Origin of the sequence: Nonomuraea sp. NPDC052265 (assembly GCF_044547985.1) — a bacterium.
Classification (GTDB): Bacteria; Actinomycetota; Actinomycetes; order Streptosporangiales; family Streptosporangiaceae; genus Nonomuraea.
This window is the reverse complement of the sequence record NZ_JBIUBJ010000019.1, coordinates 110,859-158,889: the sequence shown is the minus strand read 5'-3', so window position 1 is coordinate 158,889 and position 48,031 is coordinate 110,859. Positions and strand designations below refer to the sequence as shown.

At 73.2% G+C, this 48,031-nt stretch carries 42 protein-coding genes (1 of these 42 running past the window's edge); 20 read left to right on the top strand and 22 right to left on the bottom strand.

Going from position 1 to position 48,031, the window contains the following annotated elements:
* Nucleotides 1–172 precede the first annotated feature (172 nt).
* Both ACIHAD_RS38660 and ACIHAD_RS38655 read left to right on the top strand, forming a co-directional pair.
* Entirely contained in the window at nucleotides 173–1,330 is a 1,158-nt protein-coding gene (locus ACIHAD_RS38660) for an extracellular solute-binding protein (protein WP_397359718.1), read from the top strand.
* Nucleotides 1,331–1,501: 171 nt separating this feature from the next.
* On the top strand, nucleotides 1,502–2,716 hold the full coding sequence (locus ACIHAD_RS38655) for a saccharopine dehydrogenase family protein (RefSeq protein ID WP_397359717.1): 1,215 nt from the start codon (nucleotides 1,502–1,504) through the stop codon (nucleotides 2,714–2,716).
* Between the two features lie 56 nt (nucleotides 2,717–2,772).
* Here the strand turns inward: ACIHAD_RS38655 and ACIHAD_RS38650 are convergent, their stop codons facing one another.
* On the bottom strand, nucleotides 2,773–2,973 hold the full coding sequence (locus ACIHAD_RS38650) for a hypothetical protein (RefSeq protein WP_397359715.1): 201 nt from the start codon (nucleotides 2,971–2,973) through the stop codon (nucleotides 2,773–2,775).
* Between the two features lie 210 nt (nucleotides 2,974–3,183).
* On the bottom strand, nucleotides 3,184–4,512 hold the full coding sequence (gene gabT / locus ACIHAD_RS38645) for a 4-aminobutyrate--2-oxoglutarate transaminase (RefSeq protein WP_397359714.1): 1,329 nt from the start codon (nucleotides 4,510–4,512) through the stop codon (nucleotides 3,184–3,186).
* A 91-nt stretch (nucleotides 4,513–4,603) separates the two neighbouring features.
* On the opposite strand from gabT, the gene ACIHAD_RS38640 reads away from it, so the two are divergent.
* Nucleotides 4,604–6,247 (top strand): PucR family transcriptional regulator, encoded by a 1,644-nt coding sequence (locus ACIHAD_RS38640; RefSeq protein WP_397359713.1) that lies wholly within the window; start codon nucleotides 4,604–4,606, stop codon nucleotides 6,245–6,247.
* Between the two features lie 11 nt (nucleotides 6,248–6,258).
* Here ACIHAD_RS38640 and ACIHAD_RS38635 read toward each other — a convergent pair whose 3' ends face one another.
* Nucleotides 6,259–6,906, bottom strand: coding sequence for a TetR/AcrR family transcriptional regulator (locus tag ACIHAD_RS38635; RefSeq protein WP_397359712.1), 648 nt, complete (start codon nucleotides 6,904–6,906; stop codon nucleotides 6,259–6,261).
* A gap of 292 nt (nucleotides 6,907–7,198) precedes the next feature.
* Between ACIHAD_RS38635 and ACIHAD_RS38630 the strand changes: the two genes are divergently transcribed.
* Nucleotides 7,199–8,626 (top strand): aldehyde dehydrogenase family protein, encoded by a 1,428-nt coding sequence (locus tag ACIHAD_RS38630; protein ID WP_397359711.1) that lies wholly within the window; start codon nucleotides 7,199–7,201, stop codon nucleotides 8,624–8,626.
* An 87-nt stretch (nucleotides 8,627–8,713) separates the two neighbouring features.
* On the opposite strand, the gene ACIHAD_RS38625 is transcribed toward ACIHAD_RS38630, so the two are convergent.
* A complete protein-coding gene (locus ACIHAD_RS38625) occupies nucleotides 8,714–9,778 on the bottom strand; it encodes a trypsin-like serine peptidase (protein ID WP_397359710.1) in 1,065 nt (354 codons plus the stop codon).
* A 55-nt stretch (nucleotides 9,779–9,833) separates the two neighbouring features.
* Nucleotides 9,834–10,574: a trypsin-like serine peptidase gene (locus ACIHAD_RS38620; RefSeq protein ID WP_397359709.1), complete on the bottom strand. Its 741-nt coding sequence runs from the start codon at nucleotides 10,572–10,574 to the stop codon at nucleotides 9,834–9,836.
* Nucleotides 10,575–10,771: 197 nt separating this feature from the next.
* On the opposite strand from ACIHAD_RS38620, the gene dxr reads away from it, so the two are divergent.
* From dxr to ACIHAD_RS38600, 4 genes are all read left to right on the top strand, one after another.
* Complete coding sequence (gene dxr / locus ACIHAD_RS38615; RefSeq protein WP_397359708.1) at nucleotides 10,772–11,962, top strand: 1-deoxy-D-xylulose-5-phosphate reductoisomerase; 1,191 nt, start codon at nucleotides 10,772–10,774, stop codon at nucleotides 11,960–11,962.
* Nucleotides 11,963–12,002: 40 nt separating this feature from the next.
* Nucleotides 12,003–13,172, top strand: a complete 1,170-nt coding sequence (gene ispG, locus ACIHAD_RS38610) for a flavodoxin-dependent (E)-4-hydroxy-3-methylbut-2-enyl-diphosphate synthase (RefSeq protein WP_397359707.1) — start codon at nucleotides 12,003–12,005, stop codon at nucleotides 13,170–13,172.
* Between the two features lie 129 nt (nucleotides 13,173–13,301).
* Nucleotides 13,302–14,882, top strand: coding sequence for an alpha/beta hydrolase (locus tag ACIHAD_RS38605; protein ID WP_397359706.1), 1,581 nt, complete (start codon nucleotides 13,302–13,304; stop codon nucleotides 14,880–14,882).
* Nucleotides 14,883–14,918: 36 nt separating this feature from the next.
* Nucleotides 14,919–15,761 (top strand): GNAT family N-acetyltransferase, encoded by an 843-nt coding sequence (locus ACIHAD_RS38600; protein ID WP_397359725.1) that lies wholly within the window; start codon nucleotides 14,919–14,921, stop codon nucleotides 15,759–15,761.
* A gap of 10 nt (nucleotides 15,762–15,771) precedes the next feature.
* On the opposite strand, the gene ACIHAD_RS38595 is transcribed toward ACIHAD_RS38600, so the two are convergent.
* From ACIHAD_RS38595 to ACIHAD_RS38585, 3 genes are read right to left on the bottom strand one after another with little or no spacing between them, the layout of a single operon-like run.
* Nucleotides 15,772–16,149, bottom strand: a complete 378-nt coding sequence (locus ACIHAD_RS38595) for a DUF3037 domain-containing protein (protein WP_397359705.1) — start codon at nucleotides 16,147–16,149, stop codon at nucleotides 15,772–15,774.
* Nucleotides 16,146–16,958, bottom strand: coding sequence for a HipA family kinase (locus tag ACIHAD_RS38590; protein ID WP_397359704.1), 813 nt, complete (start codon nucleotides 16,956–16,958; stop codon nucleotides 16,146–16,148). The genes ACIHAD_RS38595 and ACIHAD_RS38590 overlap by 4 nt, the downstream gene beginning before the upstream one ends.
* Before the next feature lie 48 nt (nucleotides 16,959–17,006).
* Nucleotides 17,007–18,185, bottom strand: a complete 1,179-nt coding sequence (locus ACIHAD_RS38585) for an FAD-dependent oxidoreductase (RefSeq protein WP_397359703.1) — start codon at nucleotides 18,183–18,185, stop codon at nucleotides 17,007–17,009.
* Nucleotides 18,186–18,248: 63 nt separating this feature from the next.
* On the opposite strand from ACIHAD_RS38585, the gene ACIHAD_RS38580 reads away from it, so the two are divergent.
* Nucleotides 18,249–18,704: a MarR family winged helix-turn-helix transcriptional regulator gene (locus ACIHAD_RS38580; protein ID WP_397359702.1), complete on the top strand. Its 456-nt coding sequence runs from the start codon at nucleotides 18,249–18,251 to the stop codon at nucleotides 18,702–18,704.
* Between the two features lie 53 nt (nucleotides 18,705–18,757).
* Here the strand turns inward: ACIHAD_RS38580 and ACIHAD_RS38575 are convergent, their stop codons facing one another.
* Nucleotides 18,758–19,627, bottom strand: a complete 870-nt coding sequence (locus tag ACIHAD_RS38575) for a TIGR03619 family F420-dependent LLM class oxidoreductase (protein WP_397359701.1) — start codon at nucleotides 19,625–19,627, stop codon at nucleotides 18,758–18,760.
* A complete protein-coding gene (locus ACIHAD_RS38570) occupies nucleotides 19,624–20,871 on the bottom strand; it encodes an LLM class flavin-dependent oxidoreductase (RefSeq protein ID WP_397359700.1) in 1,248 nt (415 codons plus the stop codon). Before ACIHAD_RS38570 ends, ACIHAD_RS38575 begins: the two co-directional genes overlap by 4 nt.
* 86 nt (nucleotides 20,872–20,957) lie before the next feature.
* Here ACIHAD_RS38570 and ACIHAD_RS38565 point away from each other — a divergent pair, with 86 nt between their 5' ends.
* From ACIHAD_RS38565 to ACIHAD_RS38555, 3 genes are all read left to right on the top strand, one after another.
* The gene (locus tag ACIHAD_RS38565; RefSeq protein ID WP_397359699.1) at nucleotides 20,958–21,767 is read left to right on the top strand and encodes a TIGR03619 family F420-dependent LLM class oxidoreductase; all 810 of its coding nucleotides are present in this window, start codon (nucleotides 20,958–20,960) and stop codon (nucleotides 21,765–21,767) included.
* 21 nt (nucleotides 21,768–21,788) lie between these two features.
* Nucleotides 21,789–23,246, top strand: a complete 1,458-nt coding sequence (locus ACIHAD_RS38560; protein ID WP_397359698.1) for a serine/threonine-protein kinase — start codon at nucleotides 21,789–21,791, stop codon at nucleotides 23,244–23,246.
* Nucleotides 23,247–23,354: 108 nt separating this feature from the next.
* Entirely contained in the window at nucleotides 23,355–25,310 is a 1,956-nt protein-coding gene (locus ACIHAD_RS38555) for a PASTA domain-containing protein (protein WP_397359697.1), read from the top strand.
* 224 nt (nucleotides 25,311–25,534) lie between these two features.
* Here ACIHAD_RS38555 and ACIHAD_RS38550 read toward each other — a convergent pair whose 3' ends face one another.
* On the bottom strand, nucleotides 25,535–26,056 hold the full coding sequence (locus ACIHAD_RS38550; protein ID WP_397359696.1) for a TetR/AcrR family transcriptional regulator: 522 nt from the start codon (nucleotides 26,054–26,056) through the stop codon (nucleotides 25,535–25,537).
* A 97-nt stretch (nucleotides 26,057–26,153) separates the two neighbouring features.
* Here ACIHAD_RS38550 and ACIHAD_RS38545 point away from each other — a divergent pair, with 97 nt between their 5' ends.
* Entirely contained in the window at nucleotides 26,154–28,385 is a 2,232-nt protein-coding gene (locus ACIHAD_RS38545) for an MMPL family transporter (RefSeq protein ID WP_397359695.1), read from the top strand.
* A gap of 16 nt (nucleotides 28,386–28,401) precedes the next feature.
* On the opposite strand, the gene ACIHAD_RS38540 is transcribed toward ACIHAD_RS38545, so the two are convergent.
* The 4 genes from ACIHAD_RS38540 to ACIHAD_RS38525 are packed head-to-tail and all read right to left on the bottom strand — an operon-like array spanning nucleotide 28,402 to nucleotide 31,030.
* Nucleotides 28,402–28,713 (bottom strand): hypothetical protein, encoded by a 312-nt coding sequence (locus ACIHAD_RS38540; protein WP_397359694.1) that lies wholly within the window; start codon nucleotides 28,711–28,713, stop codon nucleotides 28,402–28,404.
* A 24-nt stretch (nucleotides 28,714–28,737) separates the two neighbouring features.
* Nucleotides 28,738–29,403, bottom strand: coding sequence for an ArsR/SmtB family transcription factor (locus ACIHAD_RS38535; RefSeq protein WP_397359693.1), 666 nt, complete (start codon nucleotides 29,401–29,403; stop codon nucleotides 28,738–28,740).
* A complete protein-coding gene (locus tag ACIHAD_RS38530; protein ID WP_397359692.1) occupies nucleotides 29,403–29,894 on the bottom strand; it encodes a cupin domain-containing protein in 492 nt (163 codons plus the stop codon). Before ACIHAD_RS38530 ends, ACIHAD_RS38535 begins: the two co-directional genes overlap by 1 nt.
* A gap of 47 nt (nucleotides 29,895–29,941) precedes the next feature.
* On the bottom strand, nucleotides 29,942–31,030 hold the full coding sequence (locus ACIHAD_RS38525) for an alcohol dehydrogenase catalytic domain-containing protein (RefSeq protein WP_397359691.1): 1,089 nt from the start codon (nucleotides 31,028–31,030) through the stop codon (nucleotides 29,942–29,944).
* Nucleotides 31,031–31,160: 130 nt separating this feature from the next.
* On the opposite strand from ACIHAD_RS38525, the gene ACIHAD_RS38520 reads away from it, so the two are divergent.
* Genes ACIHAD_RS38520 through ACIHAD_RS38510 form a run of 3 tightly spaced genes read left to right on the top strand, consistent with a single transcriptional unit; the run spans nucleotide 31,161 to nucleotide 35,784 of the window.
* Complete coding sequence (locus tag ACIHAD_RS38520; protein WP_397359689.1) at nucleotides 31,161–32,393, top strand: ABC transporter substrate-binding protein; 1,233 nt, start codon at nucleotides 31,161–31,163, stop codon at nucleotides 32,391–32,393.
* Nucleotides 32,390–35,044, top strand: coding sequence for an ATP-binding cassette domain-containing protein (locus tag ACIHAD_RS38515; RefSeq protein WP_397359688.1), 2,655 nt, complete (start codon nucleotides 32,390–32,392; stop codon nucleotides 35,042–35,044). Before ACIHAD_RS38520 ends, ACIHAD_RS38515 begins: the two co-directional genes overlap by 4 nt.
* Nucleotides 35,044–35,784, top strand: coding sequence for an ABC transporter ATP-binding protein (locus ACIHAD_RS38510; protein ID WP_397359686.1), 741 nt, complete (start codon nucleotides 35,044–35,046; stop codon nucleotides 35,782–35,784). The genes ACIHAD_RS38515 and ACIHAD_RS38510 overlap by 1 nt, the downstream gene beginning before the upstream one ends.
* Here ACIHAD_RS38510 and ACIHAD_RS38505 read toward each other — a convergent pair.
* Nucleotides 35,776–36,504 carry a dienelactone hydrolase family protein gene (locus ACIHAD_RS38505; protein WP_397359685.1) on the bottom strand — a complete coding sequence of 243 codons (729 nt, stop codon included), beginning with the start codon at nucleotides 36,502–36,504 and terminating at the stop codon, nucleotides 35,776–35,778. The two genes, ACIHAD_RS38510 and ACIHAD_RS38505, sit on opposite strands and share 9 nt — an antisense overlap.
* A gap of 46 nt (nucleotides 36,505–36,550) precedes the next feature.
* On the bottom strand, nucleotides 36,551–36,820 hold the full coding sequence (locus tag ACIHAD_RS38500; protein WP_397359684.1) for a hypothetical protein: 270 nt from the start codon (nucleotides 36,818–36,820) through the stop codon (nucleotides 36,551–36,553).
* Here ACIHAD_RS38500 and ACIHAD_RS38495 point away from each other — a divergent pair.
* The gene (locus tag ACIHAD_RS38495) at nucleotides 36,809–37,774 is read left to right on the top strand and encodes an alpha/beta hydrolase (RefSeq protein ID WP_397359683.1); all 966 of its coding nucleotides are present in this window, start codon (nucleotides 36,809–36,811) and stop codon (nucleotides 37,772–37,774) included. The two genes, ACIHAD_RS38500 and ACIHAD_RS38495, sit on opposite strands and share 12 nt — an antisense overlap.
* Nucleotides 37,775–37,787: 13 nt before the next feature.
* On the opposite strand, the gene ACIHAD_RS38490 is transcribed toward ACIHAD_RS38495, so the two are convergent.
* Complete coding sequence (locus ACIHAD_RS38490; protein WP_397359682.1) at nucleotides 37,788–37,922, bottom strand: hypothetical protein; 135 nt, start codon at nucleotides 37,920–37,922, stop codon at nucleotides 37,788–37,790.
* A 987-nt stretch (nucleotides 37,923–38,909) separates the two neighbouring features.
* Here ACIHAD_RS38490 and ACIHAD_RS38485 point away from each other — a divergent pair.
* From ACIHAD_RS38485 to ACIHAD_RS38475, 3 genes are read left to right on the top strand one after another with little or no spacing between them, the layout of a single operon-like run.
* Nucleotides 38,910–40,010 carry an acyl-CoA dehydrogenase family protein gene (locus ACIHAD_RS38485; protein ID WP_397359681.1) on the top strand — a complete coding sequence of 367 codons (1,101 nt, stop codon included), beginning with the start codon at nucleotides 38,910–38,912 and terminating at the stop codon, nucleotides 40,008–40,010.
* A gap of 19 nt (nucleotides 40,011–40,029) precedes the next feature.
* Complete coding sequence (locus tag ACIHAD_RS38480; protein ID WP_397359680.1) at nucleotides 40,030–41,067, top strand: acyl-CoA dehydrogenase family protein; 1,038 nt, start codon at nucleotides 40,030–40,032, stop codon at nucleotides 41,065–41,067.
* Between the two features lie 40 nt (nucleotides 41,068–41,107).
* Nucleotides 41,108–41,920: a TIGR03619 family F420-dependent LLM class oxidoreductase gene (locus ACIHAD_RS38475; RefSeq protein WP_397359679.1), complete on the top strand. Its 813-nt coding sequence runs from the start codon at nucleotides 41,108–41,110 to the stop codon at nucleotides 41,918–41,920.
* 73 nt (nucleotides 41,921–41,993) lie between these two features.
* Here the strand turns inward: ACIHAD_RS38475 and ACIHAD_RS38470 are convergent, their stop codons facing one another.
* The 4 genes from ACIHAD_RS38470 to ACIHAD_RS38455 form a co-directional block, all read right to left on the bottom strand.
* The gene (locus ACIHAD_RS38470; RefSeq protein WP_397359678.1) at nucleotides 41,994–44,264 is read right to left on the bottom strand and encodes a CHAP domain-containing protein; all 2,271 of its coding nucleotides are present in this window, start codon (nucleotides 44,262–44,264) and stop codon (nucleotides 41,994–41,996) included.
* A gap of 264 nt (nucleotides 44,265–44,528) precedes the next feature.
* Entirely contained in the window at nucleotides 44,529–45,278 is a 750-nt protein-coding gene (locus ACIHAD_RS38465) for a glucose 1-dehydrogenase (protein ID WP_397359677.1), read from the bottom strand.
* Entirely contained in the window at nucleotides 45,265–47,325 is a 2,061-nt protein-coding gene (locus ACIHAD_RS38460; RefSeq protein WP_397359676.1) for an acetate--CoA ligase family protein, read from the bottom strand. The genes ACIHAD_RS38465 and ACIHAD_RS38460 overlap by 14 nt, the downstream gene beginning before the upstream one ends.
* Nucleotides 47,322–48,031, bottom strand: partial view of a class I adenylate-forming enzyme family protein gene (locus tag ACIHAD_RS38455; RefSeq protein ID WP_397359675.1) — the final stretch only. 805 nt of this gene lie beyond the right edge of the window; only the last 710 of its 1,515 coding nucleotides appear in the window; its start codon lies beyond the right edge, outside the window; it ends in the stop codon at nucleotides 47,322–47,324. Before ACIHAD_RS38455 ends, ACIHAD_RS38460 begins: the two co-directional genes overlap by 4 nt.

Sequence of the window (48,031 nt, the reverse complement as noted above, 5' to 3'; positions counted from 1 at the left end):
ATTTCTACACGCGGGGCAAGGTGGTGACCTCGCGTTGGCTGGATCCGTCCCATGGTGGTGTGAACCTCGGCTTCCCCACGAACGGGTAAGTCGTGCCTCCGCCGGGAGGGACCGGCGTCCCTCCCGGTCCCGTCCCCGGTAAGCTCCAGCACAACGGACAAGGGGGGACATCGTGAGACGCCGTCGCATATCCGCCGTGGCACTGGCCACGGCGGCGCTGGTCGCCGGCACGGGAGCGGTGTCCCCGACCTCAGAGGCGGCCGGGCGGCCGGCCGCCAAGCCGAGCCCCAAGCCGACCCCGACGGCCACGCCCTCGCCCACGGCCACCCAGAGCGACGGCACGCTCCAGATCCTCACCTACCGCGGCTACGCCGAGTACGGCGGCGTCAGCCCCAAGGCCAACTGGGTCGGCTCCTTCGAGAAGGAGACCGGCTGCCGCCTGGCCCGCCTCGACACCGTCCGCACCGCCGAGGAGATGGAGCGGGCCGTCGCGGCCGCCGACCGCCCGTACGACCTGATCTCGGCGGGCCCGGCGCTGGCCGGCGACCTGATCACGCGCAAGCTGGTGCAGCCGATCGACCCGGCCAAGGTGAGCGGCTACGACGACCTCGACGAGCGTTTCCGCGACATGGTGAAGGTGTCCGGCAAGGTCTACGGCGTGCCGTACCTGTGGGGGTACCACGAGTTCATCTACGACTCTGCCAAGGTCAAGGACCCGAGCGTGAGCCGGGCGTTCGCCTCCGGCCGGGCCGCGCTCCGCGACAGCCCGCTGACCATCGCCGACGCCGCGCTGACCGACGCCACCGTCAAGGACCCGTACGAGCTGAGCCAGGAGCAGCTCGACCGGGCCATGGCGCTGCTGGGGCAGCAGAAGGAGCGCACCTACTGGAGGAAGCCGATCGACCTGATCAAGGGCTTCGCCACCGGGTCGCTGGATTACGCGCAGGCCACGCCGTACTATCGCCTGCTGCTGCAGAAGGCCGGCAAACCGGTCAGGACGGTCGGCGCCACGGCGTCCACCGGCTGGCTCGACTCCTGGATGCTCGGCGCCAACCTGCCCGACACCACCTGCGCCTACCGCTGGCTGACCTGGATGACCGCGGCCGACGCCCAGCGTGACGCCGCCGCCTGGGCGGGGCTCGCCCCGGCCAACGACAAGGCGTGCAAGGGCCGGGCCAAGTCCGTCTGCGACGTCTACGGCGTCGGCGACGCCAAGCGGCTCGGCCGGATCGCCTTCGCCGTCCGGCCGCCGGGCGGTTGCCGCGGCGAGGACGGGGAATGCACTGATTACGCCGTCTGGGGCAAACGGTGGGCCGCACTCGCCGAGTAGGCGAGACGCAGCCCCCGCTCGACCCCGTCGCGGGCGTGCTTCCCCCGAGTGCGCCTGCCAGAGACGCCCCGGGCCTTCCCCCCTGTCCCGGGGCGTCTCGCTGTTCCCGGGCTCCGGAGGCTTCTGCGCAAAGATTCGACTGAATGACCAGTCAGTGAGTATGTTCTCTTCATGAGAATCCTTCTCGTCGGCGCCGGAGGCGTCGGCTCAGCCGTGGTCCCGATCGCCGCCCGCCGCCATTTCTACGAACACATCGTGGTGGCCGACTCCCAACAGAGCCGGGCGGCCCGCGCCGTCGAGGCCGTGGACGACCCCCGTTTCACCGCCATCCAGCTGGACGCCTCCGACCGGGCCCAGGTCGTCGCGGCGCTCCGGGAGCACCGCTGTGACGTGCTGTTCAACGCGGTCGATCCGCGCTTCACGATGCCGCTGTTCGAGGCCGCCCTGGAGGCCGGGGCGCACTACCTGGACATGGCGATGTCGCTGTCGAAGCCGCATCCGCGCGAGCCGTACCGCAAGCCGGGGGTGAAGCTGGGGGACCGGCAGTTCGAGCGCGACGGCGAGTGGCGCGGCGCGGGCCGGCTCGCGCTGGTCGGCATGGGCGTCGAGCCGGGGCTCGCGGACGTGTTCGCCCGCTACGCCGCCGACCACCTGTTCGACGAGATCGACGAGATCGGCATCAGGGACGGCGCCAACCTCGTCGTCGACGGCTACGACTTCGCGCCCACGTTCTCGATCTGGACCACGATCGAGGAGTGCCTGAACCCGCCCGTCGTCTGGGAGGACGGGCAGTGGCGCACCACCGAGCCGTTCAGCGAGCCCGAGGTGTTCGACTTCCCCGACGGGATCGGGCCCGTGGAGTGCGTGAACGTCGAGCACGAGGAGGTGCTGCTCGTCCCGAGGTGGATCCCGGCGCGGCGGGTGACGTTCAAGTACGGGCTCGGCGAGGAGTTCATCGGCGTGCTCAAGACGCTGCGCAAGCTGGGCCTCGACAGCGCCGACAAGATCAGGGTGGGCGGGGCGGAGGTGGCGCCGCGCGACATGGTCGCCGCGAGCCTGCCGGACCCGGCGACGCTGGGCGCCCGCATGCGCGGCAAGACCTGCGCGGGCACGTGGGTCAAGGGCACCGGCAAGGACGGCTCGCCGCGCGAGGTGTACCTGTACCACGTGGTGGACAACGAGTGGTCGATGCGGGAGTACGGCTCCCAGGCCGTCGTGTGGCAGACGGCGATCCATCCGGTCGTCGCATTGGAGCTGGTGGCGACCGGGGTCTGGAAGGGCGAGGGCGTGCTCGGCCCCGAGGCGTTCGACGCGGTGCCGTTCCTCGACCTGCTGCGCGAGTACGGCTCGCCGTGGGGCCTGCGCGAAGCGGCGGCGGCGGCCTGACGGCCCAACCCGCGGCTGACGGCCTTCAACCCGCGGCTGACGGCGGAGGCTGTGGCTCAACGGCCCGGGAAGGCCACCACGGTCGCCATGGGAGCGGGCAGGAGCGCCTCGGCGCATTCGGTGCAGGCGAGCACGGAGGAGTTGTCGGGCAGTTTGCCGACCCGGACCCGGGGCCGCGGCCACCTCTTGTGGCACACCACGCAGGCGTCGCCGTCGCGCTGGGCCGGGCTCAGGCCCTCAGGGTCGAACGTCAACATACTCCGTGCCGTTCTGGTGGGACCCCAGTTCATCACGCTCCCAGCTGTCATCGCCCCTCCGCATGTCCGGATCCGTTATAACCCTGACCGAGGCCGTGATCGTCTAGGTGAGCGTCAAGTCAGGGTGAATTCTCTACCCGAGTGACCTCTGTTACACACACAAAATCGGGCATCCAGCCGCAAGCTGGATGCCCGACTTTTCGGTCTTTGCTACAGAGCGGAGATGGCCTTCTCCAGGATCCCCAGGCCCTCCTCAAGCAGGTGCTCGGGCATGACCAGCGGGGGCAGGAAGCGCAGCACGTTACCGTACGTGCCGGCGGTCAGGACCACCAGGCCCTCGGCGTGGCAGCGCTTGACGATCTCCTGGACGGCGGCCGGGTCGGGGGTCTTCGTGCCCGGCTCGACCAGCTCGATCGCGATCATCGCGCCGCGTCCGCGCACGTCCCCGATCACCGGGAAGCGCTCCTGGAGCGACCGGAGGCGGGGGAGCATGATCTCGCCGATGCGGCGGGCCTTGGCGACCAGGTCCTCCGCCTCGATCGTCTCCAGGACGCCGAGCGCGGCCTCGCAGGCCAGCGGGTTGCCGCCGTACGTGCCGCCGAGGCCGCCGACGTGCACGTGGTCCATCAGGTCGGCGCGGCCGGTCACGGCGGCCAGCGGCAGGCCGCCCGCGATGCCCTTGGCGGTGCAGATGATGTCGGGGACGACGCCCTCGTCCTCGCAGGCGAACAGGTCACCGGTACGCGCGAAGCCGGTCTGGACCTCGTCGGCCACGAACACGATGCCGTTCGCCCGGCAGAACTCGGCGATCCGGGGCAGGAAGCCCCTGGCCGGGACGATGAAGCCGCCCTCGCCGGCGATCGGCTCGATCACCACGGCGGCCACGTTCTCGGCCCCGACCTGCTTGTTGATCTGGTCGATGGCCTGCGCGGCGGCCTCCTCCGCGCAGTTCTCCGCGCCCGTCGGCCAGCGGAACGGGTAGGCCAGCGGCACCCGGTACACCTCGGGCGCGTACGGGCCGAAGCCCTGCTTGTACGGCAGGTTCTTGGCGGTCATGGTCATCGAGAGCAGCGTGCGGCCGTGGTAGCCGTGGTCGAACACCACGACGGCCTGCCTGCCGGTGGCGTGCCGGGCCACCTTGACCGCGTTCTCGACGGCCTCGGCGCCCGAGTTCACCAGGAAGGTGCGCTTCTCGTGGTCGCCGGGGGTCAGCTCGTTGAGCTTCTCGCAGACCTGCACGTACGACTCGTACGGGGTGACCATGAAACAGGTGTGGGTGAAGTCGGCCACCTGCTTCTGGACCCGCTCGACGACCTTCGGCGCGGAGTTGCCCACGTTGGTCACGGCGATGCCGGAGCCGAAGTCGATCAGAGAGTTCCCGTCGGCGTCCTGGAGGATGCCGCCGCCGGCGCGGGTGACGAAGACCGGCAGCGTGGTGCCGATGCCGGACGGGACGGCGGCCTGCTTGCGGGCCAGCAGCTCCTGCGACTTGGGGCCTGGGATCGCGGTCATGACGCGCCGCTCCTGGGGAATGCTCATGGGCTCGACGCTACGTTGGGCTCCCACCTGGGCCGATACGTCGATATGGCACACTGGGGGTGCTCGCCTTTGCCGGAATGGACAAACTCGTATGGCACCTTCGCTGCGCACCGTGGTGCGACGGATGGGGCTGCGTCCGCTGGCGGGCGCGGCGGCCTCCGAGGCGCTCGACGCGGAGGTGCGCTGGGTGGCGGTCAGCGAGCTGGAGGACCCGACCCCGTTCCTTGAGGGCTCGGAGCTGCTGCTGACGACGGGGATCCGCCTGGAGGGCGACTTCTCGGGATATGTCGCCCGGCTGGTGGGGCGCGAGGTGGCCGGGCTCGGCTTCGGCGTCGGGCTCTCCCACGAACACGTCCCGCCCGCCCTGGTGAGGGCCGCCGACGAGGCCGGGCTCCCGCTGTTCGAGGTGCCGCGCGAGACGCCGTTCATCGCCATCGGCAAGGTGGTCAGCGAGCTGCTCGCGGCCGAGCAGTACGACGAGATCACCCGCGCCTTCGCCGCGCAGGGACGGCTCACCCGGGCGGCGCTGCGGCCGGAGGGCATGCACGCGGTCATCGACCGGGTGGCCAAGGAGATCGACGGCTGGGCCGCCCTGCTCGACGAGACGGGCGAGGTCCGGCACGCCACCCCCGGCGCCGACGTGCCGGTCGTGGTGGCCGAGCTGCGCCGCCTGCGTACCGGCGCCCTGGGAAGACCCCAGCCCGACCAGACCGCCCCGGACGACCGCGGCCCCGCAGACGACCGCGCCTCCGCCGGAGGCCCGGTCGGTGAGCGGGCGCGTGGGGGCCAGGGGGGTGAGCGGATGCCGGCGAGTCTCGCGTTGTCCGGGCCCGACGAGCACATCGTGATCCAGCCGCTCGGCGGCGGGCCCCGGCCGCGCGGCTTCTTCGCGGTCGGCGCGAGCAGGCCCTTCTCGCCGGTGACCCACACGGTGATCAACGCCGCCGGCTCGCTGCTGACGCTCGCCATGGAGCAGGGCAGGGCGCAGCGGGAGGCCGGGCGGCGGCTCCGCTCGGCCGTGCTCGGACTGCTGCTGGGTGGTGCGGTCGAGCAGGCGCGGGCGGTGACGGGAACGCTCGGCGCGCGGCTGCCCGGCGAGCCGCTGGTGGTGCTGGCGGCGGACGCGGGCGCCCTGGAGGCCCTGGAGCCGCACGGCTTCACCGCCCTCCTCGACGGCGCGGACGGCGGCGACACCAGCGGAGGCGGCAGCGGCGGAAGCGGCGGGCACGACGGTGGCGGGCGTCGAGGCCCCGGCGGTGCCGGTGGTCGCGGGGCGGTGGTCGTCTGTCTGGTGTCGGAGGGGGTTGCGGAGAAGGTGGCGCGGGAGGCGGAGGGGCCGGTCGGCCTGAGCTCACCCTGCCGCTACGACGGCCTGCGTGACGCGCTCGGCCAGGCGCGGCGGGCGCTGGCCCACAGCGACGGCGGCGTGGTGCGGTTCGCCGACCTGGCCGGGCAAGGGCTGCTCGCGCTGCTGGACGCCGACGCCCTGCGCGCGTTCTCCGGCGCGCTGCTGGCCCCGCTCACCGCGTACGGCTCCCGGGCCGACCTGGTCGAGTCCCTGCGCGCCTACCTCGACAGCAACGGCCACTGGGACGCCGCAGCCCAGCGGCTCGGCGTCCACCGGCACACGCTGCGCTACCGCATGCGCCGCGTGGCCGAACTCCTCGGCCGCGACCTCGACGACCCGGGCGTGCGCGCCGAACTCTGGCTCGCCCTGGAGGCCGCCCGCCGCTGACCTCCGGGTCCTCAGCGGCCGGGGGCCGACGGCAGGCTGTCCTTGTCCACCAGGTAGCAGCAGATGGTGGCCAGGGTGACCGCCTCGTACGTGCGGTCGTCCCGCAGGTGGCCGGCCCGTTCCAGGCTGATCGCGCCCTGCGCGGCGGCCCAGAGCGCGTCGGCGATCTTGCGCGGCTGGGTCGGCGTCAGGTGGCCGGCGGAGATGCAGTCGGCGATCACCCGGTCGAGGATGTTCAGCGCCGCGCGGGCGAGCGTCCTGGCCCGCTCGCTGGGTTCGAAACCGGGGATGGCCCGCTCGAACATCAGGCTGTAGTAGCCGGGCTCGGTCAGGCACGCCTGCCGGTAGGCGGGGCCGAGCGCGGTCAGGTACTCCAGAGGGTTGCGCCGCTGCGGAACCGCTTCGAGAAAGCGGCGAAACCGCTCGAAACCCTCCAGGTAAAGCGCCTCGGCCAGGCCCTCCCGGTTGCCGAACATCGTGTAGATGACGGTCGTCGTGCAGCCGGCCTCGGCCGCGATCCTGCGCATGGTCAGACTGTCGGGACCCTCGCTCTGGAGCAGGTTCACGGCCACGTCGAGCAGGCGGGAACGGAGTTCGTCGTGGGTTGCGCGCTCGCCCAGCAGGTAGGCGCCCTGCAGGCCCAGCGGCGTCGAGGTCATGCGACCTCCCCAACGACCAAGGAGCTCAGTGTCCTTGTGACCTCACATTGCTCGGTCACGGGGCCCACGCCTTTCTGAGTCGGGGGCCCACCGCGCTGGAGACCCGCACTCGATGACTTAGCCATAGCGGAGATCGCTCAAACCACTCCGCATGGTAAACATCCCGAATTGGGTCTACTTCTGTTACATCATGGGTATACACCAGGGCTTGTACTTAACGGTGAGCGCTCGTGGGAGTCTTGTGCACCCTGGTGTAAATCCCCGAACTCCCGCTTGGCATAACGTCGTGGGTATGGACGTGCGTACCTTCTGGCTTGCCGGCCGGCCCGCCACCGGCGAAACCGATCTCACCGTGACCAACCCCCATGACGGTCGTGAGGTCGGCCGGTATTCCGTACCGACCGATGCTCAGGTCGAGGAGGCCGTCGCGGCCGCCCACGCGGTCTCGCGCGAGGCCGCCGCCCTGCCCGTGCACGTACGTGCCGAGGCCCTGGCCCACGTCTCGCGCCGGCTGGCCGAGCGGGCCGAGGAGATCGCCCAGCTGATCACCGCCGAGAACGGCAAGCCCATCTTCTGGGCCCGCGGCGAGGTCAACCGCGCCATCTCCACGTTCCGCTTCGCCGCCGAGGAGGCCCGTCGCTGGTCCGGCCAGGTGCAGCGGCTCGACACCGAGCCGGCCGCCGCGGGCCGTCTCGCCTACGTCTCCCGCGTGCCCAAGGGCCCGGTGCTGGCGATCACCCCGTTCAACTTCCCGCTGAACCTGGTCGCCCACAAGGTCGCGCCCGCCATCGCCGTCGGCGCCCCGATCATCGTCAAGCCCGCGCCCGCCACGCCGCTGTCCTCGCTGGTCCTCGGCGAGATCCTGGCCGAGACCGACCTGCCCGCCGGCATGTTCTCGGTGCTGCCCGTCCAGAACGAGCGCGCCGCCGCCCTCGTGGACGACCCCCGCCTGCCCGTGGTCTCCTTCACCGGTTCCGCGCCCGTCGGCTACGCCATCGCCGACCAGGTGCCGCGCAAGCACGTGACCCTGGAGCTGGGCGGCAACGCCGCGGCCGTCGTGCTGGCCGACGCCGACCTCGACTGGGCCGCGCAGCGCATCGCCCTGTTCTCCAACTACCAGGCGGGCCAGAGCTGCATCGCCGTCCAGCGGGTGATCGTCGAGCAGCCGGTCTACGACGCCTTCGTCGAGCGCCTGCTGCCGGCCGTCGCCGGGCTCGTCACGGGCGACCCCGCCGATGAGAAGACCCAGGTCGGGCCGCTGGTGTCGGAGGCCGCCGCCGAGCGCGTGGAGCAGTGGGTGCGGGAGGCGGTCGCCGCCGGCGCCCGCGTCCTGGCCGGCGGCACCCGCGAGGGCGCCACGGTCGCGCCGACCGTGCTGGCCGACGTCCCGCACGACGCCAAGGTGGCCTGCGAGGAGGTCTTCGGGCCGGTCCTGATCCTCCAGCCGGTCGCGTCGATCGACGAGGCGTACGCCCTGGTGAACGACTCCAGGTACGGCCTCCAGGCCGGCGTCTTCACCCGTTCGCTGGACGCCGCCTTCCGGGCCAACCGCGAGCTGGAGGTCGGCGGCGTGATCATCGGTGACGTGCCGTCGTACCGGGCCGACCAGATGCCGTACGGCGGCGTGAAGGACTCCGGCATCGGCCGCGAGGGCCTGCACTCGGCCATGGAGGACCTGACCTACGAGAAGGTCATGGTGCTCACCGGCCTGTCGCTGTAGCTCCCGGCCCGCCCCGCGCCGGAAGGCGCGGGGCGGTTGCCGCGAACGCCGAACGCCGCGGGGTCCGCGCTCAAGGCGGAGATCGTCTCAGGCGCGCTCGGCCGTGGCGTAGAGCGCCTTGGCGGCCTGGCCGAAGTACGGGCCGTACATGGTGTGCTGGTCGTCGCTGTACTTGAAGCTGCTCAGCGAGGTGATCGTGCCGCGGCCGGTCATCGGATCGAAGCCGGACATCCAGGGCCCGCCGCTCGAACCGGCGGTCATGGCGCAGCCGAGCCCCTGGTCGCGCGTCTGCTTGTACGGGTCGTCGCGCAGCCGCCCCGCGCAGTAGACGAGCTGGTCGCCGTCGTAGGGCGGGTCGGCCGGGTAGCCGAAGCCGTAGGTCTGGCCGCCGCGCCGGGCGTTGAAGGCGATGTCCTGGGTGCCCACCACGTCGGCGACGTGCCGGCCGCCCGAGGTGGCCAGGGCGACCATGCCGACGTCGTGGTTGTCGTCGGCCGAGCGCGACCAGGGGGCGGAGACGAACATGCGGCGGGCCGCGTACTGGCCGTAGGGCTGCTCGCCGCCCGTGCCGTAGCCGGGGACGAACGTCCAGTTCCCGGCCCACTCGCCGGCGCCGTCCTTGACGCAGTGGCCGGCGGTGACGACGAGGTCCTTGCTGGCGCTCGTGACCGTGCTGGCCGAGCAGACGAAGTCGGCGCCCGCCAGGGTCAGGAACACCCGGCCGGTGGTCCTGGTCACGGCCCCGCCGGTGCTCCAGCGCGAGCCGATCGTGCTGGCCTGGGGCCTGGACGACGCCTGGTGCCGCCGGCCGAGGTTGATCGCGGTGTGGCCGCCGGACACGCCGGGCGTCGCCCGCACGCCGCCGCGGCCGGTCAGGCCGCTGAGCAGGCCGTCGCCGTCGGTCACGGAGTCGAGCAGGCCGATGGGCAGGGCCGCCGCCATGCGTTGCGGGGTCCAGTAGCCGAGCACGCGCCGCTGCTCGGCGTCGTTCCGGGCGGCCTCGTGCTCGACCACCAGGCTCTGCCGGGCCGCGGAGTGCTCGACGACGGGACGGTCAACCTGCTGCTGGCCGGGGACCGCGCCGAGGATCGCCGGCCCCGTCAACCCCACGATCAGCGGGGCGGCCGCCAGCAGGGAGGTGCTCAGGGTCATGGCCCCAGAGTGTGCACCACGAGATGTGTTCTTGTGGCTACTTTCCGTAAAATGATCAGAGTGCGTTGGTGTTTTGCGCTGCTTGGTAGACGGCCTGAGCTTCGTTTCCGAAATACGGGCCGAACATCCAGTTGGGGGCGAAGTTGTATTTGAAGCTGTTGACCGAGTTCTGCGTGCCGAGACCGGTCGACTCATTGAAATTCAGCATCCACGGACCGCCGCTCGCGCCGCCGGTCATGTCGCAGGTCAGCGCGAGGTCGTCGGAGAGCAGGAAGTCGTCGAACGTGCGGCCGCTGCAGTAGATCAGCTTCGAGCCGTCGTACGGGGCCGCCGCCGGGTAGCCGAAGGAGTGCATCTGCCGGCCGCGCCGCTGGTTGAAGGCCACGCCCTGGCCGCCGACCACGTCCACCAGGCTCTTGCCGTCCACCTGGGCCACCACGGCGGCGGCCACGTCGAAGTCGACGTCCTCGCCGGCGTTCCACTGCGGGGTGGTCAGCAGCTTGGTGGCCGGCCGGGTGCCGAAGGGGCGCCGGCCGGCGGCGTAGCCGGGCTCGGCCGCCGCGCTGAGGCCGGCCTTCCCGCCGCTCTTGGGCGCGGGCAGGTCGAGCGGCTGAGCGCTCTCCATGCGGCCCTCGGTCCAGTACCGCGTGACCTGCCGTTGCTCGGACGTCGAGTCCGCGGCCGCGTGCTGGGCGGGACGGGGTGCCGCGCCGGCCTGCGCCGCGGTGCCGGGGAGCAGGGCGATGCTCCCCGTGGCGAGGGTGAGAATGGAGAGCAGGGCAAATCTGCGGTGCATTACGTAACCTCCCGAAACCGGATCTGAGGTTGGAAGGTAGCCGCACAATAATCGGGATTTCTCAAGATATGCGCATCCCGATATAGCGATATTTGGACATAAATGGTCTCGGTTATCTCGCGTCACTTAAGGGACGGGATCGCGGCAGGGAGCCCCTCACGTGCCCGTCCGCGTCCGGCAGCGGGGACAATGGACAGGTGCATGCAGAGACCCTCCGCTCCGTCGTCGTGCTCGGCTCCACCGGCTCGGTCGGCACCCAGGCCCTCGACGTCATCGCCGCAGACCCCGCCGGGTTCAAGGTCACCGGGCTCGCGGCGGGGGGCGGCAGGGTCGAGGCGCTGGCCGCGCAGGCGGCCGAGTTCGGCGTGGAGGTCGTGGCGGTGGCCGACGCCGCCGCCGTCCCGGCGCTGAAGGAGGCGCTGGCCGCGCGCGGGGCGTCCCCCGTCGTGCTGGGCGGCCACGAGGGCGTCGCCGAGGTCGCGGCCTGGCGGTGCGACACCGTGCTCAACGGCATCACCGGCGCGCTGGGCCTGACGTCCACGCTGGTCGCCCTGGAGGCCGGCCGCACGCTCGCGCTGGCCAACAAGGAGTCCCTGATCATCGGCGGGCCGCTGGTCAAGCGGCTGGCCGCGCCGGGGCAGATCCTCCCGGTCGACTCCGAGCACTCGGCGGTGCAGCAGTGCCTGTGGGCGGCCGGTCCCGGCGGCCACGACGCCGCCGCCGTCAAGCAGCTCGTCATCACCGCCAGCGGCGGCCCGTTCAGGGGCATGAAGCGCGAGGAGATGGCCGACGTCACCCCCGAGATGGCGCTGGCCCACCCCACCTGGTCCATGGGCCCGGTCATCACCATCAACTCCGCCACCCTGGTCAACAAGGGGCTGGAGGTCATCGAGGCCCACCTGCTGTTCGACATCGGCTTCGACCGCATCGAGGTCGTGGTCCACCCGCAGTCGGTGATCCACTCCATGGTCGAGTACGTCGACGGCTCCACCATCGCCCAGGCCAGCCCGCCCGACATGCGCCTGCCGATCGCGCTCGCGCTGGCCCACCCGGCCCGCGTGCCCGGCGCGGCCCGGCCCGTCGACTGGACCAAGGCCCACACCTGGACCTTCGAGCCGCTCGACGACGCGGCCTTCCCGGCCGTCGCGCTGGCCAGGCACGTCGGCGCCGAGGGCGGCACCGCGCCCGCCGTCTACAACGCCGCCAACGAGGTCTGCGTCGAGGCGTTCACCAGGGGCGGGCTGCGCTTCCCCGCGATCGTCGACACGGTCGCCAAGGTCGTCGAGGAACACCGCGTCACCCCGGCCTCCAGCGTGGAGGAGGTGCTGGCCGCCGACGCCTGGGCCCGGGCGCGTGCGGCCGAACTCACAGCCGGGCAGTCCCTCTAGCTACCTAGACTGGGTAGCGTCGTCACACCTAAGGGTAGAAATGTCTTCTGTAGCACTTGGCATCCCGACGGTCCGCCCCAAGCCGCTCGCCGAACGCCGGCACTCCCGCCAGATCATGGTCGGCAGCGTTCCCGTGGGCGGCGACGCGCCCGTCTCCGTCCAGTCGATGACGACGACGGTCACCGCCGACGTCAACGCCACGTTGCAGCAGATCGCCGAGCTGACGGCGTCCGGCTGCCAGATCGTGCGCGTGGCCGTCCCGTCGCAGGACGACGCGGATGCGCTGCCGATCATCGCGAAGAAGTCCCAGATCCCGGTCATCGCCGACATCCACTTCCAGCCGAAGTACGTGTTCGCGGCCATCGAGGCGGGCTGCGCGGCGGTCCGCGTCAACCCCGGGAACATCAAGAAGTTCGACGACAAGGTGGGCGAGATCGCCAGGGCGGCCGCCGACCACGGCGTGCCGATCAGGATCGGCGTCAACGCCGGGTCGCTCGACCCCCGCCTGCTCCAGAAGTACGGCAAGGCCACGCCCGAGGCGCTGGTCGAGTCCGCGCTGTGGGAGTGCTCGCTGTTCGAGGAGCACGGATTCCGGGACATCAAGATCTCGGTCAAGCACAACGACCCGGTCGTCATGATCAACGCCTACCGGCTGCTCGCCGCCAAGTGCGACTACCCGCTGCACCTCGGCGTCACCGAGGCCGGCCCCGCCTTCCAGGGCACGGTCAAGTCCGCCGTGGCGTTCGGCGCGCTGCTGGCCGAGGGCATCGGCGACACCATCCGCGTCTCGCTGTCGGCGCCTCCCGTCGAGGAGGTCAAGGTCGGCGCCCAGATCCTGGAGTCCCTCGGGCTGCGCGAGCGGGGGCTGGAGATCGTCTCCTGCCCGTCGTGCGGCCGGGCACAGGTCGACGTCTACACGCTGGCCGAGCAGGTCCAGGCGGGCCTGGAGGGGCTCAAGGTCCCGCTGCGGGTGGCCGTCATGGGCTGCGTGGTCAACGGTCCCGGCGAGGCCCGCGAGGCCGACCTCGGCGTCGCCTCCGGCAACGGCAAGGGCCAGATCTTCGTCAAGGGCGAGGTCATCAAGACCGTGCCCGAGTCGCAGATCGTCGAGACCCTGATCGAGGAGGCCCTGCGCCTGGCCGAGGAGATGGGCGTCGAGGTCGACCTCGACGACGACGCCGTCTCCGGGCCCCAGGTGACCGTGGGCTGAGTGCCCCCGGGGCCCGGTTACCCGTTGCAATGGGCCCATTACAAAGTGGCAAGCGTTTCCCCATACCCAGAGTCATGACCCCGTCGCCCACGGGAGCATCACAGGGCCATGACGAGGGGGAGGGGCTGGGTGAAGCGCGTATTCAGTGTTGCCGTCGGCATCGCGGTGCTGGTCGCCGGGGTTGTCAGCGCGGACGGTGTGGCGTCGGCCGGCAGGGGCGCGGCCACGAAGGTGCAGCAGGTGGTCTGGGAGCCGTGCCCGGCGAAGGAGGGCAAGACGGTCCGGGCCGACCTGGAGTGCGCCACCGTACGCGTGCCGCTCGACTACCGCGACCCCTGGGGGCAGTCGATCAAGCTGGCGATCAACCGCATCAAGGCCAAGGTGTCCAGGGACGGCAACCATCTCGGCACGCTGCTGATCAACCCGGGCGGGCCGGGGGCCTCGGGCCGCGACCTGACCGAGTTCGTCTCGAACGGGCTGCCGAACCGGCTGGGTGAGCGCTACGACGTCGTGGGGTTCGACCCGCGCGGGGTCGGCGGCAGCGAGCCGTCGATCCACTGTGTGGACCCCGACACCTACTACCGGGCGCCGAGGCCCGACGCGGTGCCGCACTCGGCGGCCGACGAGAGCAGGCTCCTGGCCCGGGCCGGCGATTACGCCACCCGCTGCGGCGACCACTGGTCCTGGATGTTGCCGTACCTGACGACCGAGAACTCGGCCAGGGACATGGACACGATCAGGGCGGCGCTGGGCGAGGAGAAGATCAGCTACCTGGGCTACTCGTACGGCACCTATCTCGGTGCCGTCTACGCGACCCTGTTCCCGCAGCGGGTCAGGCGGCTCGTCATGGACAGCACGGTCAACCCCGAGGGCGTCTGGTACCGGTCGAACCTGGGCCAGGACGTCGCCTTCGAACGCCGCCACCGCGCCTTCCTCGCCTGGACGGCCCGGCACAACGACGTCTACCGGCTGGGCGGCACGCTGAAGCAGACCTCGTTCGCCTACTACGCGATGCGCGACCGGCTGCGCACCCGCCCGGCCGGCGGCGTGGTGGGGCCGAGCGAGCTGGACGACACCTTCACCCTCGGCGGGTACACCGACCGGGTGTGGCCGGAGTTCGCGCGGGCCTGGTCCGCCTACGTCCGCAAGGGCGATGTGAAGCCGCTGGTGGAGGCGTACAACCGGCGTGGCAAGAACGACGCCGACGACGAGAACGGCTACGCCGTCTACCTGGGCGTGCAGTGCCGCGACGCGGCGTGGCCGCGCGACTGGGCCAAGTGGCGCACCGACATGACCCGGCTCCACCGCAGGGCGCCGTTCCTGACCTGGCCGAACGCCTGGTTCAACGCGCCGTGCGCGTTCTGGCCGGTCAAGGGCGGCACGCCGGTCGCGGTGCACACCTCGCCGAAGCTGCCGCAGGTGCTGTTCCTGCAGTCGCGCGACGACGCCGCGACGCCGTACCGGGGGGCGCTGGCCATGCAGCGGCGTTTCCCGCGCAGCGGCATGGTGATCGACGAGGGCGGCAACCACGGCGTGTCGCTGGCCGGCAACCGGTGCGTGGACGGCTACCTCGCGGCGTACCTGGCCGACGGCACGCTGCCGTCCCGGACGGTGTCCTGCGCCGCACTGCCGGACCCGAGCCCGGCCGCCCACATGGCGTCGGGAGGTGCGCAGGGTCACGATCGGCTCACCGACGTGCTGTCCCGGTGAGCTATTCGGGGGACGTTCGCGTAGTCTGACCATGTGATGCTGCGTACATCGGCGTCGCGCGTGCTCGACGACAGCGACCGGGACGAGGTTCTCGCCCTGCTTGACTGCGATCCGGTCGCCAACGTCTTCGTCTCCTCCCGGGTGCGGGCCGTCGGACTCAATCCGGCACGCCTCGGGGGGCAGATGTGGGGGTTCGGGCCGCGCGGCGGGCTCGTGTCGCTCTGTTACGCCGGCGCGAACATGGTGCCGGTCAACGCCGGTCCTGAGGCCGTGCACGCGTTCGCCGACCGTGCCCGCAAGCAGGGGCGCAGGTGCTCGTCCATCGTGGGGCCCGTCGAGGCGGTGTCCCTGTTGTGGGAGCGGCTGGAGCCGCACTGGGGCAGGGCACGCGCCATCCGGTGGGCGCAGCCGGTGATGGCGACCTCCAGCAAGGCTCCCGTGCCGGCCGATCCGCTGGTGCGCCGGGTGCGGCCGGAGGAGTTCGACATCCTGCTGCCCGCGTGCGTGGCGATGTTCACCGAGGAGGTGGGCGTCTCGCCCAACCTCGGCGACGGCGGCGCGCTCTACCGCACGCGGGTCGCCGAGCTGATCCGCATCGGCCGCTCCTACGCGCGCATCGACGGCGGCCGGGTGGTGTTCAAGGCCGAGGTGGGCGCGGTCACGCCGCACGCCTGCCAGATCCAGGGCGTGTGGGTGGCCCCCGACCTGCGGGGCAAGGGCCACGCGGTGGCGGGCATGGCGGCGGTCGTGGAGGCCGCGATGAGCTGCTTCGCCCCCGTCGTGTCGCTCTACGTCAACGACTACAACCACTCGGCGCGGGCCGTCTACCGCAAGGTGGGCTTCCGCGAGGTGGACACCTTCATGTCGGTGTTGTTCTGAGACGTCCCGTCTAGAGGCGTACCAGCTTGTCGAAGAGGCGGGCCAGCTCGATGTCGGGGTCGACGGTGAGCCCCGCGTGCACCGGCCCGGTCTGGACGATCGTGCTGCGCGGCGCGGTCAGCCAGCGGAACCGGCCGCCCAGCGGCTCGTCCGCGAGCGGGCCCGGCCGGTCGCCGCAGGCCCGCTCGTAGGCGCTGAGCGCGTGGCGCACGCCGTCGAGGTCGGCCCCGGGGTCGAGGGCTCTCAGCCGGGTCGGGTCGAGGTGGACGCGCGCGCACAGGTAGTCGCGCGGCTGGCAGTAGAGCAGCACGCCGGCGTTGATCAGCTCGCCGCGCTCCACCTTGGGCATGACGCGGATCACCGCGTACTCGTAGACGTCTCTGGTCACCGGCTGCCTCCCCGCCAGAACTCGCCGACCGACCCGGGCCCGGACGCCTTGTGCTCCTTGCCGGGGCGGTACAGCAGCCACTCGCGCGGCCCGTGCGCCCGGCGCAGCAGATGGTCGGTGTAAGCCTCGCGCACGTCGCGGGCGGAGTCGAACCCCGGCTCGCCGTCGAGCCACTCGTCGGGCACCAGGGCCGTCACCTCGGCGAGCAGTTCGCGGGTGATCCGGCCGGCCAGGTCGTCGCCCGCGGCCCGCACGTCGGCCGCGAACGGCGCGAGCACGTGGTCGCCGGCGTCGAACACGCGCTGCGGGTCGGCCGTGCGCCAGTTGTGGTGGAACCACAGGGCCGCGCCGTGGTCGATGAGCCAGATGTCGCGGTGCCAGACCAGGAGGTTGGGGTTGCGCCAGCTCCGGTCGACGTTGTGGATCAGGCCGTCGAACCAGACCACCCGGGAGGCGAACACCGGGTCGGGGATCCAGCCCAGCGGGTCGAAGCCGAGCGCGCCGGGCAGGAAGTCGACCGCCAGGTTGAGACCGGTGCTGGCCTTGAGGAGGTCCTGGACCTCCTCGTCGGGCTCGCGGACGCCGAGCTGCGGGTCGAGGTCGATGAGCTTGAGCTCGGGCGTGCGCAGCCCGAGCCGGCGGCCGAGCTCGGCGGCGATGATCTCCGCGACCAGCACCCGGCGGCCCTGGCCCGCCTCGCGGAACTTCACGACGTACGTGCCGAGGTCATCGGCCTCGATGACGCCCGGCAGCGACCCGCCCTCTCGCAGCGGGGTCACATATCGGGTGGCTGCGATCTTTTCCAGCACGGGACGAGGCTATCGTCACCTGGGCCCCTTCCGTACTCCCGGCGCGGTTCAGCGCGCGGAAGGCCGGGCCGGGCGGGTGAAGGGGGCGAACGGCTGCCGCAAAGACTCCTCGACGGCGGTGAAGGCGTAGTCGAGCATGGCGTGCTCGTAGGCCGTCTTCGCCTCGGCCGGCGGGCGGCCCTCGGCGGCGGCCGAGGCCAGGTTCGCGCACAGGGTGCGGGCGTCGCGCAGCGCCACGTTCGCGCCCTCGCCGCGGCTCGGGCTCATGCTGTGCACGGCGTCGCCGAGCAGGGTCACCGCGGGCTCGTCCCAGGGGCGCACGCGCCGGGCGGAGTGGGTGCGCACCAGGAACGTCGCCTCGGGGTCGGCCCGCTCGACGATCCGGCGTACGCCCTCGTGCCAGCCGGCGACCGTGGCGAGCGCGAGCCGGTGCAGGCCGGCGGGCGAGGTGTCGTCGGGCTGGGGGCCGGGGGCGGTCAGCGTCCAGGAGAAGTAGCCGGGGACGTCGGTCAGCTCCAGGCCGGGGGCGTGGCGGGCGGCGGCCTCGGCCACCGGCGCGCAGGGTCGGCAGGTGGCCACGGAGATCGCGGCGTGGTCGGCCGCGGTGACCCGGTTGAAGGTGTCGACCAGGTCCGGGGGCGTGGCGGCGAGCAGGTCGGGCGTCAGGACGGTCCGGCCGTACAGGGCCCAGTCGAGCAGGTCCACGACGGCGTCGGGGAGGAGCTGGGCGCGGACGCGGGAGCCGACGCCGTCCGCGCCGGCGAGCAGGTCGCCGTCCAGGGTGGAGCCGTCGGCGAGGTGGGCGCGGACGCCTGCGCCGGGCAGCGGTTCGTACCGGGTGAACTCGGCGCCGAAGCGTACGTCGAGGCCGGACAGGAGGATCTCGCGCAGGGTGAGGCGGTTGACGCCGAAGCCGTCCACGCCGGGGAGCCGGGGCGGGATGTCCTTGGAGAACTTGGGGACCAGCCGGGTGTCCATGAAGGTCATGCGGGTGGCCGGGCGGATGGAGGTGGCCACGGCCAGGTCGTACAGGCCGGGGGGCAGGCAGGCCCGCAGCGCCTCGGCGCCGGTCTCCTTGAGGCTGATGCGGTAACCCTGGGGACGATGGCCGGGCGAGGGGTCGCGTTCCAGCACGGTGGCCTGGAAGCCCGCCTTGCGCAGGCCCTGGGCCAGGGATAAGCCGCCGATGCCGCCTCCCGCGACGATGATGTGAGCAGAAGTGTCCATGGATGCGACGATAGACGATAGCTGTCGCGACAGTAAATGCCTCTGCCAGCTATTCTGGTCCGCGTGACCGACGATCGAATGCCGCAGCCGTTCGAGCTGGTGCTGGGCGGCGGGTCGCTGCTCGTGCAGGTGGGGCGGGAGCTCAACACCGAGACCGAGCGCCGCCTGGCCCCGCTCGGGCTCACCGCGCAGCAGGCGGCGCTGCTGCTGCACGCGGCGGGCGGGCGCAGCACGCCCGGCGTGCTGAAGGACAGGCTCGGCACGGACACGGCGGGGATGACGCGGCTGCTGGACCGGTTGGAGGCCAAGGGGTTGCTGCGGCGGGTCCGGCGGGCCGAGGACCGGCGCTCGGTCGTCATCGAGCTGACGGACGAGGGGCAGGCGCTGGTGCCCCGCCTGCCGCCGATCTTCGGCGGGGTCAGCCGCCAGGTCTTCTCCGGCTTCTCCGGGGAGGAGATCGAGCAGGTCACCGGCCTGCTGCGGCGGATCATGGCCAACCTCGCGGAAGAGGGGTCCTGACCGGGGTCCGCGCGTGCCGCGTGCCCGGTCAGGATCGTCCCGGTGGCCCGGGGTCAGAGCTTGGCGACGACCTCCTCGGCGAAGCGCTCCATGGTGGCGATCTTGAGGTCGAGGGTGTCCTCGCCGTACCGGGCCTTCTCCTCGGGGGTGGCCAGCCACCAGGGGGCGGCCATGGTGGCGGTCACGCCCTTGGCGGCGAAGCGGCGGTAGGTCTCGGCGTCGGGCAGGACGGCCAGCGGGGCGACGATGTCGAACGGGCCCGTCCTGCCGTTCTCGTCGAGGTGCCGGCGGAGGGTGTCGAGCACCGGGTCGAGCTGCTCCTCGGTGTAGATGCGGTTGCCCAGCCAGCCGTCGCCGAAGCGGGCGGCCCGGCGCAGCGCCGCCTCGCTGTCCCCGCCCACGTAGACGGGTACGGGCCCGGCCGGGGTGGGGGAGATGGACAGGGGCGGCAGGCCGTCCAGCGTGACCGTCTGGCCGGACCACAGGGCGCGCAGGGTGGGCAGCATGCGGTCGAGGCGGCGGCCCCGGGTGTGGAAGTCCTGGCCGGTGCCGACGAACTCCTCCTCGCACCAGCCCACCCCGACCCCGAACGTCACCCGTTCCCGCGACAGCACCGCCGCCGTGGAGACCAGCTTGGCCACGGTGAACAGGTCGCGGGCCGGGGCGATGTAGACGTTCGGCGAGAAGCGCAGCGTCGTGGTCACCGCGGCCATCGCGCCGATCGTCACCCACACGTCGGGCCAGTGCGTCTCGGCGGTCCAGCGGGGCGCGCCCGACCGCGAGTACGGGTACCGCGAGGCGAAGTCGGCGTAGAAGAGGTGGTCCGACAGCGTGAAGGTGTCGAAGCCGCAGCGCTCGGCCGCCCGCGCCAGCTCCACGTACTGGTCCGCCGGGACGAACGAGGCCCCCAGCCACATCTTCATCGGAACTCCGGCGCGACCTTGGTGGCGAACATCTCCAGGTTCCGCTTGACCGTGTCCAGCGGGAGCACGCCCTGCTGCCCCTGCATGTACAGGCCGAACCACTCCAGGTCCGGCATGCGGTCGAGCATGCGCTGGATGCCGCGCTTGACGTCGTCGGGGGTGCCGAACAGCGCCATCTCCACGTCGTTCATGCGCTTGGCGTCGCCCTTCTCGGGGGAGATCGGCTTGTGCTTCTCGTCCTCCTTCTTGCGCAGCACCTCCAGGTAGCCGAACGGGCCGAAGAAGGCGGCGAAGTCCTTGGGGATGCTGCGGCCGAAGGTGTTGATCGCCTCTTCGGTGGTGTCCGCGATGCCGACGATCTTGAGGATGCCGGTGTGCTCGCCCAGCTTGTAGTGGCGGCCCTGCCGGGCCGACTCCTCCTGGTAGAGCTTGGCCTTGGCGGCGTGGTCGTCGGGGTTGGGGGTGAACATCCACGGCAGGATGTCCTCCTGGGCGGCCCTGACGACCGACCGGTCGGAGATCGTGAACGGCTGCCACAGCTCCGGATGCGGGTTCTGGTACGGCCGCGGGCAGACCGAGATCGCCTGGATCTTCCCGTCGTCGGAGACCTCGCCGGGCGCCCCGAAGGTCTTGGTCCATTCCATCGCGGGCCAGCCCTCGATACCGTCGTAGGGGTACGGCACCTCGTAGTCCAGCACGTCGGACTTGTAGCGGAGGGTCTCCTGCGTCCAGGCCATCTTCATGATCTTCAGCACCTCGCCGAAGACGTCGAAGTTCCGGGTGTCCGAGGCCGAGCCGTCGGAGCGGGCGGCGGCCGCCTGCCAGCGCTGGCCGAGGACGTTCATCCAGCGGTTCTGGTAGCCGCGCGCCACGCCGAGCCGCAGGCGGCCCTTGCTGAACTGGTCGAGCAGCGCCACGTCCTCGGCGGCCCTGATCGGGTCCCAGGCGGGCAGCACCATGCCGAGCGGCGCGAGCAGGATGCGCTCGGTCCGGGCGGCGAGGTCGGTGAGGAACATCAGCGGATTGACCGAGAACTCCATCCCCTCGGAGTGGAAGTGGTGCTCGGTCATCATCAGCGCGTCGAACCCGACCTGGTCGGCGTGGACGGCTATCTCCCGCACCTCGTGCAGCAGCCGCTGATACGACTCGGTGTCGCGTCCGATGGGACGCCGTGCCTTGGCGTTCTCCTCGGCCGCGTATCCAGAGCCTGGAATCTGCGGGTTCAGGAAGATAGAGAACTTCACCGGGAACCTCTTTCCGCGGACGTCGCCTTGCAAGCTACCCTGGAAATCTTAGCCGAGCAATCGCTTGGTTGATATGAGGAGGCCGTATGAGGCTGGGTGTCACGATGTTCGCCACGGATCTGGCCATGCCGGTCCGGGACCTCGCGGCCGCGGCCGAGGAGCGCGGGTTCGACTCGCTCTACCTGCCCGAGCACACCCACATCCCGGTCAGCCGCCGCACGCCGCCCGCCGGCGGCCAGGACGAGCTGCCCGAGGAGTACAAGCGCACGCTGGACCCGCTGGTCGCGCTCTCCTTCGCCGCCGCCGCGACCCGGCGGCTGCGCGTCGGCACCGGCATCCTGCTCGCCGCCCAGCGTGACCCCATCGTCACCGCCAAGGCCCTGGCCACGCTCGACCACCTGTCGGGCGGGCGCGTGGTGGTCGGCGTCGGGTTCGGCTGGAACGTCGAGGAGATCGAGAACCACGGCGTGCCGTACGGGCGGCGGCGCGAGGTCGCCCGGCGCAACGTGCTGGCCATGCGCGCCTTCTGGCGGGAGGAGGTGGCCGTCGTCGAAGGGCTCGAACCGTCCTGGTCGTGGCCCAAGCCCGTGCGCGACCTCCCCGTCCACCTCGGCGGCGCCGCCGGGCCGAAGCTGTTCGCCCACATCGCCGAGTACGGCGACGGCTGGATGCCCATCGGCGGCAAGGGCATCAAGGACGCGCTGCCCGCGCTGCGCGAGGCGTGCGAGAAGGCCGGGCGGCCGATGGCCAAGGTGATCCCGTTCGGGACGCTGCCCACCAGGGAGAAGCTGGACCACTTCGCCGGGCTCGGCATCGAGGAGGCCGTGGCCACCCTGCCGAGCGGCCCGGCGGACGTCGTCCTGCGCGCCCTCGACGCCTACGCCGCCCTGCTGTAGGCGGTGCCATAATGACGCCCTATGTCCGAGCTCCGTGCTGATGATCCCCGCCGGCTGGGGGAGTACCGGCTCTCGCGCAGGCTCGGACAGGGCGGCCAGGGCGTCGTCTTCCTCGGTCACTCGGCGGCCGGGGCGCAGGTCGCGATCAAGCTGCTGCACGCGAGCGTGTCCAAGGACGCCGACGTACGGCGCCGGTTCCTCGGCGAGGTCGAGGCGGTGCGCCGGGTCGCGGCCTTCTGCACCGCCCAGCTCCTCGACGCCGACCTCGACGGCGACCGGCCCTACCTGGTCAGCGAGTACGTCGAAGGGCCCTCGCTGGGCGAGCACGTGGTCGCCCGGGGGCCGCGGCGCGGCGGCTCGCTCGACCGGCTGGCCATCGGCACCGCCACCGCACTGGGGGCGATCCACCGGGCGGGGGTCGTGCACCGCGACCTCAAGCCGGGCAACGTGCTGCTCAGCCTCGACGGGCCGCGGGTGATCGACTTCGGGGTGTCCCGGCTGATGGACGCCGCCGCCACCACGACCAGGTCGCCCATCGGCACGCCGGCCTACCTGTCGCCCGAGCGCATCAACGGGGAGTCGGCCGGGGCGGCGGCGGACATGTGGGCGTGGGGGCTGACCGTGGCGTACACGGCGAGCGGGCGGCACGCGTACATGGCGGACACGTACCAGGAGATCCTGGCCAGGATCCTGTACGGCAAGCCGGACCTGCGCGGGTTGTCGGGGCGGTTGCGGGAGATCGTGGCGGCGTGCCTGGCCCACGACCCGCGCGACCGTCCGGACGCCGAGGAGACGCTGCGCGCCCTGCTCGGCCAGGACGCGGGCCCCGGCGACCTCCTCCCCTCCGGCGCCCAGGCCGCCACCGCCCCCAGCACCTCCCCCGAAGGGCCGGCCACCGCTCGTACGACCCTCCCCGAGGGGACGCCCGCCGTCGCGGCCGGGGGAGCGGATGCCACCGTCCCCGAAGGGACACCCGCCAGCGCGGCCGGGAAGTCCCGGTGGTGGTGGCTGGCGGCGGGGGCGGTGGTTGTGGTCGGAATTGTTGGGGTCGTGTTCTGGTTGCGCGGAGCCCAAGGGCCGGCGGACGCCGGGAAGGGCACGGCCGGGCAGGGCACCACCCCGACGTACGCCACCGGCGACGCGACCGAACCCGGCAACCCCACCGGCCGGACCCTGGACGGCACCTGGACGGGATCGGCCGAACACCCCACGGCCGGCCGCGTCTTCCCGATCGAGCTGCGCCTGCGCGCCGACGGCGGGTCCACCATGCGCTGGGGCGCCGACCTGCACTGCTCCGGCCGCCTCACCCCCACCAGGAGCGCCGTCGTGTTCACCCTCGGCCAGGTCAGCGGCAAGGCGTGCCATCCCGGAACGGTCCGGATCGTCCTCTCCGGCGACCCCAACCGGTTCCTCGTCAAGGTGACCCGGGCCGACACCGACGCCGTCATGTACGCGGGCCAGGTCTCCCGGGCCTCCTGACCGGCTGTGTCACGGTCAGGCGGCGATTGCGGTGCGCACGGTTGACTGAAGGCGGCCCTTTGCTTTCAGTGGAGAGCAAGAAGGGGTGGCGGCGAGGGGAGGCGCCCCGTGCCAACGGCGCAGCCGCTCAGAACGGGGGACCCGCACAGACTCGGCGAGTACGAGCTCGCCGGGCGACTGGGTGAAGGCGGACAGGGCGCGGTGTTCCTCGGTTCGAGGGTCGGGGATAGGTTCGGCGGGCAGAGGTACGCGGTCAAGCTGCTGCACGGGCCCGTCGGGGACGAGCAGGGGGCGTTCCTGCGGGAGGTGGAGCTGGCCAAGCACGTGGCGAGGTTCTGCACGGCCCAGGTGATCGACGCCGGGTTCGACGAGGGCAGGCCGTACATCGTGAGCGAGTACGTCGACGGGCCCTCGCTGCACCGGGAGGTCTCGCTGACCGGCCCGCGGCACGGCGGCGCGCTGGAACGGCTGGCGGTCGGCACCGCGACCGCGCTGGCCGCGATCCACCGGGCGGGCATCGTGCACCGCGACTTCAAGCCGCAGAACGTGCTGCTCGGGCCCGACGGGCCGCGGGTGATCGACTTCGGCCTGGCCAGGGCGCTGGACGCGGCGGCCACGGTGACGAACAGGGGTGTGGGCACGCCGGCGTACATGGCTCCCGAGCAGATCACCGCCTCGGCCGTGACCGGGGCGGCCGACGTCTTCTCCTGGGGCGCGACGATGTGCTTCGCGGCCAACGCGAGCGCGCCGTTCGGGCAGGACTCGGTGGCGCCGGTGCTGCACCGCATCCTGACCGCGCCGCCCGAGCTGGGCCGGCTGGACGGGCGGCTGCGCGTGCTGGTCGCCGCCTGCCTGGACAAGGACGTCAGGAACCGGCCGTCCAGCAGGGAACTGCTGTTCGCGCTGCTGGGGGAGTCGGACGAGGCGCCGGTGCGGGGGGCCGGGGACGTGCCGCTGGTCCCCGGGCAGCGTCCGCCCGTGCCGCTGGCCGAGCCCGAGGCCACCGGCGCGGCCGACGCGTACCACCTGCGCTCGCGGACGGGCGGCGGCCCCGAGCTTCCCACGGCCCCGCAGGGCCCGGAGGTGCCGGTCGAGTCGGGCGCGTCCGAGGGGCTGAGGACACGGGCGGGGGCGTCGGACCGGCAGGGCCGGTGGCGCGGAGCCGGGTGGTTGCGGGCGGTCGTGGCCGTGTGCGCGGCCCTGCTGGTCACCGGGGTCGTGCTCACCGTGATCGTGCCCGCGCTCAACGGCGGCCACCGCCCGGGCCAGGCGTCCGTGCTGCCGCCGCCGTCGCCGTCGAGCCCGGCGAGGTCCGCGCACGCCTCCTCGCCGGGCGGAAAGCCGCAGGAGCGGGAGCGGGTGCCCACCGTCGAGCCCACCACCGTGTGGCCGGTGACGACGGTCGCGGTCCCGCCGCTGGCGGGGCTGACCCGGGCCGACGCGGTGAAGGCCGTCAGGCAGGCCGGGCTGACCGTCGGCGCGGTGACCAGGACCGACTCGCTCAAGGAGATCGGCCGGGTGCTCGGCAGCAGTCCGGCGGCCGGGACGGTGGTGGGCCGGGGCGGCGCGGTCGCGCTGGAGGTGTCGGCGGGGGTGCCGGTGCCGTCCGTCGCCGGGCGGCAGCGCAAGGCGGCCGAGGCGGCGCTCGCCGCCGTCGGGCTCACGGCCGGGACGGTCACCCGGGCCTGCTCCGACCAGCCGGACGGTCAGGTCCTCGCGACGCGGCCCGAGGCCGGCGTCCGGGTGTGGGGCGGAGCCCCGGTGGCGCTCACGGTGGCCCGCCAGGGCGTCGAGGTGCCGTCCGTGGTGGGGCGGGGCCGCGCCGACGGCCGGGCCGAACTGGTCGCGGCGGGCTTCACGGTACGGGCCCGCGCCCAGGTCGTGGACGACGACTCCGAGGCGGACACGGTCCTGAGCCAGAGCCCGGCCCCCGGGACCTGCGCCGCGCCCGGCGACGTGGTGGTGATCACGGTCGGCGTGTCCGGCCAGTCGGGCGGCCCCGGCCCCGAGGAGCCCACGCAGAGCCCGAGCGGCCCCGCCGCCGACCCCTCGACGGGGCTGTGACCCGGGGCCGGATCCCCCGCGCGTTCAGGGAAGGGTGACGGTCCGGCCGGTCAGGCGGGAGCGTTCGGCGGCCCTCGTCGCCGCCGCCGTGCCCGCCCCCGGCCGTCCCGTCGCCCGGAGGGGTGAGCCGGTCGCCCGCGCGAGCCCGCCCCGACGGCGGCGAGTGTGATCATGGACGCCTCCACCTCGGTCGACCTGGTGCCGGACCTGATCGGCCGGAGTCGTCAGAACGCCGGCGCGGACTCCAGCATGACCGCCGTGACCTGCTCCTCGGGCAGGTCCATGGTCTTGACCACGCCCCATTGCAGCGCCCCGAGCAGGGCCCAGCACCTGACCCTGGCCTCGGGGCCCGGGTTCTCGCCGGCGAGCTTGGCGAAGATCTCGTCCCTGAACGTGCCGACGACCGCGCGCTCGGAGCCGGGCGGCATGGTGTCGTCGGCCGCCAGGTCCTCCATGAACAGGCGGATCACCGCGCGGTGGCGTACCGCGAAGACGGTCAGGGCCTCGACGAACGCCTTGCGGTCGGGGTGGTCGGTGTCGAGCAGGGTGATCATCTCGGCCGCTGCCGGGGAGAGCAGTTCGGAGGCCAGCCGGTCCTTGGGGTGGAAGTGGTAGGCGACGGCGGTCTTGGTCAGCCCGACCGCCGCGGCGATGTCGGCCAGCGAGGTGCCCGCGTAGCCGCGCTCGGCGAACAGCTCGCGCGCGGCCGCCAGGATCCGGGAGCGGGTGTCGTCGGGTGTGGTCATCGTCTCATTTCCCACAGGATCCGGAATTTCCGGTGTCCTCCGTTTTATCGTAATCCTGTACGACCGTACAGGACGGCCGTCGGGCAGGGGCGGGACGATGACGCGGTTTCTTGGTCGGCTGGGTGGCTGGTGCGCGCGGCACGGGCGGATCGTCCTGGCCTTATGGGTGGTCCTGGCCGCCGGCCTGATGGGCGGCAGCCTCGCGCTCGGCCGTCCGGTCAGCAACGACGCCTCCATCCCGGGCACCGACGCGCAGCGCGCGCACGACCTGATGAGGGAGGGCTTCGGCCCCGGCTACGCCACCGGCGGAACCGTGCAGCTCCTCCTGTACTCCCCGGACGGCAAGCTCACCGACGCGCCGCGCAGGCAGGCCGTCGAACGCTCGGTCGCCGTGATGCGCACGATGCCGCACGTGGTACAGGTGGACACGCCCTTCCGCGTGGGCGGCATCGCCTCGAACCTGCAGATCGGCGTGATCACCGTCAAGATGCGGGGCAACGACCCCGACAAGGCGGGCGAGACCACGCAGGCCCTGGCCGACGCCGCGGCCCCGGCCAGGGACGCCGGGCTGGAAGTGGTGGCCGCCGACGACTCCAACCCGGCGAGCAAGGAGATCAAGACCGGGCCGAGCGAGATCATCGGCGTGATCTGCGCGCTGCTCGTGCTGGTCTTCGCGTTCGGGACGCTGGTGGCCGCGATGGTGCCGATCTTCGCCGCGCTGGTCAGCGTCGCGACCGGCCTCGGCGTGATCGGCCTGCTCGGGTACGTCGTGGACATGCCCAAGCAGGCCGGGATCATGTCCACGATGATCGGGCTCGGCGTCGGCATCGACTACGCCCTGTTCCTGCTGTCGCGCCACCGCAAGCTCCTGGCCGACGGGGTCCCGGTCGTGGAGTCCGTACGCCGGACGGTGGCCAGTTCGGGCGGGGCCGTCGTGTTCGCCGGCGGCACGGTGATCATCGCGTTGAGCGCGCTGATGCTGGCCGGGTTCCCGCTGCTGAGCACGCTCGGCTGGGTGACCGGCATCTCCGTCGTCTTCGCCGTGCTGACCTCGGTCACCCTCGTGCCCGCCCTGCTCGGGCTGCTCGGCCACCGCGTCAACGCGCTCAAGGTACCGCTGGTGCGCGGGCGTTCGTCCACACGCGGCGGGGGAGCCGGGTGGGCCGGGCTCGGCGCGTGGGTGGCGCGCAGGCCGTGGCGGGTGCTCATCGGCAGCGTCCTCGTGCTCGGCGCGCTGGCCGCGCCCGCGCTCGCGCTGAAGCTGGGCCCGCTGGACGAGGGGTACGCGGCCAAGGACTCGACCGGGCGGCGTGCGTACGAGCTGATGGCCACGGCCTTCGGGCCCGGCAGCAACGGCCCGCTGATCGTGGTCGCCGAGCTGCCGGAGAAGGTCTCCGGCGCCGGGGACGCGACCGTGCAGCGGATCGCCGACGAGGTCGCCGGCGTCGAGGGCGTCGCCCACGTGGCCGATCCGAAGGTGAACGCCTCCGGCCGCTCGGTCCTGCTCCAGACGATCAGCGACTACGCCCCGAGCGACCCGAAGGCGGCCGAGGTGGTCAGGCAGGTCAGGGCCATCGCGATCCCGGGCGTCCAGGTGCACGTCGGCGGCAAGGTGGCCGGGATGACCGACGCCGGCGACCGCATGAACGAGCGCACCCCGCTGGTCATCGGCGTGGTCGTGCTGCTGAGCGCCCTGCTCCTGCTGTTCGCCTTCCGCGCGCCCGTCGTCGCGGTCAAGGCCGCGGTGATGAACCTGGTGTCCCTGGGGGCCGCGTTCGGCTCGCTCGCGCTGGTGTTCTCGATCGGCCTGGGCAGCGGTCTGGTCGGCATGGACGCCCCGATGAGCTCGTCCTACCTGGAGACCGTGTTCTTCTCGGTGCCGATCGAGAGCTACGTGCCGTTGATGCTGTTCGCGGTGCTGTTCGGCCTGTCGATGGACTACGAGGTGTTCCTGCTGACGGCGGTGCGCCAGGCCCACGCCCGGCACGGCGACAACAGCCGGGCGGTGGCCGAGGGGCTCGGCTCGACCGGGCGGGTCATCACCTCGGCCGCCCTGATCATGGTGGCGGTGTTCGTGGCGTTCATCGCCTACCCGGACGCGATGGTCAAGACGTTCGGCGTCGGGCTGGCCGTGGCCATCGCGGTGGACGCGACCGTCATCCGCGGCTTCCTCGTGCCGGCGACGATGGTGCTGCTCGGCCGGGCGAACTGGTGGTGCCCGCGCTGGCTGGACCGGCTGCTGCCGAACCTGTCGGTCGAGGGGCACGAGGAGGACGACCCGGCGCCGGGCCGCGAGCGGGCGCAGGAGCCGGTGGGCGCCGGACGTTGAGCCCGCGGGCGAGCGGTCAGTCGGGGTCGTCGAGGTGGCAGGCCGGCACCCATCCGACGACGCCGGTGGTGGAGTCGGTGCCGTGGTGCCACAGGGTGCTGTCGAACGCCTCGTCGCACCGGAACAGCTCGTGCTCCTCCGACCGGTCGGAGTCGAAGCCGTCGCCGGGACGGCCCACGCCGACCTGGGCCGCGCCGCCCTTCGGCTCGCTCCAGACGACCACCTCGCGGCTGCGGAAGTCGTAGCGGTAGCGGGCCTCGGCGGGGCCGGCGCCGCCCACGGTCAGGACCGCGAGCAGGCCGGCCGCGACGGCTCCTCTGGCGAGCATGCGGACCTCCCTCACTGTGGGCGATTACCCGCTCACAGTACGCGCTCGGGCGATCCCCTGCCCGGCGCGCCGCCAGCCGATGAGGCCGCCGTCCAGCGGGCGGGCGTCGAAACCGCGCTCGCGCAGCAGGCGTACGGCCTCCGGGGAGACCACGCAGTACGGCCCCCCGCAGTAGGCCACGATCCGGGCGTCCGACGGCAGCTCCGCCAGGCGGCCCGCCAGGTCGTCCAGGGGCACCGAGATCGCGCCGGGTACGTGCCCCTTGGCGTAGGCGGCGGCCGACCGGACGTCGACGACCACCGTGCCGGGGTCGGCCAGCCTGGCGGCCAGCTCGTCGGCCGTCACGCCGGCCAGGTCGCCCAGGTGCTCCCGTACGGCCTCGCGCAGGTCGGACAGGCGGCCGTGGGCGAAGTCCTGGAGGTCGCCGAGGAAGCGCGAGACCTGCTCGTCGGCCAGCCGGTAGCGGACCCGCGTGCCGTCCCTGCGGCTGGTCACCAGGTGGGCCGCGTGCAGCCGCTGGAGCTGGGCCGAGGTGTTCTTGAGCGGCACGCCCGCCGCCTGCGCCAGCTCCTCGACCGTGCGCTCGCTCTGGTCGAGCACGTCGAGCAGCCGCAGCCGCACCGGGTTGGACAGCGCCTTGCCGATGCGGGCCAGGTGCCGGTAGATCGGCTCTTCGGGGAAACCGGTCATCAGACCGCGTACTGGTCGTGGCGGAGCCAGAGCTCGGTCCACTCCTCGGGGGTGAGCTCGCGGCCGGTGTGGGTGATGTCGGCCAGCTCCTCGAAGTACGCCTCGCGCGGCGCGCCCGGCGTGAAGAGCACCAGCATCGAGGCCGGCTCGCCCGAGGCGTTGCGGAAGGCGTGGATGCCGCCCTCGGGCACGTGCAGGAAGTCGCCGGGGCGGCCGTCGGCCCACTTGTCGCCGTCGTAGAGCTGGACGGTGCCGGTCAGCACGTAGAACGACTCGGTGATGGTGCGGTGGAAGTGCGGGGTCGCGCCTCCGGGACGCGGTCCCATCTCCCAGCGGTACAGGCCGAAGGCGCCGTTCGTGGAGCCGCCCGTGCCCAGGTAGTGGACGCGGGTTCCGGTCGCCATCGACAGGTCGGGGCCGTTGTCCGCCGGGCGCAGGGTGCCGCTGATCTCGCCGGTCTCGGCCAGGTAGCGCTGCGGGGGGTACGACATGGGGCAACTCCTCCACTATTCCAAAGAAAGTTAGAATAGCGGCCGGTTCAGAACGTGATGACCGTGCGGGCGACCGTCCCCTGGCGTACGTGGGCGACGGCCTCGTTGACCTGGTCGAGGGGCAGGCGTTCGGTGATCAGGCCGTCGAGGTCGAGCCGGCCGCGCAGGTACTGCCCGGCCAGCATGGGCAGGTCGCGGTGCGGCGCGGCGTCGCCGCCCTGGGTGCCCATGAGGCGGCGGGAGGAGAACAGCAGGCCGGTGTCCAGCTCCATCGGGTGGCCCTTGGGCGGGCTGCCGACCATGACCGTGGTCCCGCCCGGCTGGGTGGCGGCGAAGGCCCCCGCCAGCACGCCGGGGACGCCGGTCACGTCGAAGGCGTAGTCGACGCCGCCGCGCACCAGCGCGCCCACCTGGCTCGGCAGGTCGCCGGCGGTGAGCAGGTGCGTGGCGCCGAAGCGCTCGGCGAGTTTGAGCTTCTGCTCGGCCACGTCCGCGGCGATGATCGTGGTGGCGCCGGCGAGCACCGCGCCCTGGATGACGTTGAGTCCCACGCCGCCGCAGCCCACCACCAGGACCGAGGCGCCCGGCGGCACCTGGGCCACGTTCAGGACCGCGCCCACGCCGGTGACCACGCCGCAGGCCAGCAGGCACATGGCGGCGAAGGGCGCGTCCTTGGCGATCTTCACGCACATGGCCTCGGTGACCACCGCGTACTCGGCGAACGAGCCGATGCCGATGAAGCGGCGGGTCTCCCGGCCGTCCAGGGTGATCCTGGGCGGGCCGCCCATGATGGTCGGCAGCCGCAGCGGGCCCGAGCACAGGTGGAAGCGGCCCGAGCCGCAGTGGCGGCAGCGCCCGCAGGGGCCGCTCATGGCGATGATGACGTGGTCGTCCGGCCGGACGGTGGTGACGCCCGCGCCGACGCTCTCCACCACGCCCGCGCTCTCGTGCCCCAGGATGAACGGCGGCGCGCTCACCACCGGGCTCTTGCCGTCGATCGCCTTGAGGTCGGACCCGCACACGCCCGAGGCCCTGATCCGGACGCGGACCTCGCCGGGGCCGGGGTCGTCGATCTCGACGTCGCGGATCTCCATCGGGGCGTGGAACCCGGTCAGCACGGCCGCGCGCATCAGCATGCGCCCACGCTAGCCCGGCGCACGCTCTGCGAGCAAGCGGTTGCTCGGGTGCCCGTTGACACCCTTCCCCGGCAAATCTACGCTCAGCGAAACCAAGCGAGCGCTAGGCCGAGTCGCGAGGGAGAACAACATGGTACGGCGGGGCGCGGCCGCGCTCACCCTGACGCTGCTCGCCGCCGGCTGCGCGGCCCAGCAGACCGGTACGGCCCAGTCGGGCACGGGAGTGACGGACACCACGATCAAGATCGGCGGCGTGCTGACCAAGACCAGCGCGAGCGGCTACTCGACCAGGGACGCCGAGATCGGCGCCAAGGCCAGGTTCGAGCGCGCCAACGCCGAGGGCGGCGTGCACGGCCGGAAGATCGACTTCATCGGCGCCGAGGACGACGCCCAGGACGCGGCCAAGGGCGACGCGGCGGCCAAGAAACTCGTCCAGAAGGACCAGGTGTTCGCCCTGGTCCCGGTGCACGCGCCCAACTTCGGCGGCGCGGCCTTCCTCGAACAGCAGGGCGTCCCCTGGTTCGGCTGGGCCACCGGGCCGCAGTGGTGCGGCACCAGGACCGGGTTCGGCTACAACGGCTGCCTGGCCCCCAAGCAGGGCGCCGGCTCCCAGACCTGGTGGGGCAGGCAGATGGCCGACCTGCTCGGCGGCGCCGCGGGCAAGAGCGTCTACGTGCAGACCAGCGACTCCAGCGGCAGCAAGTACGGCGGAACGACCATCTCCCAGTCGTTCACCGCGGCCGGGTTCGAGCTGGTCGGCGTGAACTCCGGCCTGCCGGCCGCCGCCCCGCCCCCCGACTGGCTCCCGTACGTCAACAAGATCATGACCTCGGACGGCGGCAGGGCCCCCGACGTCGTCGTCTCGGTGATCGCGGGCACCAAGTTCAACGTCGGCCTCTACGCGGCGCTCAAGCGGGCCGGCTACCGGGGCGTGCTCACCGACGCCACCAGCTACGACGTGGCCATCCTCAAGGACCGGGCCGGCGCCCAGGCGCTCGAAGGCGTGATCGCCGCGCCCATGTTCGAGCCGTTCGAGTCGCCCGCGCCCGAGATCGCCCAGCTCAAGAAGGACGTCGAGAAGGTCGCCCCAGGCACCGCGCTCACCCAGCACGTGGCGATCGGCTACTGGGCCGCCGACATCTTCCTCGACGTCCTCAATCGCACCGGCAAGGACCTGACCAGGGAGAAGTTCCTGGCCACGGCCAACGGCGACTACCTCTACGAGAACCCCGGGTTCGGCCGCATCCGCTACCCGAGGGACCACAGCGAGCCGAACGGCTGCGGCGCCCTGGTCAGGCTGGAGGGCGGGGCCTTCCAGGTGGCCAGGAGGATGGCCTGCTTCGACAACGTGCCGCTGAAATGATCCTCCAGTACGTCCTCAGCGGCCTGGTCACCGGGGCCGTCTTCGCGATCATGGGCTCCGGCCTGACCCTGTCGTACGCGGCGACCGGGGTGTTCAACTTCGCCCACGGCGCCGTCGGCTTCCTGGCCGCCCTGGTGTTCTACGAGCTCACCGCCGCCGCCGGGCTGCCCGCCTGGCTGTCGGCGGTGGTGGCGGCCGGGCTGTTCGCGCCCGCGCTCGGCTACCTGCTGCACCGGGCCATGTTCCGCGGGCTCGCCCAGGCGGGGGAGACCGCGCAGATCGTCGCCACCATCGGGCTCACCATCGCGCTGCCCGCGCTCGGCCTGCTGGTCGTGGACCTGGCCGGGCTGCCCGCCACGGACGCCACCTCGCTGCCGCGCGGCGTCGGCCCCCACCCCGCCCAGGGGTTCGACCCGCTCGGGGTGCGGCTGGACACCGACCAGCTCATCACCTTCGCCTTCTCGGCGGTCGCGGCGGCCGGGTTGTGGGCGTTCATGCGGCACACGCCGTACGGGCTGCGCATGCGCGCCTCCGTGGACCGCCGCCGCCTGGCCACGCTCCGGGGCATCGACGTGGACGCCACCTCGGCGCTGGCCTGGATGCTCGGGTCGGGGCTCGCCGGGCTGGCCGGGGTGCTGGCGGCGCCGGTGCTCGGGCTGGACGCGACGGCGTACACGGTGCTGCTGTTCGCCTCCGCGACGGCGGCGGTGTTCGGGCGGCTGCGCTCGATCCCCTGGACGTTCGCGGCCGGGCTCGCGCTCGGGGTCGTGCAGAACCTGGTCGCCGGGTACACCGACTTCCTGGAGGAGGTCACCGGGCTGCGCACGGCCGTGCCGGTGATCCTGCTGTTCGCCGGGCTGCTGCTGCTGAACCGGTCGCGAGAGCGGGTGGCGGGCAGCGCCGCCGAGGACGTCCCGCCGCCCGACCACCTGGCCGGGGTGCCGGCCTGGCGCAGGCGGCTGCCGTGGGCGGCGGGCCTGGCCGCGCTGGCGGCCTTCGCCCTGCTCGGGCCGCAGTACTACGTGGGCGTCGCGGCCCAGGGGCTGGTGCTGGCGCTGATCTTCTGCTCGTTCGTGGTGGTGACCGGGATCGGCGGCATGGTGAACCTGGCGCAGGCCGCCTTCGCCGCCATGGCGGCGCTGACCTGCGGGTGGGCGTTCGCCTCCGGGTTGCCGTTCGTCGTGGCGATCCTGCTCGGGGTGCTCGCGGCGGGTGCCGTCGGGCTGGTGGTGGCGCTGCCCGCGCTGCGGCTGGGCGGGCGGGTGCTGACGCTGGCCACGCTGGCCCTGGCGCTGCTGGCCGACCAGGTGCTGTTCCAGGTGGACGCCTTCAGCAACGGGACCATCGGGTGGGCGCTGCCGGCGCTCGGGCTCGGCTTCGCCGACACCTCCGACCCGCGGGTGCGGGTGGCCGTGCTGCTGGCGCTGATCGGGCTGGTGGCGCTGCTGGTGCGCAACCTGGAGCGGTCGGCGTCCGGGCGGGCCGTCCTCGCCGTACGGTCGGCGCCCGCGGCGGCCGTCACCTCCGGGCTGTCCGCGCCGCGCGCCAAGATCGTGCTGTTCGTGCTGGCGTCGGGGATCGCGGGGCTCGGCGGGGTGCTGTTCGCGATCTCCAAGGGGTCGGTCACGGCCACCGACCTGCCCGCGTTCTCCGGGTTCGTGTGGCTGGCCGTGGTGGTGCTGCAGGGCGTGCGCAGGATCGGCGGGGCGGTGCTCGGCGGGCTCGTCGCGGTGGCCGTGCCCGAGCTGCTGGCGACCTGGGACGTGTCCGCGCACGTGGGGTCGATCCTGTTCGGGGCGGGCGGCATGATCCTGGCCCGGCATCCGGACGGCGTGCTCGCCCAGCTCGCCGAGGCCCGCGCCCGCCGCCGACTGCCCGTCACGTCCTCCGCCACCCCTTCCGCGCCTCCGGCCGAGGTGGTCGCCGGTGTCGTGCCCCGCCGGGCCGCGGCCGGGGGCGGCGGGCCCGGCGGGCCGCTGTTCGTGCTGGAGGACGTCGTGGCGGGTTACGCCGACTGCACCGTGCTGCGCGGGGTGCGGCTGGAGGTGCGGCCCGGGGAGGTGGTGGCGCTGCTCGGCGCGAACGGCGCGGGCAAGTCCACCACCTGTGCCGTCGCCGCCGGGGACCTGCCGGTGACCGCCGGCCGCGTCCTGCTCGACGGCGTGGACGTCACCGCCTGGCCGGCGCACCGGCGGGCGCGCGCCGGCGTCCTGCTGGCCCCCGAAGGGCGGGGCGTCTTCCCGGGGCTCACCGTGGAGGAGAACCTGCGTACCTGGCTGGCGGATCCCGAACCGGTCTACGAGCGGCTGCCGCGGCTCGCGGCCCGCCGTACGGTGGCCGCGGGCGCGCTGTCGGGCGGCGAGCAGCAGCTCCTCACGCTGGCCCCCGCCCTGGTGCGCCCGCCGCGCGTGCTGATCGCCGACGAGCCGTCGCTCGGCCTCGCGCCGCTCGTCGTGCGGCAGGTGTTCGACGTCTTCGCCGAGCTGCGCGACCGGGGCGTGGCGCTGCTGCTGGTCGAGGAGAAGGCGACCGAGGCGCTGGCCGTCGCCGACCGGGTCGCGTTCATGCGGCTGGGCGGCGTCACCTGGACGGGCCCGCGCTCGGAGGTGGACGGCGACCGGCTGACCGCCGCCTACCTGGGGGTGAGGTGATGCTCGCGGTGGAGGGCGTCTCCGTGGCCTTCGGCGGGGTCAGGGCGCTGGACGGCGTGTCGTTCGAGGCCGGGCGGGGCCAGGTCTGCGGCGTGATCGGGCCGAACGGCGCGGGCAAGACCACGCTGTTCGACGTGGTGTCCGGGCTGCGCAGGCCGGTCGCGGGCCGGGTCGCGCTGGACGGACGCGACCTGACCGGCGTGTCCGCGCTCCGGCGGGCCAGGGCAGGCGTGCGCAGGACGTTCCAGCGCACGCAGGTGTTCGGCCGGCTCACCGTGGCCCAGAACGTGCTGGCCGCGCTCGACTGGCACGGCGGTGGCGGCGGGCTGGCCGCCGACCTGGCCGGGTGGCCGGGCCGGCGGCGGATCGAGCGCGAGCGCGGCGCGCGCGTGGCGGAGGTGCTCGACCTGTGCGGGCTCACCCCGTTGCGCGACGCGTACGCCGCCGCGCTGCCGGTCGGGCGGCGCCGGATGGTCGAGCTGGCCCGCGCGCTCGCGGACCGTCCGAGGCTGCTGCTGCTCGACGAGCCCACCTCCGGCCTGGACGCCGCCCAGACCGCCCGGCTCGGCGAGGTCGTCAGGGCCCTGGACACGACGGTGCTGCTGGTCGAGCACGACATGGGCTTCGTCATGGAGATCTGCGACCGGATCGTCGTGCTGGACCTGGGCAGGGTGATCGCGTCCGGGACGCCGGCCCAGGTCAGGGACGATCCGGTGGTGCGGGCCGCGTATCTAGGCTGAGTGCCGTTCGGTGAAGGCCAGGACGCGGCGCCAGGCGTCCTGGCAGATCTCCTCCCACTCCTTGGACGAGCGGTCGAAGAAGGAGTGGGGCGCGCCCTCGTAGACGTGGGTCTCGTGCTCGGTGCCCACCCGGTCCAGCGCGGCGGTGTACGCGTCGAACTCCTCGGGGCTCGACACCTTGTCCGCGCCGCCCCTGAGCAGCAGCAGCGGCGCGCCCGGCCCGGTCGCCGGCTCGTCGATGAAGCGCAGGGCGCCGTAGAAGCCGATGCTCCCGGCCAGGCCGTTGCCCTCCGCGCCCTGACGCCACGACAGCGCGCCGCCCATGCAGAACCCGACCGTGAACACCGGGCCGTCCCCGGCCAGCTCGGCGGTCGCCGCCGCCGCGTCGGCCCGCACCTGGTCGAGCTTGAGCTGGTCGACGTGGGGCATGTGGTCGAAGTCGTCGCCGCGGTCGTCGGTCCCGGCGGTGCGGCCGAAGTAGTCGATCGCGATCGCGCGGAACCCGGCCTCGGCGAAGCGCACCGCGAGGTCGCGGTAGAACGGGTGCAGGCCGCGCACGTCCGGCATGATCACCACGCCGCGGCCGTTCGGCTCGGCCGGGTCGGCGCGGTAGGCCATGAAGCGGGTGCCGTCGGCGGAGGTCAGGGTGATCTGCTCGTGCGCGGCGACCTCGCCCCGGATCGGCGGGGCGGGCGGTCGGCTGTCGGTGGAATGACACATGTTGCCCAGCATGCCCAAGGTGATCGCCCGTCATCCACCTTCGCCCTCAGTACGGCGGCGCCGCCCGGAACGCCGTCAGCAGGTGGGCCCGTACCCGCGCCACGGCCGACCTGGCCAGCGCCCCCGACCGTACGGCCAGGTAGCCGGTGTTGATCGGCGGCTCCTCCGGCTCGGCCAGCGCGACCAGCGTCCCCTCGGCCAGGTCGCGCCGGCACAGGTACGCGGGGATGGCGGTTGCCGCACCCCCGCGCGGGATCCGACCATCGAGGGGGACGTCAGGCCCCCTCCGTGGAAGGAAGTCCTCATGGCGTTCCACCCCAACCTCGATCCGGAACTGCGTGCCGCTCTGGAGAGCACGCCGTTCCCCACCTTCGACGTGACCACCCTCACGCCAGAGGAACTGGCCGGGTACCGGGCCCAGATCAACGCGATGCTGGCCGCCATGCCGCCCGCCGAGGGCGAGGTGCTGATCGAGAACCGTCACGTCCCCGGCCCCGACGGCGAACCGGACGTCCGGGTCCGCGTCTACCGTCCCGCGCTGGAGGACGCCGGCAGGCCCGGTCTCTACTGGATCCACGGCGGCGGCATGATCGTCGGCGTGCCCGAGGTGGACGAGGCCACGATGATCGAGTACGTCGAGCGGCTCGGCGTCGTGGTGGTCTCCGTCGACTACCGCCTGGCGCCCGAGCACCCGCACCCGGCACCGGTCGAGGACTGCTACGCGGGCCTGGTGTGGACCGCCAAGAACGCCGGCGAGCTGGGCATCGACCCCGCCAGGCTGGCCGTCGGCGGGGCCAGCGCGGGTGGTGGGCTGGCCGCCGGGACCGTGCTGCTCGCCCGCGACCGGGGCGGCCCCGAGGTGGCCTTCCAGCTCCTGGTCTGCCCGATGCTGGACGACCGCAACACCACCCCGTCGAGCCGGGAGTTCACCGAGGCCGTGGTCTGGGACCGGGCCGCGAACCTCTACGGCTGGTCCGCCCTGCTCGGCGAGCGGACGGGCGGGCCGGACGTCCCGCCGTACGCGGCGCCGGCGCGGGCCGAGGACCTGTCGGGGCTGCCGCCCGCGTTCATCGACGTGGGCGAGCTGGAGGTGTTCAGGGACGAGGACATCGACTACGCGCAGCGGCTGGCCCGGGCCGGGGTGTCCACCGAGTTCCACCTCTATCCCGGGGCCTTCCACGGGTTCGACGCCATGGTGCCGGACACCGCGCTGAGCAGGCGGGCGCGGGAGACCCGGCTGGCCGCGCTCGGACGGGCGTACCGGCTATAGCGGCGGCGTTCGCTCAGGTGGGTGTGTCGGGGGTGGCGTTCGCGAGCAGGCGTCGCAGGGTCAGGGCGAGGTGGGCGCGCAGGCGTCCGGCGGGGTCGGCCAGGGAGAAGCCCAGCACCGACTCCGCCCGCGCGATGCGGCCCGCCATCGAGCTGTGGTGCAGGTGCATCTCGGTGGCGGCGGCCCGTACCGACCCGGCCGAGCACAGCGCGCACCGCGAGCAGGTGATCCTCGCCCAGCCGCGCCATCGCCCGGCACGGCCGGCTCCGCGACGGCCGTGCCGGGCAGGTCGGCGAACAGCGCGAGCGCGCCGAGGTCGGTCCAGCGCACCACCCGGTCGTACGGGCCGGTGAAACGCAGCGCGGTGCGGGCCTTGGCCCACGACTCGGCGGCGTGCGACCCGGGCAGCTCCGGGCCGATGCCCACGCGGGAACCCTCGGGCGGCTCGCCGTCGACGGTGGTGGCCACCAGCACGGCCTGGGTGTCGCCGATCCTGGCCGTGCGCACGCGGTGGCCCATGGCCCGCAACCCGGCCGCGAGCCGCTCGTGGGGGAGGGCGAACGCCATGGCCTGGAGCGGCGTGGACGGCGCGAACCCGAGCAGCCGCAACGCCCGCGCCCGTTCCGCCTCGCCGGTCTCGGCCGACAGCACCAGCTCGACCAGCGCCGGGTCCCGGCCCTGGTGAGCCTGTACGGCGGCGCGTTCCAAGGTCAGCTCGGCGGCGGCGGCGAACCGTTCGAGCACGATGTCGTCGAGGCCGTGGGGGGCGCCCTCGCGTTCCATCCACACACTGCCCAGCCCGCCGCTCAACTCCCTGACCTGCGCCGAGGCCCCGGGGTGTGGCGTGGCGCGCGGGGTCGTGCGGGCGTTCGGGTCCACCCGGAGGCGGCGGTCGCCGGCGGCGGCGTCGTGCAGGCCGACCGGACACTGGGCCAGCCGTGCGGTGGCCGCGAGCAGCACGGGCACGGTCACGTGATCGCGCACCAGCGAGTCGAAGTAGGCGATGACCCGCACCGCGCTCTCGGCGTCGGTGTCCAGCGTGGAAAGCCGGAGCAGAAGACCCTGCACGACGCCCACCCTAGGCGGACGGGCGGCGCCCTGGCCAGTAGACCAAGCGTGCGCTAGTTTGGTTTCCGTGGATCTCGACTTCACCCCGGCCGAGCTGGACTTCCGCGCCGAGGTTCGCGACTGGCTGGCCGCCCACGTGCCGCAGCGGCTCCCGCCGATGGACACCCCCGAAGGCTTCGAGGCGCACCGCGCGTGGGAGGCGCTGCTGGCCGGCGAGCGGCTGTCGGTCGTCTCCTGGCCCCGCGAGTACGGCGGCCGCGCCGCGTCCCTGATCGAATGGCTGATCTTCGAGGAGGAGTACTGGGCCGCCGGCGCCCCCGCCAGGGTCAGCCAGAACGGCATCTTCCTCCTGGCCCCCAGCCTCATGCGGTTCGGCACCCCCGAGCAGCGGCGGCGCTGGTTGCCCCGGATGGCGACGGCCGAGGACGTGTGGGCGCAGGCCTGGTCCGAGCCCGAGGCCGGCAGCGACCTCGCCGCGCTCACCGCCCGCGCCGAACGCGCCGACGGCGGCTGGCTCCTGTACGGCCACAAGACCTGGAGCTCCCGCGCCGCCCACGCCTCCCACGGCTTCGGCCTCTTCCGCACCTCCGGCGCGCGGCACAAGGGCCTGACGTACTTCCTCTTCCCCCTCGACGAGGTCGCCGTCCGCCCGATCGCGCAGCTCGACGGCCTGCCCGGGTTCGCCGAGCTGCACTTCGACGGGGTGTTCGCGCCCGACTCGGCGGTGCTCGGCGAGCCCGGCGACGGCTGGCGGATCGCGATGTCCACCACCTCCTCCGAACGCGGCCTGACCCTGCGCAGCCCCGGCCGATTCCTCGCCACCGCCGACCGCCTCGTCGAGCTGGCCATGGACGCCGGCCCCGTCCTCGCCGACCAGGCCGCGCGCTGCTGGACGGCGGCCGAGGCGTACCGGCTGCACACCTTCGCCACCGCCCGCCGGATCATGGCAGGGGCCGAGATCGGGGCGGCGGCCAGCATGGGCAAGGTCTTCTGGTCGGAGCTGGACCTGCGCATGCACGAGCTGGCCATGGAACTGCTCGGCGACCGGGCCGGCGGGACGGGCTGGCTGGACGGCTTCCTGTTCTCCCTCGCCGGGCCGATCTACGCGGGCACCAACGAGATCCAGCGCAACATCATCGCCGAGCGTGTCCTGGGCCTGCCCCGATGACCCCTCTGGAGTCGCCCTCATGCACTTCGCCTTCACCGACGAGCAACTCGCCCTGGGGGCGACCGTACGCGACGTGCTGCGGGCTCACTGCCCGCCCGGCGCGCTGCGGACCGAACGCCGTCCGGCCTGGGACCGGCTCGCCGAGCTGGGGTTCTTCGGGCTGCTCCTGCCGCCGGAGCTCGACGGGCTCGGGCTCGGGCTGACCGACGTGCTGCCCGCGGTCGAGGAGACCGGGCGGGCGTGCCTGCCGGGGCCGGTGGTGGAGACGGCCGTGGCGGCGGCTTTCCTGGTGCCGCGCGTGCCCAAGCTCGCCTCGGGCGGGGTGTGCGTGGGGGTGTCGTTGCCGGGGGAGGCGTACATGGCGGATGCCGATCTCGCCGATGTGCTGGTCGTGGCGCGTACCGGGGGTGAGGTCCGGGTGCCGGCGGGGGACGAGGTGCGGCTCACGGCGGTGCCGGGCGTGGACCCGTGCCGCCCGATGTTCGCCATCGCCTTCGACCCCTTGCCCCGTCACGACCCCGCCTGGCCGTCGGGTCGTGGTGATGGCGTCCGGTCGTCGGAGCTGGGTGGTTCCGATGGGATCGGTGCGGATCGGGTTGCGCTCGCGGTGCGGGCCGTCACGGTGGCGACCGCCGCCCAGCTCGTCGGGGTCGCGCGGGAGCTGCTCGCGGTCTCGGTGTCGTACGCGGGGGTCAGGAGGCAGTTCGGCGCGGCGATCGGATCCTTCCAGTCCGTCCGGCACAAGCTCGCCGACGTGGCGGTGGCCGTCGAGTTCGCCGCGCCGCTGGTGCACCGGGCGGCGCTGTCCGTCGACCGGGACGCGCCCACGGCCGAGCGGGACGCGAGCGCCGCCAAGGCCGCCGCGGGCGAGGCGGCGACCCTGGCCGCCCGGGTCGCCCTCCAGACCCACGGGGCGATCGGCTACACCGAGGAGCTGGACCTGCGGTTCTGGCTCGCGCGTGCCTGGTCCCTGTCGGCCGCCCACGGCACCGCCGCCGCCCACCGCGAACGCGTCCGCACCTCCCTGCACACCCGCGGCCTGCGGAGGTTTCCGTGAGGTACCGCGTCCTGCCCGGCGGTGGTCTGTGGAGGTGCGTGTGAAGTACGGCGTCCCGTTGGGGTTGTTGCATCCGGATGCCTGGAAGGACGTGGCCGTGGCCGCCGACGAGCTGGGGTTCGAGTCGGTGTGGCTGCCCGAGCACCTGGTGTTCGCCACCGACCTGTCGCTCGCCGTCTATCCCGGCACCGAGGACCCCGGCATCAAGCCGACGACCCCGCTGTTCGACGCCCCGGCCTACCTGTGCTGGCTGGCCGGGCTCACCACGCGCGTCCGGCTCGGCACCGCCGTGCACCTGCCGGCCCTGCGCCACCCGTTCGTCGCGGCCCGCGCGTTCGCCACCCTGGACGTGGTCTCGGACGGACGGGCCATCTGCGGCGTGGGCGCGGGCTGGTACCGAGGGGAGTGGACGGCGGCCGGACTGCCCTTCGAGACCCGCGGCGCCCGCCTGGACGAGGTCATCGAGGTCGTCCGGCGACTCTGGACCGAACCCGTGGTCGCCCATTCCGGACGGTTCTACCGGTTTCCCGAGGTCGCCTTCGAGCCCAAGCCCGTACAGGGGCGGCTGCCGGTGCTGGCCGGTGGCGAGTCGGCGGCGGCGCTGCGCCGGGCGTCCCGGCTGTGTGACGGATGGATCAGCATGCCGCACACGATCGAGTCGATCAGGCCGCAGATGGCGCGGCTGGGGGCGGGGGTGCCGGTCACGGCGCACGCGTACGCGCTGGGCTCCCCGGAGGAGGTGGCGGCCTGGGAGGAGCTGGGCGTGGAACGGCTGATCGTCCGCCCCTGGACGCGCAGCCGCGACGCCGTCACCCGCCTGGCCGCGTTCGCCGCCGAGTACGGGGTGGCCTGACGCCCCCTGCGCGGGGTGGCCTGGCGTCCCCCACGTGGGGTGGGCTGGCGTCCCCTGCGCGGGGGCGGTCGGCTCAGGCGGGTTGCCGTCCCCAGTCGGGGGTGCTGACGATCTCGCGGGTGGGGGCGCGGTGACGGCGTCCGCGCAGGGGGGCGTCCTGGATGAAGGTGCCGATGGTGCTCGTGCCGCCGCCGGTCGTCTGGTGCGGGCTCCACGGGTTCTGCGGGGGCATGGGGCTCACGGTGGTCCCCGCGGTCGCGGTGGTCGCGGCGCGTCGGTGGCGGCGGCCGCGCGGGGTGGGGTCGGCGGTGAAGGAGACGAGCTCGTCCGCGAAGGAGGCGGGCTCGGGGGCGTACGCGTCGGCAAGGGGCTCGATGCGACGGCGACGGCCCTGGTACGTCGCGCCGATCCCGGACGCCTCCGCGGCGCGTGGCGTCGTCCTCGTACGGGCGGCGACCTCCGCACCCGGCCGGGGGCTGGGGGAGAAGGCGCTGAACGTGCTCGTCGCCGGCGGAAGCGAGATCGGGACCATCGGGCCGGTGTCGAACATGGGGTCGAAGGGCGCCGTGTCGGGGGCCGTGTCGGGGGCCGTGTCGGGCGCCGTGTTGAGGGTGCGCCGGAACGAAGCGCTGTCGAGCCGCCGCGGCGGCGCCATCCGATCGGTGAACGCCTCAAAGGCATCCCCATCGCCCTCGAACCCGCTGCTCCCGGCCCTGAGCTCGGGAGTAGGAGCAGCAAGCTCAAAGCCGCCCACCCACCCGGACTCGGAAGAGCTGGCCGCGTGCTCGAAGGGGCCCGCCCACCCGGACTCGGGAGAGTTGGCCGCGTGCTCGAAGGGGCCCGCCCACCCGGACTCGGGAGAGTTGGCCGCGTGCTCGAAGGGGCCCGTACGAGTGGGGTCGGGAGAGCTGGTTGCGAGGTCCAAGGCGCCTGGCCGAGCGGGGGAGGAGGTGCTTGCGGGGTTCGGGGCGAAGGGGGTGGGGGTGGCGCGGTGCTGGGTGGGGTGGGTGTGTTCGTGACGCGTCTCCGAGGGCCTGCGGCGACGACGGTGGCGGGAGGGGGCGGCGTGGGAGCCGCGCCTGGAGCGCGTCCCCGAAGCGGGCACGGGGACGCCCATGGTGCCGCCGTCCACCGAAGCGGAGCTCAGGGCGGCGGCTTCCGCGGCGGCCCTCAGAGCGGCGGCTGTCGCGGCGGGGCTCAGGGTGATGTTTTCCGGGGTGGAGCTCAGGGTGATGCTTGCCGCCGCAGAGGGCAGGGGGACGCTCTCCGATGGCGAGAGGGTCAGGGGGACGCGCGGCGTGGCGGTGGTGCGTACGCGGGTGGCCCTCGCGGACGCGGTGGCCGGGCGGAGGCGGTGCTGGCGGGTCTTCGCCAGGGCGAGGAGGGCCAGGGCGGCGATCAGGGCGGAGCCGACCAGCGTCGGGGAGGCGATCGTGGGCAGCGCGCCCGGCGCGGAGGCGTCCACGAGCGCGGGGAGGGGCTCGGCGGTGCTGGACGTGGTGCCGGCCGTCGTCGCCTTGGCGTGCTTGGACTTCTGGGCCGACTTCCCCGCCGCCGTCGTCGGCACGGGCGTCGTCGCCGTCGCCGCCGTCGCCGCCGTCGCCGCCGTCGCCGCCGTCGCGGACGAGCCGGACGAGGCGGACGAGGACGGCACCGCCGGGGACGCGGACGGCGAGGACGCCGTGGTCCTGCCCGGCTTGTCGGCCTTGGCCTTCGGACGCGCGGCGAGCGGGACCTCGGCCGTGCGCTCCTGCTCGACGTGCGGGATCAGGGAGCTGAGCGAGTCGTCGGGAAGCTGGAGCGTTCCCACGTCGGTGCCGGGTCTGGCGGGCGTCGCCGCCTGCTCGTCGGCCCGCTTCTGGGCCGCCTCCTCGTCCAGGCGCGCCTTGATGCGCTCGGGGTAGCCGTAGCCGACGACCTTGCCGGTGTCGCGTTCCTTGCGCTTGGCGACGCCGCCGTCGATGTTGCCCTCGATGGTGAAGATCGTGTCGCCCTCGACCCGCGTGACGATGCCGACGTGGTCGATGTTGTCGATCTTGCCGGTCCCGCTCCAGTCGTAGAAGACGAACGCGCCGGGCTTGGGCGTCTTCCCCCAGGCCCCCTGCGCCTTGAACCATTCGGCGTGCCGTACGGTCCAGGCGAACTGCCCGATCCACTCGTGGTAGCCGAGCTTGTGCGCGGCCCAGGAGAGGTACATGTCACACCAGGGTGCGGCGGAGTAGTCGGCGTCGAACTCGACGGTCTTGCCGTACCAGTCGCCGAACTTGGTGTACGCACCGCCCTTCTCGGAGTAGCCGAGCTGGCTTTCGAGCAGGTCGATGTACTTCTGCATCTCGGGCGTCATGGAAGTATGGGGGAACCTTCCGGTCAAGATCCGGATTTATCCACACATACCGGGGTACCTGGGGGTAACCCGGGACATGTGTGGCAAAACCGGAAACCTGTGGTCTCGTGCGCTGCGAGGTTACCGCTTCGTGACCAAGGTCAAGCACACCCCAAGAGCAGGCAAAGACATCACCGGACGCATAATCGCAGCTCAATCGAGCCGCCGAATGTGTCGAAAACGGGTGATACACGAACAAAAGAGCCACTTCTCGGGGCCGGAGGTCTAGTAGCCCGCCCCCGTCAGCAGCCCCCCGTCGACGGTGAACTCGCTCCCCGTGCAGTAGCTGGCCCGGTCCGAGGCCAGGAACGCCACCACGTGCGAGACCTCCACCGGCTTGGCGAACCGCTTGATGACCATGGACTTCACGAACGCCTCCGCGTCCACCTCGGCCATCAGGTCCGGGTTCACCGCCATCGCCGTGTTGATCGCCCCGGGATGCACCGAGTTCACCCGGATCTTGAAGCGGGCCAGCTCCCGCGCGGCCGACTTGGTCAGCCCGCGCACCGCGAACTTCGACGCCGCGTACGCCGACAACCCCTCCGCCCCGACGAAGCCCTCGATCGAGGAGATGTTCACGATGGCGCCGCGCCCGGCCGCCTTCATGGGGTCGATCACCGACTTGACCCCCAGCCAGGTGCCCTTGAGGTTCACGTCGATCACCCGGTCGAAGTCCTCGGGCGCCATGTCCTGGATCCGGCCGTAGGTGAGGATGCCGGCGTTGTTCACCAGGACGTCGAGCCGGCCGTGCAGCTCGGTGGCCGTGTCCACGGCCCGCCGCCACTCGCCGGGGCTGCGCACGTCGTGCCGCACGTACGTGGCCCCGGTCTCGGCGGCCAGCGCCTTGCCCTCCTCCTCCAGCACGTCGCCGAAGACCACCCGCGCGCCCTCTTCGAGGAACAGGCGCACGTGCGACTCGCCCATGCCCCTGGCCCCGCCCGTGATCAGCGCGACCTTGCCGTCAAGCAGCCCCATGACTACCTCCTGCCGCGACGGCCGCCGCGGCCGCCTCCATGGAGCGGTAGACGGGGATGCCCGCCGCCGCCGCGATCCGCCGTACCTCGTCCGCCACGCCCGCGGGCGCGCACTCGCCGTTCCTGGTGACGAGCGTGATCCTGACGCACGGCAGCGCCTCCTGCGCGCCGGCCAGGGCCCGCGTGTAGGCGTACAGGGGCTCGGCCGCGTCGCCGTAGGTGAAGAAGCTCTGCACGTTCACGTGGGCGACCACGTCCGCGTACGGCTGCCGCCGTACCACCGCCTCGATCACCTCCGCCACCAGCGCCGGACGCCCGCGCGGCCCCACCGGCACCTCCAGCGGGTTGCCCGCGGCGGCCAGGCCGAGCCCGTCGAGCGCGCCGTCCGGCAGCGGGTCGAGCCGCACGCCCGCCCGGTCGAACGCGTCGGCCGCCAGCACCCCCGCGCCCCCGCTCGGCCCGATCACCAGCACCCGGTCGCCGTCCGTCACGCGGGAGCCGTGCGCCTGGAAGAAGGCCAGCACGCCGATCAGGTCGTCCTGGGAGGAGACCAGCGCCGTGCCCGTCTGGGCCGCGACCGCCGCCCACACCCGCAGGTCGCTCACCATGCCGCCGGTGTGCGAGAGCGCCGCCCGCTGCCCCTGCGAGCTGCGCCCGCCGACCAGCAGCGCCACCGGCAGCCCGGCCGCGCGCAACGCCTCGTGCAGCTCCCGGCCGCCGCGCGGGTCCTCCAGGTAGAGCCCGACGGCCCGGGTCTCGGGGTCGCGGGCCAGCCAGGACAGCAGCTCGGCGGGGGTCACGTCGGCCGCGTTCCCCACGGTGACGACCCGGCTGAACGCCAGCCCGCGCCGCTCCCCGACCTTGATCACCTCGCCCGCGAGCCCGCCGCTCTGCGAGATCAGCGCGACCGTCCCGGCCGGTCCGAGGCCGCCGCCGACGAACGTCTGCCGGCCGCGCGGGCAGTACACGCCCATGCAGTTGGGCCCGAGCAGCCGGGCGCCCGCCGCGCGGGCGGCCCCGGCCAGCGCGCGTTCCAGGTCCGCGCGTCCCGCCTCGCCGAACCCGCCGCTCATCACCTGCACGTACGGGATGCCCGACGCCTGCCGCACCACCTCGGCGCACCGCTCGGCGGGCACCGCCACCAGCGCGTAGTCCACGTCGGCGGCGGCCAGCGACGGCACCGCGGGCACCCCCGACACCTCGGCGGCCGACGGGTGCACGGCCACCAGCGGCACGCCGGCGGCCTGGTAGAAGTCGAGGAACATGTTCCCGAAGTTCGGCCTGCTCGCGGAGGCGCCGACGACGGCCACCGCGCGGGGCTCGAAGAGCGGCAGGAAGTCCGCGGGCTCGCGGGCGGCGGACGGGCGGGCCTCGCCGGGCAGGTACCGGGCGTCCACCGCGGTCACGCCGGAAGGGGTGGCGATGACCGGGTTCAGCTCGAACTCGCCCAGTTCCAGCCGTTCCCACAGCCCGCCGGGGCCGCCGACCGTCATGAGCAGCTTGACCACGGCGTCCACGTCCACGGGGGGCCGGCCGCGGTGGCCGTGCAGGAGCGCCGAGCCGCGCAGCTCGTCCAGCATGAGCCGGGCGTCCCGCTCGGAGATCGGGCAGAGCCGCAGCGCGGTGTCGCGCATGGCCTCCGTCCAGATGCCGCCCAGCCCGGCCAGCAGCACCGGGCCGAACCCCGGATCGCCGACCAGCCCGACGATCAGCTCCACCCCGGCGGGCGCCTGCTCCTCGACCAGGAACCCCTCCACGTCGAGCCGGGAGCGCATCTCCTCGGCCGCCGCCGCGAGGCCGTCCGCCCGCAGGCCGAGCCGTACGGCCCCCGCCTCCGACTTGTGCACCAGCCCGGGCCCGAACGCCTTCAGCACCAGCGGCCCGGCCAGTTCCCCGGCCGCCGTGAAGTCCAGGTCGCGCACCACGACCCCGCGCGGCACCGGCACCCCGGCCGCCGCGACCAGCGCCTTGACCTCGTGCTCGCGGGGGCTCTCCCGGCCCTCGTGCTCGCGGGGGCTCTCCCGGCCCTCGTGCTCCTGGGCGCTCACCCGAGCAGGTGCCCGTGCTGCTCGCGGATCCGGCGGCGCAGCAGCTTGCCGGGGCCGCCGGAGGCGTCCTGCGAGTGCGGCAGCTCGCCGGTCACCACGATGTGGTCGGGCCTCTGGTGCGGGGGCAGCGTGTCGGCCAGGGCGAGCGACAGCTTGGCGGCGTCCAGCGACTGCCCGGCGCGCGGCACGACCGCCAGCAGCACCCGCTGCTCGGCCGCCCCCTCGGGGACGCCCACCGCGCCGGCCTCGGCCACGCCGTCCAGGGCCGAGACTGCCTCCTCGATCGTGGCGGGCTGCGTCCACTGGCCGTGCTTGAGTATCGAGTCCTCGCGGCGGCCGAGGACGCGCAGCACGCCGTCGGCCGACAGCGTCCCGAGGTCGCCGCCCACGTACCAGTCGCCGCGCAGGACGCCCTGGTCGTCCGTCCCGTCGTAGCCGGCCATGCGGTGCGGCCCGGCCAGGTTGATCTCGCCGACCTCGCCGGTCACGGCGGCGCCGGACGGATCGGTGATCCGTACGGCGTTGCCCGTGCGCGCCCGGCCGGAGGAGCCGAGCGGCGTCGAGCCGTCGTCCACCCGGCCCATGCACGTGTACGGCGCCTCGGTCTGCCCGTAGTAGGAGTAGACCCCGGCCCCGGGCAGCCTGGTCTTGATCCGGTCCAGCATGGTCGCGGTCAGCGGCTCGCCGCCCAGCATGATCACCTGGA

What these genes read in the sequence shown, in the direction of transcription:
- ACIHAD_RS38655 (WP_397359717.1), top strand. Translation starts at nt 1,502, where the DNA reads ATGAGAATCCTTCTCGTCGGCGCCGGAGGCGTCGGCTCAGCCGTGGTC.
- ACIHAD_RS38650 (WP_397359715.1), bottom strand. Translation starts at nt 2,973, where the DNA reads ATGTTGACGTTCGACCCTGAGGGCCTGAGCCCGGCCCAGCGCGACGGC.
- gabT (WP_397359714.1), bottom strand. Translation starts at nt 4,512, where the DNA reads ATGAGCATTCCCCAGGAGCGGCGCGTCATGACCGCGATCCCAGGCCCC.
- ACIHAD_RS38640 (WP_397359713.1), top strand. Translation starts at nt 4,604, where the DNA reads ATGGCACCTTCGCTGCGCACCGTGGTGCGACGGATGGGGCTGCGTCCG.
- ACIHAD_RS38635 (WP_397359712.1), bottom strand. Translation starts at nt 6,906, where the DNA reads ATGACCTCGACGCCGCTGGGCCTGCAGGGCGCCTACCTGCTGGGCGAG.
- ACIHAD_RS38630 (WP_397359711.1), top strand. Translation starts at nt 7,199, where the DNA reads ATGGACGTGCGTACCTTCTGGCTTGCCGGCCGGCCCGCCACCGGCGAA.
- ACIHAD_RS38625 (WP_397359710.1), bottom strand. Translation starts at nt 9,778, where the DNA reads ATGACCCTGAGCACCTCCCTGCTGGCGGCCGCCCCGCTGATCGTGGGG.
- ACIHAD_RS38620 (WP_397359709.1), bottom strand. Translation starts at nt 10,574, where the DNA reads ATGCACCGCAGATTTGCCCTGCTCTCCATTCTCACCCTCGCCACGGGG.
- ispG (WP_397359707.1), top strand. Translation starts at nt 12,003, where the DNA reads ATGTCTTCTGTAGCACTTGGCATCCCGACGGTCCGCCCCAAGCCGCTC.
- ACIHAD_RS38600 (WP_397359725.1), top strand. Translation starts at nt 14,919, where the DNA reads ATGCTGCGTACATCGGCGTCGCGCGTGCTCGACGACAGCGACCGGGAC.
- ACIHAD_RS38585 (WP_397359703.1), bottom strand. Translation starts at nt 18,185, where the DNA reads ATGGACACTTCTGCTCACATCATCGTCGCGGGAGGCGGCATCGGCGGC.
- ACIHAD_RS38575 (WP_397359701.1), bottom strand. Translation starts at nt 19,627, where the DNA reads ATGAAGATGTGGCTGGGGGCCTCGTTCGTCCCGGCGGACCAGTACGTG.
- ACIHAD_RS38565 (WP_397359699.1), top strand. Translation starts at nt 20,958, where the DNA reads ATGAGGCTGGGTGTCACGATGTTCGCCACGGATCTGGCCATGCCGGTC.
- ACIHAD_RS38560 (WP_397359698.1), top strand. Translation starts at nt 21,789, where the DNA reads ATGTCCGAGCTCCGTGCTGATGATCCCCGCCGGCTGGGGGAGTACCGG.
- ACIHAD_RS38550 (WP_397359696.1), bottom strand. Translation starts at nt 26,056, where the DNA reads ATGACCACACCCGACGACACCCGCTCCCGGATCCTGGCGGCCGCGCGC.
- ACIHAD_RS38545 (WP_397359695.1), top strand. Translation starts at nt 26,154, where the DNA reads ATGACGCGGTTTCTTGGTCGGCTGGGTGGCTGGTGCGCGCGGCACGGG.
- ACIHAD_RS38540 (WP_397359694.1), bottom strand. Translation starts at nt 28,713, where the DNA reads ATGCTCGCCAGAGGAGCCGTCGCGGCCGGCCTGCTCGCGGTCCTGACC.
- ACIHAD_RS38535 (WP_397359693.1), bottom strand. Translation starts at nt 29,403, where the DNA reads ATGACCGGTTTCCCCGAAGAGCCGATCTACCGGCACCTGGCCCGCATC.
- ACIHAD_RS38530 (WP_397359692.1), bottom strand. Translation starts at nt 29,894, where the DNA reads ATGTCGTACCCCCCGCAGCGCTACCTGGCCGAGACCGGCGAGATCAGC.
- ACIHAD_RS38525 (WP_397359691.1), bottom strand. Translation starts at nt 31,030, where the DNA reads ATGCTGATGCGCGCGGCCGTGCTGACCGGGTTCCACGCCCCGATGGAG.
- ACIHAD_RS38520 (WP_397359689.1), top strand. Translation starts at nt 31,161, where the DNA reads ATGGTACGGCGGGGCGCGGCCGCGCTCACCCTGACGCTGCTCGCCGCC.
- ACIHAD_RS38515 (WP_397359688.1), top strand. Translation starts at nt 32,390, where the DNA reads ATGATCCTCCAGTACGTCCTCAGCGGCCTGGTCACCGGGGCCGTCTTC.
- ACIHAD_RS38510 (WP_397359686.1), top strand. Translation starts at nt 35,044, where the DNA reads ATGCTCGCGGTGGAGGGCGTCTCCGTGGCCTTCGGCGGGGTCAGGGCG.
- ACIHAD_RS38505 (WP_397359685.1), bottom strand. Translation starts at nt 36,504, where the DNA reads ATGTGTCATTCCACCGACAGCCGACCGCCCGCCCCGCCGATCCGGGGC.
- ACIHAD_RS38495 (WP_397359683.1), top strand. Translation starts at nt 36,809, where the DNA reads ATGGCGTTCCACCCCAACCTCGATCCGGAACTGCGTGCCGCTCTGGAG.
- ACIHAD_RS38490 (WP_397359682.1), bottom strand. Translation starts at nt 37,922, where the DNA reads ATGGCGGGCCGCATCGCGCGGGCGGAGTCGGTGCTGGGCTTCTCCCTG.
- ACIHAD_RS38480 (WP_397359680.1), top strand. Translation starts at nt 40,030, where the DNA reads ATGCACTTCGCCTTCACCGACGAGCAACTCGCCCTGGGGGCGACCGTA.
- ACIHAD_RS38470 (WP_397359678.1), bottom strand. Translation starts at nt 44,264, where the DNA reads ATGACGCCCGAGATGCAGAAGTACATCGACCTGCTCGAAAGCCAGCTC.
- ACIHAD_RS38465 (WP_397359677.1), bottom strand. Translation starts at nt 45,278, where the DNA reads ATGGGGCTGCTTGACGGCAAGGTCGCGCTGATCACGGGCGGGGCCAGG.